This window comes from Rahnella ecdela (assembly GCF_019049625.1).
In the GTDB taxonomy this organism is placed as follows: domain Bacteria; phylum Pseudomonadota; class Gammaproteobacteria; order Enterobacterales; family Enterobacteriaceae; genus Rahnella; species Rahnella ecdela.
Genome location: NZ_JAFMOY010000120.1, coordinates 1 through 57,671 on the forward strand (window position 1 = coordinate 1; position 57,671 = coordinate 57,671).

A 57,671-nucleotide genomic window follows, 5' to 3' on the forward strand; every position below is an offset into this window, starting at 1 on the left:
CCACCACCGCCACTAGCAATAGCCACGATACCCGCAACCGCTGCGGCTGCGCCGCCAGCTATCCATTCCCACATGGTGTCATCTTCCGCGGTCAGGCATTTTTTGGGAAGTTTTGCTCGCTGTTCTTTTGATAATTCGCTGGTTTTAGTGGGGCAAGTAGTTTCTTCAACTTTATTCTTGCTTTGAATTTCTGTTCCCGCCAGCGCGTTATTACTGACCGCGAGGGCGATACATAAGGAGAGCAATTTCTTCTGCATAAGTTTATCCATTTGTTTATGTGACAATTCTTGGTGAAATGAGTACCGCCTACCGGGTCAGAAACGTTGAACAAATCTTTATAGAAGTGTTTTCTAAAATAATGACGGCAATCAATGCCGTAAATTACTATTTGCGTTAGCGAAACCCGTTATTCCGCAAGATAAAGTTTGTTTCATTGCTACTTGAAACGTACTAAACAATATCACAGCTTTTAATTAAAGCAGCCTGCCGGATCTATTAGAATTTAATAAACCATTATTTAGTATTTTTTAATTAAGTTTCTCTTAAACATGAAGTAAGCCACTCTAATGTTTTTAGGGGGTGTTAATTAAATAATATGCGTTATTATGTTCAAACTTGTGCAAATGACATTTGTGCCGATACTGCAGTTATCATTAGGCTCTGGTTTTTGCTGCACCGTTTCAATTAAAGAGAGCGAGCCTGACGGAAAATAATTTATGATCCTAAAATTTCAAACTACATTTCTAGCATTACTCGTCGGAACACTGTTAGGCGGTTCTGTTTCAGCGGCAACGGTCCAAAACTATTGGGAGCAGGAAGAAAAACCGGTAGCAATGCCGGTCAGCGTATCAACCGATACGTTACCTGATATTGGCATTACTGCGGGCAGTACGCTGAGTATTGGCCAGGAAATACAGATGGGAAACTTTTATGTCCGTCAGATGCGGGCTGCTACGCCTTTGATTGATGACCCGTTACTAGTGGGATATATTAATCAGCTCGGAGAGAAATTGGTATCTCATGCTTACTCAGTAAAAACACCTTTTCATTTCTATCTGGTTAATAACAATGAACTGAATGCTTTTGCATTTTTCGGCGGCAATGTTGTTATTCATTCGGGCATATTTCGTTACAGCGATAATGAAGATCAGTTAGCTTCAGTGATGGCACATGAAATTTCACACGTCACACAGCGTCATCTGGCCAGAGCGATGGAAGATCAAAAAAATAATGCGCCGTTCACCTGGGTTGGGGCGCTGGGGTCCATTATTTTGGCCACGGCCAGCCCGCAGGCCGGCATGGCGGCACTGACCACCACGCTGGCAGGCGGCCAGCAGAGTATGATTAGCTTTACGCAAGCCAATGAGCAAGAGGCCGATCGTATTGGTATCCAGGTGCTTGAACGGGCGGGTTTTGATCCGCAATCCATGCCTGATTTTCTGCAAAAGCTGGCCGACGAATCCCGTGGTTCAACCGCACCGCCGGAAATGCTGCTGACTCACCCGTTGCCCGACAGCCGCCTGGCTGACATTCGTAACCGGGCAGGCCAGATGGCACGTCCGCAACAACGACCCATTTCGAAGGATTTTCTGCTGGCGAAGGTGCGGGTCATGACGATGTATGCCGGGAATGACACGGAAGACGCGCGAGCATTAATACAGCAACTGCAAGTGGGTGGTTCGCATGAAAAAATCGCCGCGCAATATGGCGAGGCCATTCTTGCTTACCAGGATAAACAATATGATAAAGCCAGTGCTTTGCTATTGGTTCTGAACAGTCAGGCACCTGATAACGCGTGGTTCTTAGATGCGCTGACAGACGTGGATATTGCCCGTCAGCAGGCCGGACAGGCCGTGGCCCGGCTGGAAAAAAGCGGGGCAGTTATTAATAACCCCGTTCTTCAGCTCAATCTGGCGAATGCCTGTCTGGAAGCCGGGCAATACGCGAAAGCCCATAAAATTTTGAATAAATATACCTTTACGTGGCCGGATGACCCTAACGGATGGTCTTTGCTGGAAAAAGCCAGCGCGGCAGAAGGTGAAAGGGATCAGGAGCTCGCGGCGCGCGCTGAAGGTTTAGCCTTGAAAGGAAAGCTTGATGACGCGGTGACATTGCTTAAGCAGGCCAGTGCCTCCGGGAAAGGAAGCAAACTTGATCAGGCTCGCTACGATGCTCGAATTGATCAGCTCAGAGGGTTAGCCAAAATATTCGAAATATATACCAAAAATTAAAACAAACCCTTATTTGTAGTTGAGAGCCTTATTTTCATAAAAAGGATTATATGTAAATGACATCTTACTTCCATGCAGAATTAAGACTTCTGAAAATATTCGAAACTGTAATACGTTTGAAAAATATGAAAGATGCAGCAATTTCACTAAACATCTCATCGTCGAGTGTCAGTTATGCCATCAAAAAAATGCGCATCATTTATTCAGATGTGCTTTTTATTCGAATAAACAAGCAATTCACACCGACGCTTTTTGCCCTGAAGTTGCACAGCGAAATTCAGCCTATGTTACATTCGGCGGATGCCGGTACCCTTCGAGATTATGCCCCACTGCATAGTTACCCGTTGGTCATCTCGACTACGGATTTTGTCGCGAATAACGTCATTCCGCTAACCTTTAATCTGGCGAAGGAACAAAATATTGTTGGGATCAGGCTGGTGCCTTTACCGACTTCGCGCGTCATGTTTCCGGAAGTTCTGCTGGATAACAGCGTAGATGTCATTTTTGATTATGAACCTGTTTATCACCCGCAAATTTTGTTCAGAAAGTTGTTTAAGGAAGAAGTTTGTATAATATGCAGTAAAGATCACCCGCGTTTTTCTCAGTCAATCAACTATAAAAATTATATCTCGGAAACGCATGCGGTTCTTGAGGAACAACATCTGACCAAAGAGTGGAGTACCAACGGCGGGGACAATCTGCTGCCGGATGTTAACATCGGGTTCTGTTGTAATAATTACATTGACCTGCTCTCTGTTGTTGAAATCACAGAAATGATTTGCATCATCCCGATGAGCGTATTTCTAAAGTTGAATATGTCATTTGCAATAAAAATCCTTAACCACAATTTTGGATCTGGCTTTAAGGAACCTAACGTCTATATGAATTACCGGAAAAACCTCCATGAAGAAGACGGTAAAGATATTGTTATGAAACTGCTGAAAAAAATGCGCTAGGGAATTATTTTGTTAAACTGCGGCGAAGTTAATATTGGTACGCTGACAAATGTCACTAAAGACTGGCAAGGGTGAGGCATCGCTCGCGGGCAAGCGGCGAAAGCCGATTTATCAGGAGTTCACGGCCCGACCGGTGGGAAGTATTCCTGAAAAGTCTTGGGAGAAAACCCGTACTGACGGTCATGACGGTGCGGGTATCCATTGCAAGTTATAACGGATGCAAACCGAATTTCTAATACAACTCTTTACATTGGTTAATTATTTTTAAAATCTCGATGAAATTATTATTTTTAAGAGAGGATTTATTGTATGTAAGAAATAGCGTAACCGGCTCGGTCTGAAATTCACACTCCAGAATCTTAATGTTAAAACTCTTCGTAAATTTAGTGGCAAACCACTTAGGAATAAAACTCACGCAATTGGTTTTTTCGGCAATTGCCGTATTGGCAATAATAGAGCTGCTGCTAAAAGAAAACTCCCGATCACCAAAGTAACCATTAATATCATTTTGAACCCGCTTTACGCCCTCTGAGCCAACGGTTAGAAAAGTGGAGTTTTCAAACTTCATTTCTTCCAGTGTCAAAGTGTTTTTCAATCGTGGATGATCCTGACGGCAGACCGCCACAACGTGCTCGGTGATAAAGGGTTCCGTAATGGTAGAAAAACTGTAGAAAGGCTTGGTATCAAAAATAATATCCGCTTTGCGATAAATCAGAATATCTTCATCATTATCCATGATGGCATCTGAACTGATATGTGAAATTGTGCAATGCAGCGCGTCTTTTTCGATCTGAGCACAAATATCGGGCATCAGTCGTGCTGCGGCATAGGCCGTTGAATGAATGGTGAATTTGCTTTTTGTACTGGCATCATAAAAATAATCGAGACTGTTAAGCAGCTGGCTAAAACCTTCACTGAGGTGAAGGTGCAAGTTTTCGGCGACTGTCGTCGCCACAAAACCCTTTCCTTCGCGAACAAACAAGGGATCAGAAAAAACACTTCGCAGTTTAGTCAAAGACTGACTGACAGCAGAAGGCGTTTTACCCAAAAGATTTGCTGCATCAGAGACGCTGTTATAAAGATAAATTGCTTCGAAAGTGAGAAGGAGGTTCAAGTCGAAGCTTTTAATTTTGTTAATACTTGCGAGCAATGGGCTATCTTGCATGTAACCTCTGGAAAGTAAGCTGTCTATTACGATTTTTTCGGAAAAGCCAAAACTTCTTTTGATAATGAAAATTATAGCAGGATAAGAGTTTTTAGAGATGTTTTTATGCTTTTGCGTAATCTTACCGAAACCGATAAAAAACCAGTTAAATAAACAAGTTATAAGAAAGTGATTTTATCGTTCATCATTTTTATATAACCGACTAATTTTACATTAGGCAGGGGGAATGCAGGTTGTGAACGAATCTTTGACGCGCGGAAAAATTATAGTGATACACCTTCAGATAAAACGGATTTTCAAAAGCGCATAAAAAAGGGATGCACGACGCATCCCTATGATTATCAATATGAATGTTATTATCAGAAGTCGTAAGTCATAGAGACTTTCAGCGAGCGCGGATCACCCTGATAGATATAAGTGCCTGTGCTGTCGATATTTGACCAGTATTTCTCGTTGGTCACGTTATCAACCCCGGCACGCCAGACCATATCGTTCTGGTTGAGTTTGGTACGGTAGCGCACGCCAAGATCCAGAACGGTGTAAGAATCAATTTTCTTGGTATTGGCAGAATCTGCCCACTGTGAGCCGGAATGATTAATCATTGCGGTGGCCGTCAGGCCTTCCACCGGTTTGATGTCATATTCTGCGCCCAGCACCATGTTGTAGCGCGGTACACCAATCGCATCTTTACCGTTGTAGGCATTGTTTGCCGTTTTGGTCATTTCCGGATCGATCCAGGTCGCGCTGCCGTTCAGGCGCAGACCGAGTACCGGTTCGCCAAACACGTTCAGCTCAACGCCACGGTTACGCTGTTCGCCGTCCATGCCGTAATATTTATTGCTGTCCAGAATGCCAGAAGGTTTTTTGATTTCAAATAATGCAAGCGATCCGCCGACGCGATCGAAATCCGCTTTTACGCCCACTTCATTCTGTTTTGAATGCGCAATACCGGTTGTCGTACCGTAGTTTGTCGCGGTATTCGGTGCCACATCACCCGGCTGCAAAGACTCGGTATGGTTGGCGTACAGGGAAATAACTTTCCACGGTTTATACACAATGCCGTAGGTCGGCATCCAGCGGCTGTCGTCATAACGGGTTGACACATCTTCCGCGCCGGTCTTGTTGCTGTAGTTACGCACGACGACTTTCTGATGACGGGCACCGACGGTGAACAATACGGTGTCATCCAGCACGCCCATTGTGTCGCTTAACAGATAACCCTGCGTGCGGTTACGTCCGGTCGTTAAAGGATCGTTGTAATTACCGCCGGACAGATTTGGTGTCGGGTTCGGGACATTCGGAGTGTCATAGATGTTGGTGTTTTCTGCATTGGCGCCGTACGCCATACGCCAGGCTGTATTATTACGCGACGTCAGCGCGGAATAACCGAAGTTCACTTTATGGGTGATGAAAGCAGTATCGAAATTGCCGCGAATGCCCGCCATTCCACTGAAATTGTTGATAATGCGGTTCGTGTCCAGACGGCCAATCGTCGCCGTTCCGTCTTCATCTTTGAGCGCCGGAGAGGCGTAATCGCCGGTCTCACGTGAATGTTGCGCGCCCACGCCGCCATAAACGGTCCAGTTGTCAGTCACATCGTATTCAGCTTTTGCCATACCAAATTCGGACTCAATATTGCTGTATATCCAGTCCTGACTGTAGTTGTGGCTGTTGGACGGCACTTTCGGAACGAAATCCACACCGCTGATGTTCACGCCAAGACGAGCGTCATGGAAGGTTTTCTTCTGGTAGCCCATATCCACGGACGTGCGAAGACGGTCGCCGCGAAAATCGAGCCCGAGTGACGCCGCCGTGGTGCGTTTTTTCTCACCATCAATATCGGTTTCGCCTTCGCGGTTAACGGCATTGAGGCGCACCCCAAACTGGTTGTCATCACCGAAACGACGTCCCACATCCAGTGTGCCGCCGACCTGTGAGGACGAGGTGTAATCGACGCCCACGCGGGTGAGAGGTGTGTCATCTGCATGTTTAGGTTCGAGATTGATCATGCCGCCGACGCCGGTAGTCGCCGCACCGTTCAGCAATCCGTTGGCGCCTTTGAAGATTTCGATACGGTCGATCAGCGACGCATCCATTACCTGACGCGGAACCACGCCCGGCAATCCGCCATAAGTCATGTCATCGCCATCCAGTTCAAAGCCACGGATACGGTAGGTTTCGGCAAAGTTACCGTATCCCTGCACATTCTGGACCGTGGCATCGTTACGCACCACATCAGCAATGGTTTTGGCCTGCTGATCCTGCACCAGTTTTGAGGTGAAGCTCATTACGTTGAACGGTACATCCATTGCATTTTGTTCGCCGAGCATACCGAGACGACCGCCGTGTGCCACTTGTCCGTCGAGATATGCCGGAACCAGCTGATTGCCGCCCGGTTTGAATTCGTTATCCGGCGCGCTGACGATGGTCATGGTATCGCCCGACGCTGCGGTCGAAGACGTTGCCGGAGCAGGGGCGGTGGCCGCCATCGCGGGCAGGCAGGTGACGCTGACAAACAGTGCCAGCACCCTTGGTTTGAACCCTGTGAATGTAATGGAATCGCACATAATGTAACCTGTATGTAAAAAGGACTGAGAATCATTATTATTTGGATTTGCGATTATGCTTACGCTGCTTTCGGATGCAAGGAAAATCTAAGGGGACTCACTTATTTGGCGGGAACCCGCTGGGAGATCATAAAAAAAATCCACGGCATGGCGTGGATTTTGGTTAAAGCAGAGGTTTTATGTGCGGGTCGATGAGCGGAGCGAACAGCGCCTACTTCTTCTTATTCAGCATCGCCTGCAAATCAGCAAAGGGATTATAGGTGGCTGCACCGACATCATCTTGTGCATCTTCACCCGCCACGACACGGGTGCCGTACTGGTCGGCTTCCGTATACTTTGAGTGCTCGTGGTCATGACAGTACAGACACAATAACTCCCAGTTGCTGCCATCTTCCGGGTTATTGGTATGATCGTGGTCGATATGGTGAACCGTCAGTTCGCGAAGATTGGAATACACAAACTCCCGCGAACAGCGTCCGCATACCCACGGGTAAATTTTTAGCGCTTTCTCGCGATAACCGCTTTCAAGACGCTGGTAGTTTTTTGGAATGAGAGCCATGGAGATGTTACCCGTTACAAAGAGAAAATTTTATGAGAATGGCTCTAATATATCGCGGAATGGGGGGAGAGGAGAAATGAAAGTGCGCCCTGTGATCCACTGGAATGCATGGAAATGAAAAACCCACGCCAAAGCGTGGGTTTTATGCGAATGCAGAACTAAATCGCAGTTTAGACGTTAAACAGGAAGTTCATCACGTCGCCATCTTTAACGATGTAGTCTTTACCTTCTGAACGCATTTTGCCGGCTTCTTTCGCGCCTTGCTCACCTTTGTAGGTGATGAAATCTTCAAACGCGATAGTCTGTGCGCGGATGAAGCCTTTCTCGAAGTCGGTATGGATTTTTCCGGCGGCTTGTGGCGCGGTCGCACCCACAGGGATGGTCCATGCGCGGACTTCTTTCACGCCAGCGGTGAAGTAAGTTTGCAGGTTCAGCAGTTCGTAACCGGCGCGGATCACACGGTTCAGGCCCGGCTCTTCGATACCCAGTTCCGCCATGAATTCTTCACGGTCAGCATCTTCCAGCTCAGCGATATCAGACTCAACCGCTGCACAAACTGCCACCACTACAGAACCTTCGGCGTCTGCGATTTTACGCACGATGTCGAGGTAAGGGTTGTTCTCAAAACCGTCTTCGTTGACGTTAGCGATGTACATGGTTGGTTTCAGCGTCAGGAAGCTCAGGTAGCGGATAGCCGCTTTGTCTTCTTCGCTCAGATCCAGCGCACGCAACATACCGGCGTTTTCCAGCTGTGGCAGACATTTTTCCAGCGCAGCCAGTTCAGCTTTGGCGTCTTTGTCGCCGCCTTTGGCGCGTTTCTGCACACGGTGAATGGCGCGTTCGCAGGTATCAAGGTCAGACAACGCCAGTTCGGTGTTGATAACGTCGATGTCATCAGCCGGATCCACTTTGTTGTTAACGTGGATAATGTTGTCGTTTTCGAAACAACGCACAACGTGGCCGATGGCTTCGGTTTCACGGATGTTGGTCAGGAACTGATTACCCAGGCCTTCACCTTTAGATGCGCCTTTTACCAGACCGGCGATATCCACGAATTCCATGGTCGTTGGCAGGATACGCTGCGGTTTTACAATCTCAGCCAGCTGGTCGAGACGCGGATCAGGCATTGGTACCACACCGGTATTCGGTTCGATGGTGCAGAACGGGAAGTTTGCTGCTTCGATACCCGCTTTGGTCAGCGCATTGAACAGAGTAGATTTACCGACGTTCGGCAGGCCCACGATACCGCATTTGAATCCCATGTTTTTCTCACCTTAATAGCTTAGTTATCAAGCGATTAACTGTAACCGCACGATGTAATGACCATAATTCCCCGCATTATACACGTAAACGACATTTATCTCGATCCGCTTGTGATCTGCCCGCAGATCCTGGCGCGGATTAAACCTTGCCTCTGTTCCGTCATTTTTAGATACTTGTCACAATTTTTTAACTGAGCTGGAAATGTACCGGATGTCTTATGTTTAGCCCGCGTGGTCTGAAGTTGTCAGAAGTGAAGAATGAAACGCTGGCCGGATTTGTGGTGGCCGTGTCGATGATCCCGGAAGCGGTGGGGTTCTCACTGGTCGCCGGATTATCGCCGATTGTCGGTCTGCACACGGCCTTTATTATCGGGCTGGTGACGGCGCTGTTTGGCGGCAAACCGGGTATGGTTTCCGGCGCGGCGGGTTCTATTGTGGTGGTGCTGATGAGTCTGGCGGCGCAGCACGGCATGGGATATGTCCTGTGGGCGACGATTTTTGCCGGGATTATTCAGATTCTGATTGGCGTTTTTCGCCTCGGTAAATTTATCCGGCTGGTGCCTTTACCGGCGGTTCACGGCTTTGTGAACGGGCTGGCGATTGTGATTATGCTGGCGCAGTTGCACATGATTGCCGGGCAGGGGCCGCTGATGTACGGACTGGTTCTGCTGGCGATTCTGGTCGTGGTGCTGTTCCCGAAACTGACCAAAATTATTCCTTCTTCTCTGGCTGCGCTGATTGTGGTTTCCGCTGTTGCGATTGGTTTTAACCTGCACACGCTCCGCGTGGGTGACCTGGCGGACATCTCCGGAGCGTTGCCGCACTTCAGCCTGCCGGTTGCGCCGTTCAACACTGAAATGCTGAAAGTCGTGCTGCCTTATGCGGTGGTTATTGCTTTGGTCGGCCTGATTGAATCGCTGCTGACCATGACGGTGCTCGATGAAATGGGTAATCAGAAGGGTAACGGGAATCGCGAAAGCATCGCACAGGGCGCGGGGAATACCATCTGTGGTCTGTTTGGCTGTTTCGCCGGTTGTGCGATGATCGGGCAGTCGATCATCAATTTCACCTCCGGTGGTCGCGGACGGATTTCCGGCATGGTTGGCGCGATTTTGCTGATTCTGTTTGTGGTCAGTTTGTCGGGTTATATCGGTCTGCTTCCGGTCGCGGCGCTGGCGGGAATTATGCTGGTGGTCTGTTACAACACATTTGAGTGGAGTTCACTTCGTCGCCTGCGGCGTATGCCGAAAGCTGATGTACTGGTGATGCTGATTGTCACCGTCATCACCATTTTCACCGATCTGGCCGTGGCGGTGATAAGCGGCGTGATTATCTCGGCGCTGGTGTTTGCCTGGCAGCAGGCGCGTATCCGTATTCGTGAACACAAAACCAAAGGCTGTCTGGCAGTGTATAAACTGGACGGGCCGCTTTTCTTTGGTTCTGCTGCTACGTTTGCTGAACTGTTTAATCCTGAAAACGATCCGCAAAACGTGGTGCTGGATTTTGCCGGTACGCGGGTAATGGATTCGAGCGGGGTGGAAGCCATTGATAAGCTGACGGCGCGTTATCTTGATGCTGGTAAAACTATCCGCCTGCGCCATCTGAGCAATGATTGTGTGAGCCTGCTCAAGAAAGCCGGGCCGTTCTGCTCTCATGAACTTGACGATCCGCAGTATTACGTTGCGGAAGATACCCTCTGAAATTCTTAAGGTGCCGCCTGAAAACGGCACCTTTTTTATAATGATCTTCGCTGTTGTTCAACGTTCCTGATTTTCGATCTTCGTCTCATCCATAAGAAAGTCCTATAACACTTTGACAATTATTGAAAAATTACGTGATCTTGTTCACGTTTTGTTCGTGTTTTCTCATGTTAGGTTTAATTAGTCCTCAGTTAGGATTAATTAAAAAAACCGGCAAGTTTCCCCGCCGGACTTCGACAATGCAATCTTGCCTCCGGAGTTAACGATGAACGGGATAGACTATTTTGTCATGGCGCTGTACGCGCTGATGATTGTGATGACCACGCTGTGGGCTATGCGCAAAGTGGGCAACACCAAGGATTTCTTCGCCGCAGGGGGCAAAATGCCCTGGTGGCTTTCAGGGATTTCGCATCATATGTCCGGCTACAGCGCGGCGGTATTTGTCGCCTATGCCGCTGTAGCCTACAAGTACGGACTGACCATCTATTTCTGGTGGGCATTCCCGATTTCGATTGCGGTTTTCATCGGGTCAGTAATATTTGCGCCACGCTGGGCACGGTTGCGGATCCATATGAATATCGAATCACCGATGGAATATCTCTCGACACGCTATAACGTCCCGACGCAGCAGATTCTGGCGTGGAGTGGTGTGTTTCTGAAAACCTTCGACGTCGGCGCTAAATGGGCAGCTATCGCCATTATCATCAACGTGTTTACCGGGCTGGATCCGCTGGTGGGTATCGCGATTTCTGGCGTGTTGTGCCTGTTTTATACGGTGCTGGGCGGCTTGTGGGCTGATGCCTGTAACGATTTCGGTCAGTTTATCGTCCAGTTTATTGCCGCAATTGTGATGGTGGTGGCAGTGGCGTTCCATCTGGGCGGTTTTAGCAATCTGCTGACTATCTGGGACAGATTGCCCGCAGGCCACACCGACATCGTCGCCGGACCGTATTCGATGGGTTTTATTCTGGCGTATTTTGTCATTTACACACTGAGCTACAACGGCGGTACCTGGAATCTGGCGCAACGTTTTATCGCCTCGCCGCGCGGAAAAGATGCCCGCAAAGCCGCGTTACTTTCTTCGGTGCTGTATCTGGTCTGGCCATTAATTTTGTTTTACCCGATGTGGGCGGCGCCACTGCTATTCCCGGACATTGCTGACCCTTCACAATCTTATTCGATCATGGCGATGAATCTTCTGCCCAACGGTCTGATCGGACTGGTGCTGGTCGCCATGTTTACCCACACCTTGTCGATGACCTCTTCGGATTCCAACGCCATCACCGCCGTTGTGACCCGCGATATTCTGCCGGTATTGCTGCCTAAACGCTTTGGTCAGGGACAATCTTCACTGCTGGTGGCGCGCGTCACGGTGGTGCTGTTTATCCTCACCACGCTGCTGATTGCCGTGAATGCCAGCCGTTTTGGCGGCGTATTGTCGCTGCTGATTGTCTGGTTCGGCGGGCTGGTCGGGCCGATTTCTATTCCGATGTTGCTCGGGCTGTTGCCGTGGTTCCGTAAATGCGGATCGGCGGCGGCAATTACCTCATGGGCAGCGGGTGTCTCGGCCTTTTTCCTGGTCAAATTTGTGGTGCCGGACATGAGTACAGCGCAGATCGTCGCTATTCCGGTGCTGTTATCACTGGCGGTATTTATCATTGGCGGATTACTTCGCCGCCGTCCGGTCAGTGCTGAAGTGGATGTTTTACTGAATGCGCTGAATCAGGATCAGGCCGAAGACCTGCCTGCGCCCAAAGTGGCGGCCGCATACCAGTCAGAATCCCGGTAAGGGACTTCATTAAATACAGAAAAAAGCAGGTTTTGATATGACATCTCCGCGATATACCTCGCAGGCCGGAAGCCTGAATGTTGAAGTGTTTTCCACCCGTCTGGAAATGGGGCAGGCCGCTGCCCGCGATGCAGTCACGCATTTACGTCAGCGGCTTAAAGAGCAGGATCGCGTGCGGATAATCTTTGCCGCTGCGCCATCCCAGAACGAGTTTTTGGAATATCTGGCGCAGGCCGACGATATTGACTGGGCGCGTGTTGATGCTTTTCACATGGATGAATATGTCGGGTTGCCGGTCAGTTCACCGGCCTTGTTCAGCCATTATCTCACGACGCATTTATTCGACAAAGTCAGACCGGGTACGGTGCATATAATTCCGGCGGCGGGTGATGCGGCGCAGAACTGTGCGCACTACGCCTGCCTGCTGCAACAGGCGCCGGTAGATATGGTGTGTCTGGGAATTGGCGAGAACGGACATCTGGCCTTTAACGATCCGCCGGTGGCTGATTTTAACGATCCGCAGCCGATGAAAATCGTGGAGCTGGATGCAATTTGCCGTCAGCAGCAGGTGAACGACGGCTGTTTCCCTGCTTTAAAAGATGTGCCAACGCACGCGCTGACGCTGACTATCCCGACGCTGATGGCGGCTGCGCGCTTATTCTGCATGGTGCCCGGCAAAAATAAACATCAGGCTGTAATGCAGACACTGAACGCGCCGCAGTCGGTGGATTGTCCGGCCACGGTGCTTCGCACGCATTCTGCCTGCACGCTTTACACCGATATCGCAGGTTTCGGGGAGTTGCCGGATGAGTGACATCACGTTATGCGGCAGGGATTACCGCACGCAGCAGCCGGTGGAAATTGTGGCGCAGGATGGCATTATCAGCCAGATACGTCCGGCGACCGGCGGTCAGGATCTCCCGCTGATTGCGCCAGGATTAGTCGACTTGCAGGTCAATGGTTACGGCGGCGCTGATTTTAACAGTTTCCCTTTTACCGTGGATTCTGTGAAAGAAGTGACGCACGCGTTGTGGCAGCAGGGCGTCACGACGTTTATGCCGACGGTGATCACCAACGGTGCCGATGAAATCACCCAAATGGTCGCCACGCTGGCGGCGGCCTGCCGTGCGTTTTCGGGGGTGGAAAAATCTGTTGCCGGTATCCATCTGGAAGGGCCGTTCTTATCCCCGCAGGACGGACCGCGCGGAGCGCACAATCTGGCTCATATTAAGGCCCCGGACTGGGATCAATTTCAGCGCTGGCAGACGGCGGCAGAAGGGCGGATCCGCATGATCACCCTGTCGCCGGAATGGCCGCAGTCAGACGATTTTATTCGCCAGTGCGTCGCGAATAATGTGGTGGTTTCGCTCGGGCATACCGCTGCCAGCCCGGAGCAGATTGCCTCTGCGGTGAAAGCCGGGGCACGGATGTCCACGCATCTGGGCAACGGCGCGCATCTGACGTTGCCACGACATCCGAATTATATCTGGGAGCAGCTGGCGCAGGACGGCCTGTGGTGCGCGATGATCGCCGATGGCGAACACCTGCCGCTTTCGGTGCTGAAAACCTTTATCCGCGCCAAAAACGGCAGGGCGCTGCTGGTCAGTGACGTGACCAGTCACGCCGGAATGCCGCCGGGTTGTTACCATTCGCATATTGGTGGCGACGTGGTGCTGAGTGCAGAAGGAAGGCTGTCGATGGCCAGCAATCCGGCGCTGCTGGCAGGCTCGGTGCAGGGGCTGTTATACGGTGTGAATACACTGGTCAGCAATGAGATTGTCCCGCTGGCGGAAGCGATTCAGATGGCGTCATTGCGACCAGCGTCGCGCCTGAATCTGCCGGCAGCTCAGGGGTTTAGCCCCGGTGCGCCACTGGATGCCATACTGCTGCAACAGGCGTCGGACAATACCCTCCGATTGATGGCGACCTACAAAAACGGGGCGGAAGTCTGGCGGGGTGAATAGGTTGACGCGCGGATCCTCTGTCATGTAATAATGCGACGCTACGGTGTAACGCGATGGAAAGTCATGACATGAAAGACTCAGGCAAAGGACCCGCGCTGTTGCGCCAGTACAATGAAAAACGTGTACTGGCCTGGCTTCGCCAGCAAAAAATCAGTTCCCGTCTGGATATTTCGCGCGCGCTGGCACTGAGCAAAAACACCATTTCTCTGATTGTCGATGACCTGATTGCGCTGGGCTATGTGGAAGAACAGGGCGTGGCGCAAACCAGCAGCATCGGGCGGCCAAAAATTCACGTCGCGCTGAAACCGTTGGCAATAAAAGCGGCGGGCATCATGATTGAACGCAACCGCCTGCACTGGATGGTCTGCGATTATTTCTCGCAGATCATTGATGAAAAAACCATTTCCCTCGACACCTCCGAACCGCGCGCCGTACTGGCTGAAATCATGCGCCATTGCCAGCAACTGCATCAGACGTGGCCGGATCTGGTCGGCATCGGCATCGGGTTTCCCGGTATCGTTGATCACCAGCAGGGTATTTTGCACGTTTCCTCGCATCTGGGCTGGGGCGAAGTGAACCTCCAACCGTTGCTGAACTGCGCGGATGCGGTTCCGGTCAGCGTATGGAACAACGTGAAAGCGGCTTCCCTGATTGCCCGTCAGGGTGATGTGGCAAAAGATGATGACGCCTGTTTTTATCTGCGTATTGGTGAGGGGATCGGCGGTGCGCTGTTAACCGAACACGGCGTGTATTCAGGCGGCAGCTGGACGGCGGGCGAAGTCGGCCATTTAGCCGTGCTGCCCGACGGGCCGCTATGTTCATGCGGTCAGCGGGGCTGTCTGGAATCGCTGATCGCTTTTTCCGCCATCAACCGGCAACTCGAACAACGTCAGCCGGGTCTGAGCTGGGATAACCGTCAGCTGTCGGCAGAGATTGTAGACGACGTTATGGCGCAGGCCGGAAGATTGTTAGGTAAAGCGCTGAGTCAGATTATCCATTTAGTGAATCCGAAAACGTTGCTGATTGATTGCCCTTATAACAGCCATCCTTTATTCGTGGAAAACACGCTGACGGCGGCGCAGCAATTTACCCTGACGTTTGCCTTCAGCCGCACGTACATCAGCTTTGTGACGGAGCGGTTCAATCCCGCACAGGGACTGGCGCTGGCGATGTTCCAGGATTTCGAACAAGTCTCCCTGACGTAACATTCTTTAATAAACGGCTGGCAAAAACCCATTCTGCCGGTCGTCGCGTCTTGCTGATAAACGCTTACAATTCGTGGCAAAAAAACGGCTAAATTCATATCGCTGAAAATTCTGTAATGTTATACGGTTACGCTCGGTTGACTTCATCGCTGACTTACGTCCGCGTGCGGGTTATTTTTCTCCTCTGCCGGAGCGGACATGAGTATAAACAAGGCATCCGGGACTGAAGACGCCAGTAAACCTCTGCGTTTTCAGGCTGCCGCCTCCCACACACGCTGGCTGACCGGGCTCATCAACGGCATCATGGTGATCAGCAGCGTGCTGTATCTGATATTGCTGATGCTGTATATGGTCTCTCCGGATTCAGTCTGGCCGTGGCTGACCGGCAATATTATGGCCACCCTGTGGGTGTGCGCCGCCTCGCTGCAATGCGCCCGGCGCATCACCCGCTGGCGTGACCAACAGTTTGCGCCCCGCGATGAACCCGCCTCACCGGATAAACCTCCTGCTTTTCTGCATCGGCTGACCGCTTCGCCCAGGGTGCGCCCGCTGTTGCGTTATGTGGATGCACACGTCTTCTTTCAGGCACTTCCGGCGCTCGCCGCATTACTGCTCATTGTGCTGTTGTGGCAACTGCCGCTGCCCGCGAATGAAGCAGGCACTGCGGGGTATTTTGCCGGTTCATTCTTCATTCTCTGCGCTTTTGCAGTGCTGGTGCTGGAACGCCACTGGACGTTAAAAAATCCGCAGGAATGGCCGGAAGCGGCAAAACTGGCCCCGCTGTTACGCATGCTGATTGGCGTGTTATTGCTGAGTACGGCAGGGATGATGTTTGCCCGTGGCACGGCAGTCTGGCCTGCGCATGTGCTGGTGCTCACCGGAATATTACCGGCGCTGGTGGCGCTGGAGCTTTTCCTGCGCGCGCTGATGGCGCTGTTTTCGCCGCCGCGTGAGGGTAAAGAGCCGGAATTTATCGCGGGCAGTTTGCTTGCAGCACAAATTTGCTGGCCGCCGCGTCCGTTGCAGTTTGTGCAGAATGAATTGCATCAGCATTTCGGCATTGATCTGCGCCAGATCTGGGCATTCCATTTTATACGGCGTGCGCTGTTGCCGCTGGCGGCAATCTTACTGCTGACCGGCTGGCTGCTGACCGGCGTCAGTGAAGTTCCGCTTACGCAGCGGGGGATTTACGAATCCTTCGGCAAACCGGTCGCGGTCAGGCAGCCCGGTTTACATCTTGGTCTGCCGTGGCCTTTCGGACATACGCAAATGGTCGATAACGGCGAAGTGCATGAACTCACCACCGGTTCTGAAGAGCCGGTGACTGCTTCGCCGGTCATGGTCGCAGATACCGCTGAGGGCCCCGCGCCGGAAAGCGCCAACCGGTTATGGGATTCCAGCCACAGCAGCGACAAATCGCAAATTATCGCCAGTGCAGGGAACGACCGGCAAAGTTTTCAAATCATGGATATGGATGTGCGCTTTGTTTACCGCATCGGCATGAATGATGACGCGGCAACGGCGAGCCTTTATCACACCGAAAATATGCCGGTGCTGATCCGCAGTATCGCCAATCAGGTTTTGGTACATGATTTTTCCTCCCGCACGCTCGACAGTCTTCTGGGCAGCGAACAGATCCGTCTTGCCGCAGATATCGGCCAGAAAGTGCAAAGTCAGCTGGATAATCTTCACAGCGGCGTGGAACTGCTGGCGACGGTGATTGAATCAATCCACCCGCCAGCGGGCGCGGCGGACGCTTATCATGGCGTACAGGCTGCGCAGATCCTGGCGCAAAGCGCGATTGCCGGTGAGAAAGGACAGGCCGCACAGCAGCTGAATGCCGCGCAGCAATTTTCCCGTCTGGCGCTGGACGCCGCCAGCGCACAAAGCCATGAAAATCTCGATCAGGCGCAGGTCATGGCATTGCGGTTTAACGCCGAGAATAAGGCCTATCAGACGGGCGGACAGTCATTCCTGACCGGGCGTTATTTCAGTCAGCTGATGCTGGCCATGCAACAACATCCGAAAGTTTTGATTGTCGACAGCCGTATTGGTGGTGGAGCACCGCCGGTTCTGGATCTGAGAAATTACACCCTGCCATTTACGCCCGGAGCGGATAAAACGGCGCATTCTGTTAAAGCGGAGACTACCCGGTGAGTGATTCCCAACATACTCAGGCCCACGATCACGACGACCATACACATGGCGGGCATCATCACGGTGGCGGACATCACCATCACCATCATCATTCCGGCCCGGCGACACCGAAATTCTGGCGGCGGGCTGCCATTGCTATCGTAATAGTGGCGCTGATTGCCGCGTCTGCCTGTCTGGTACAGGTGCGTTCCGGCGAAGCGATGGTGATCACGCGCTTTGGTGATCCGGTGCGCGTGTTATTGAATCCGGGGCTGGCGTGGCATTTACCGGTTCCGCTGGAAACTGCGATCCCGGTTGATTTGCGTATCCGCACCACGTCGAGCGGTTTACAAGATGTCGGCACGCGCGACGGCCTGCGGATTATCGTGCAGGCTTATACCGTCTGGCAGGTGAAAAACGATCCTCAGCATGTGCAGCGTTTTATCCGAGCGGTACAAAATCAGCCGGATATGGCGGCCGCGCAGATACGGACGTTTATCGGTTCTGCGCTGGAAACCACCACCAGCGGTTTTGCGCTGGCTGATCTGGTCAATACCGATGCCGGCAAAATCCGGCTTTCCGGTTTTGAGCAGCATTTACATGATCAGATTGCTCGTCAGTTGCTCGATAGCTATGGCATCGAATTAGTACAGGTCGGCGTCGAACGCCTGACGCTGCCTTCAGTAACGCTGGATGCAACCGTGGATCGCATGCGTGCCGAACGCGAAACTATCGCCACCGAGCGGTCTGCCGAAGGTAAGCGTCAGGCGGCTGAAATCCGGTCTTCTGCCGAACGGGATGCCCGCGTAATGAAAGCCGATGCGTCCGTTAACGCCGCCAATATCGAAGCGCAGGCGCAGGTGCAGAGTGCGGCGATTTACGCTAAAGCCCGCGCCGGTAATCCTGAATTGTATGATTTGCTGCGCTCGCTCGATACGCTCAACAGCGTGATCACACCGGGAACGCAGCTGGTTTTACGCACCGATGCAGCGCCGTTTAAGCAACTGGCAGAAGGTCCGCCCGCGTTACCCGCTAACAATAACGGGCCGCGCCCATGAATCCATTAGCCCGTTTTCAGGGTAATGCCTGGTTTCAGGCGGGGCGTATGGCGTATCTGGCGCTGTTTGCTATGACGTTGATTGCTGCTGCCAGCTGGCTTTTCTCCAATGTCCGCCAGATTGAGCCGGACAAACGTGCGGTAGTGATGCGCTTTGGTGCTGTTTCGCGCACGGCCGGAGCCGGTTTGCTGCTGGCGTGGCCGGAACCCATTGAGCAGGTGCAAATATTGCCCGCCGCCGATCGGGTGATCGAACATCATGTTACGGCCTTGCTGAGAAAAGCCATTGTGCCTGCGTGGACCAATACCGGCGGCGAGAAAAGTGACGCTGTTGCCGGTGCCGGGTATTTACTGACCGGCGATTCCGGCGTGGTTCAGCTGGATGTGCAGGTGTATTACGTGATAACCGATCCGGTGGCCTTTGTGTTGCAGGGAGAACACGTGCTGCCCGCGCTGAACAGATTAACCGAGCACGCAGCGGTGGCGATTTGTGCCTCGCGGGATCTGGATACCATTCTGGTCGCACGGCCGGAAATGGTCGGCAACGGTAATCATATCGCCGAACGTCGTGAGCGGCTGCGCGGCGATTTGCGTCAGGGGATTAATCAGCAACTCGCCGCCCTGAATGCGGCGGGAAGCAACCCCGGAATCGAAGTCCGCCGCGTTGACGTGCAGTCTTCTTTACCGCCCGCCGCTGTCGATGCGTTCAACGCTGTGCTGACTGCCAGTCAGCAGGCGGAGCAGGATATCGCCAGTGCCGGTAATGAGGCCGCCCGCGTGCATCAGGAAGCGGTTCAGTCGGCAGATCGTTCCCTGCAAGTTTCGCAGGCTAAAGCCAGCGAACAGATTGCACGGGCTTCTGCCGATACCGCAACCATTGTTCAGCTGGCTGATGATCATTCTCCCGAATTGCTGTGGCGTTTATGGCGGGAGCGGATGCCTGCGATCCTCGCCCATGCTGGCAGCGTGACGGCGGTGGATCCCCATGACGACGCACATCTGATCCTGCCCGGACCAGACCGTCCATCCTCTCAACCCTGAGGTATTTGTCCTGTGACTTCTTTTACTTCTGAAGAGCCGTCCGCGAAAAGTGTACTGCTGACGCGAAATGAGCAGCGGAGTATGGCGGTGCAGCTGATTCTGGCGATGGCCGCTTTCGGATTACTGCTCTGCGGCTGGATCTGGCAGTGGCTGTTTCCTCAGCAAAGCGACGTCGGACAGATTCTGTTTGGCGTGGCTTCCCTGCTGGTGGCGGTACCGGTATTGCGTTCGGCGATATATAGCTTACGCAGCCCGAGTCTGCACGGTGTTACCGATCAGCTGATTGCGCTGGCGATGCTCGGGGCGTGGGCGACCGGCGATCTGATGACCGCCGCATTGCTACCGGGCATTATGATATTTGGTCATATTCTGGAAGAGCGCAGTGTGATCGGCTCGCAGGAAGCCATTGATGCGCTCAGCCGTCTGACCCGCAGCCGTGCGCGACGGATATTGCCGGACGGTGAAATTGAAGAAATCGATAACCATCAGCTGCAAACCGGTGACCGGGTAGAAGTTCGCGCAGGGGACCGGATGCCCGCCGATGGTCGCGTGATCTCCGGCAGCGCCAGTCTGGATACCGCGCCGATCACCGGCGAATCCGTGCCTCAGGAAGCACGCGCGGGTGACGACGTGTTCGGCGGGGCCATTAATCTGGACGGACTGCTGACTGTTGAGATCACGCGAACCGGCGCGGATGCCACACTGGGTAAAGTGATTGCGCTGATGCAAAAAGCTGAACATGCCAAACCGCCAATCACCCGTTTGCTCGAGCGTTATGCCGGACAATATCTGGTGCTGATTTTACTGATTGCCGCGGCGACCTGGTTTATCACGCGCGATGCCCACGCCATGCTGGCAGTGCTGGTGGCGGCATGTCCTTGTGCGCTGGTGCTTTCCGCACCGGCCACCGCGATTGCGGGTATCGCGGTGGCGGCGCGTCATGGGATCCTGATCCGCAGCTCTGCATTTCTTGAGGAACTGGCCGATCTCAACGCCATTGTGGTGGATAAAACCGGCACGCTGACGCACGGCGAATTGCATCTGCAACGCCCGGTGCTGGAGGAAAACGAGTCCTCTGAAGCGGTGCTTATTCTGGCGGCCAGTCTTGGCGCAGCGAGCAGTCATCCGGTCAGCCGCGCGCTGGCGCAGTTACTGCCTCGTGAGCAATATTTACCGCTGGAAGAGGTTTCAGAACAACAGGGCATGGGCGTGCGGGCGCGAACTGCGCAGGGCGAGGCGCTGCTGGGCCGCCCGGCATTTTTCAGCCAGAACAATATCGCGGTGAGTGATGTGCCTGAACATGACGGGCCGCTGGTCGGTCTGGCGCTGAACGGGCATTTTCTTGGCTGGCTGCTGCTGGCGGATTCATTACGGCCTGAAGCGCGGACCGCGTTAGCCGAACTGCGCCAGCTGGGGCTGCAACGTCAATTACTGCTGACCGGCGATCGCGCCAGCGTGGCACACCGTATTGCCGGAGAACTGGGCATCAGGGATGTGGTCGCTCAGGCTTTACCGGAAGACAAACTGCATCAGGTTTCCGCTGAGATTGCACAGGGTTTTCGCCCGATGGTGGTTGGCGACGGCATCAATGATTCTCTGGCGCTGAAAGCCGGAGTGGTGGGGATTGCGATGGGCGCAGGCGGCAGTGATATCGCGCTGGCCTCTGCCGATGTGGTGCTGATCGGCAGTGATTTACGCCGTCTCGGTACCTGTGTGCGCCTGAGCCGTGCCTGCCGCCGGACGCTGAAAATTAATGTCTTCATCGGACTGGGCTGGACGCTGGTGGTGATGGCCGCTGCCGCAATGGGATTGCTTGGCGTGGCGGGCGTACTGATTGCCGCACTGCTGCATAATCTCAGCACGTTGCTGGTCTTGGGCAATGCCGGGCGATTACTGCGTTTCGATGAGCCGCTCTGACCCGCAAACTGGCCGAAAGAGAAAGGTGTCGCGTCAAAACGGCACCTTTTTTACGTTTATCGCTGTATCACACCAGCACAAACATGCCGTAAGGATGGATTTGCAGGAAGAAATTATCGCCCGCGGTCGGTTGCAACTGCGTGGCGTTGACCTGCAACAGCAACGACTGTCCGTGCCATTCCACCGTCACTTCATACTGCGGTCCCATATAGGCCACGTGGGTTATCACGCAGCGCTGGCTGTCGTCGCCCTGCAAGCCCAGCGTGATCGCTTCGGGACGCACGCCCACTGTACATTGCTGCATACCCGGTGCGAACGCGGTGGGTTTCGGGATGTGATAGCCGAAAATCTCCACGGTATCGCGGTGCAAATCTGCCGGAAACACGTTGGCGTCGCCCATAAAACTCGCCATAAAGCGTGAAGCGGGCTGGCGGTAAAGTTCCTGCGGTGCGCCAATCTGCATGATCTTCCCCTTATTCATCACCAGTACCGTGTCGGATACCGCAAAAGCCTCGCTCTGATCGTGCGTCACGTACAGCGAGGTGATGTTGAACTGCTGTTGCAGTTCGCGGATTTTTTCCCGCATGCTGCGGCGCAGGTTGGCATCGAGGTTACTCAGCGGTTCGTCGAACAGCAGTACTTTGGGTTTGAGGATCAGCGCCCGTGCCAGTGCGACACGTTGCTGCTGGCCGCCGGAAATCTGGTCGACGAAGCGGTCTTCAAATCCGTCGAGATCAACCAGAGACAGCGCCTCGCGCACGCGGTCGCGGATCTCTGCTTTCGGCCGTCCGAGCATTTTCAACCCGTACCCGATGTTTTCCCCCAGCGACATGTGCGGGAACAGTGCGTAGGATTGAAACACCATACAGATGTCACGCTGCTGAATGGAACGATCAGTGACGTCTTCGCCGTCGATAAAAATCCGGCCTTCAGATGGCTTTTCCAGCCCGGCGACCATGCGCAGTACCGTGGTTTTACCGCAGCCGGACGGACCGAGCAGGGTGACCATTTTCCCTTTCGGGATCGCCAGATTCAGGCCTTCCAGTACCGTATTGCTGCCAAATCGTTTGGCGACATTTTTGATCTCAACAAAGTTCCTGGTGGTTTCTGCCGGTGCAGTGTGAACCGGGTTTTCAGTGGTCATTGTCATGTGAAATCGCTCCAAAATTATTGGCCGGTTTTGGCTTTTGAGCGGGAAATTCGCGCTTCGCCAACCAGATAGTCAAAGATGAAAATGATCGCCAGCATCACGACGATAAGGATTGAGCCGTAGGCAATCGCCACGCCGTATTCGCCGTCTTCCACACGATTGAGAATGTACGCCGTGGCGACGCGGGTATCCGGCGTAACCAGGAAAACGATAGCGCTGACGGTAGTAATGGCACGTACGAAGCTGTAAATCAGCGCCGACAGAATGGCCGGTCGCAGCAGCGGCAGCAGGATATACATCACCGTGCGCATCGAACCTGCGCGCAGGCTGAGCGAGGCTTCATCCAGCGATTTATCCAGCTGTCCCAGCCCGGCAATCCCGGCGCGGATACCTACCGGCACGTTACGCATCACCATGGAGATAATCACGATGGCTGCCGTACCCGTCAGATAAACCGGTGCGCTGTTAAAGGCCAGAATGTAGGAAATTCCCGCCACCGTGCCCGGTACCGCAAAACACAGCATGGTACTGAACTCAATGGTTTTTTTGCCACGGAACTGCTGGCGTACCACGATGTAAGCGATGAGCAAACCAAACAGCGCAGTGATTGGCGCAGCAATTCCGGCATAGAGCAGGGTGTCGAGCAGCGAAGGCCATGCACCGTCGGAGAGGCCCTGTCCAAATAGTTTGGTGAAGTTATCGAAGGTCAGCGTGTAATCCACCCCCCAGTTGACGGTAAAACTGCCGTAGAAAATGCTGCCGTAAAGCAGGGCATTGAACGCTATCCACACCGCCAGCAGGGCAGTGACGCCCCAGACTAAGGTCACCGGCAGCGGCTGAACGTCGCCACGTGAGGTTTTGCCGGAAATCGTGACGTACGAGCGTTTGCCAATCCACATGTACTGCACGCAGAACACCAGCAATGAGAACACCAGCAGGATCACGCCGAGCGTACTGGCGGCCTGATAATCGAGCTGTGCGCCGGTGATGTAGAAATAGATTTGCGTGGCGAGTACGTCGAAATTTCCGCCGAGCACCAGCGGGTTACTGAAATCCGCCAGTGACTGGACGATGACAATCAGAAAAGCATTCGCCAGCGCCGGTTTAAGCAGCGGCAAAAACACACGGTGAAAGGTCTGCCAGCGGCTGGCGCGCAGCGTATATGACGCTTCTTCCAGCGACGGATGAATGGTTTTAATGGCGCCGTCGAGGATCATAAATGCCATCGGCGTGAACGCCAGAACCTGTGCCAGCCAGATACCGGTGAAACCGTAAAGCCAGTTGGTGTTGGTCAGCCCGAACCCGTCGACCATCAGTTCAGTGACATAGCCTGAGCGGCCCATCATCAGCGTAACACCCAGCCCGACGATAAATGGCGGGGTGACAATCGGCAAAATCGAGAATATACGCCCGATAATCGCCGAGCGTTTGGCGATGCGGGTGGTGTAAATCGCCAGCACCAGCCCGAAGAAGGTACAACCGATCCCGACGGCGACGGATAGCAGGAACGAGTTCCAGATCACCTGCAAAATATGCGACTGACCGAGTACTGCCATAAAGGCCAGCGGCGCGAACTCTCCTGCGTCACTGGTAAACATCGGAATGAAAATCGCAATGCTCGGATAAATGATAAACACGGCGATCAGCGCGATGATGCAAATCAGCGATCCGAGCACGAAACGGTCGCCGCCCAGCCACTCGAGGCGTGCCAGCGCCAGCGAGCAAATCGCACCCAGGGCGATAAACATCAGAATGCTGCCATAGCCCAGACCGCGGCCAATAAGAGTCGCACTGACTATCATGAACAGCGCACAAAACACCGACCAGGCGGCGTCGAACTGATGACGACGTCGGGCTTCGAGACGCTGCGCGTGGCGGGGACGAAACAGTAACGCCATCGGCAGAACCAGCCAAAGCAGACTGAGATTCAGCCCCGACCAGCCGTACGCCGCGAGAATTTCATCCTGCGTCGATTCCAGCAGACCGTAATCCAGACTCCACGACGGCAGCAGCACAAAGCCGACCAGGATAAGCCCCAGCCAGCCGAAAACCGGATCACGGCGTCGTGTGTCGGGCAGGGTTAATGAATGAGACATACTGTCTCCTTATTAAGAGAAAAAAGGTGTTGGCGAAAATAATGCTGAGTGCGTTAACTCCCCCTTAGCTGGGGGAGGCGCAAAGCGCGTTCACTCAATAAGTACGCGGGCTTTTATTGAGACTCTTTGCCCATCTTCACTTCATTGACCCATTTGGTGATGAGCTCTTTACGCATATCGGATGCGCCATATTTGTCCATGTCGTAATTGATGAGCTTCAGGTCGCTCATTTTCAGCGAGTTCGGGGAGGTTTCTGCGGTGGTATTGGTCAGAATTTGATACGACTGGCCTTTTTTCCATGCCAGTTCCTGCGCTTCTTTCGATAATGCCCAGTCAACAAACAGTTTAGCGTTATCCAGATTGCGTGCGCCTTTCAGGATGCTGACGCCGCCGATTTCATAACCCGAACCTTCGCAAGGAGAGATAAGCTTCAGCGGTGCGCCGCTTTCTTTTTCCTGAGCATAATCATGCAGGAAGCCGATACCGATGGCAGTTTCACCGCGTGCGGCGTTACGCGCCGGGGCGATACCGGATTTGGTGTACTGGGAAATATTGCTGTTGAGCTTTTTCAGGTAATCGAAAGCCTGATCTTCGCCCCACAACTGTGCGAAGGTCGCCAGCGCGGTGTACGCGGTGCCGGAACTTTGCGGATCAGCAATCTGTATTTCGCCTTTGTAAATCGGATTGGTCAGGTCTTTCCAGCATTTCGGTTCTGGCAGGTTTTTCTCTTTCAGACGGTTGGTATTCACGCCGACGCCCAGAATACCGATGTATACGGCGGACGAGTAGTTACCTTTGCGCTTGGCCGGATCCTGGAAGTTCGGCATGATTTGCGCGAGGTTCGGGGATTTGTAAGCCTGCAACAAGTCCATTTCACCGGCCTGAGACTGTGGATCTAAGGTGCCGCCGTACCATATATCTGCCTGAGGGTTCTTTTTCTCGGCTTCAACTTTCGCCAGCGTGCTGCCGGAACCGTTGCGGATGAAGGACGTTTTGACGTCGTATTTTTCCCCGAAGGCTTTGGTTTCTTCTTCGCACATGGCGTTGGTGGCGCTGCAATACACCACCAGACGGCCTTTAGCCTGAGCAGCACCGGTGAAAGCCGTCATGGCGACGGCTGCGGCGAGGAGGGAATAAGTCAGAGTCGTTTTCATGGTGTTTACCTTTTCTTGTTATGTTGCAGGACAGAGAACCTTGTCAGTTGTCCGGCGGAGCGGACTGTAATTCGCGTTTGCTGATCCCGGCCATCATCATGGGCATCAGCAGCAGGCCGACGAACGCCGAAGCCATCGTCAGCACTGCAAAAAATCCCGACCAGCCGTAGTGTTGCATCACCACCGCCAGCGGCCATCCGGCCAGCGCCGCGCCGAGGTAGGCAAACAGACCGAGAAATCCGGTCACCGTGCCCGCCGCGTCTTTGTGTGAGTATTCAGTTGCCGCCAGACCAATCAGCATTTGCGGCCCGAATACGAAAAATCCGATGCTGAAGAAACTCAGCGCCAGCAGCCCGAAATGATGTACCGGTGCCAGCCACAGGGCGGTGACGGTCAGAAACAGCCCCAGAGAAAACAGTAAAATCATTGGTGCACGCTGCCCGCGAAACAGCAGGTCAGAGCCCCATCCTGCAAACAATGCGCCGAGCAGACCGCCGAGTTCGAAAAGTGACAGTGTCGCGTTTGCACTGAGTAAATTGACACCGTGATTCTCCGCCAGCCAGATATTGCCCCAGTCGTTGAGCGCAATGCGGATGAGGTACACCAGCACATATGAGACGCCAAGCAGCCAGATTGTCCGGTTCTGTAAAATCGTCCGGCGCAGGATCTGCGTCATGCTCATCGGCGGACTTTGCTGTTCCTGCCGCAGTTCCAGCGGATCACGCCGCCAGACGCCCACTGACGGCAATCCTTCCTGCTGCGGCGTACCGCACAGCTGACGGCAAAGCCACAATCCGAGGATGACCCCGACCGCGCCCGGCACCAGCAGCGCCGCCTGCCAGCCCCAGGTTGCGGCGAGTAATCCCGAGAGCAGCGGAACCGCCGCGCCACCGATGTTGATCGACGTATTCCAGCAGCCCCACCAGAAACCGCGTTCGTTGCGCGAATACCAGTGCGTCAGCAATCTGGCGCACGGCGGCCATCCCCAGCCCTGAAAGAATCCGTTGAGCGTCCACACAATCAGGAGCGCGGTCAGCGAATGGCAGAAGGCGAACAAAATATTCAGCACGCCGGTCATCAGTAATCCGACGCCCATAAACCAGCGGGCCCCGGTGCGGTCGCTGTAAATGCCCGAGATAAATTTCGAGCCGCCATAGGCCAGGTAAAACAGCGTGCCGAGCAGACCGATATCGCCTTTGGTCAGTCCCAGTTCCAGCTGCATCACCGGCATCGCGAAGTTAACGCTGCGGCGGGTGAGGTAGAACGCGGCGTAGCCAATGACCATCGACAGCAATAAATGCACGCGCCAGTAGCGGTAATTTTTATCCACTTCTGTGGCGGATAACGGCGTTGCTGTCATGGTGTTCTCCGGGGTAATGAGGTGAGTGTATGCATGTGTTTTACCGGGGGGATGAGACAAGGTTTTAGATGACTAGGAATTAGTCCTAGTCAGGGGGATGTTGTTTGCAAATCTGTGGGCAACTTAACAGTTATGCGGGTGCCATCCTGCTGATCAACCAGCCATTCACCGCCCAGCGCGCGGACGCGTTCTTCAATGCCACGCAGCCCGAAGCCTTCTTTCACAGGCAAGGTGAAGCCGATACCGTTGTCACTGACTGTCAGCACCAGCATGTTGAGTTGCACAGTCAGGCTGACGCGAACTTCGGTCGCACCGGCATGTTTATTGATGTTGTTGAGCAATTCCTGCACCAGGCGGTACAACGTGAAAATCAGGGTGTCATCGGAAGGTGCGTCGGTCAGGTGGTAATCGAGTTGAAAATCGATCCCCTGTTGCGCGAAGGCAAATTCATCTGCCAGGTGGTGCAGGGCTAACTCGAGCGACATTTCATCCAGTACCGGCGGGCGCAGCTGGCGCAATAACTGCCGGGTGGTGTGATGAATACGCTGTGAAAGCTCGCCAATCTGTCTGGCGGCGGCGTGGGTGGCCGGACCTGGGGGACTGCGATCGACCAGCATCGCTTGTATCTGAATGGCAGTAATATTCTGCCCGATTTCATCGTGCAGCTCGCGGGCGATTTCCTTGCGCACCGCTTCTTCTGTATGCACCAGCCGCTCTGTCAGCTGGCGACGGGTGTGTAATTCCTGCTCCAGCTGTAAACGGTAGCGGTTGAGATGTGATGCCAGTTGCTGCTGACGGCTGATGGCGATCCCCAGCCCGATGCCCAGCAGCGCCTGTGTGGAGAGAAACAGTTCCAGCTCGAGCAAATCGTGAAACGCGCCGCTCATCTGCCGCGTGACTGTGATCATCAGGCTGCCCAGCACCGCTGCCAGCACGCCACCCTGCCAACCGAAGGCGTAAGCCATCACCACGTTAGGCAGAAAGACCAGAATGATCAGCAGCCGTTCTACTTCCGGCGCCAGCGTCATTTGCAGACCGACGGCGAGGGCGAAGAACAGCGAGCACCAGATCAGCAGCGACGTGCGCAGCGGCGGATCGGGGATTTCCTGTGCCAGCAGGTTTTGCAAATGCTGTTGCTTGAGGTATTCATAAATCAGATAGATAAACGGCGTCAGGAGAATGCCGCCGGTGAAGGAGGCCAGCAGCGTCTGGCTCAGCGGAGAATTCAGCCACAGGCCGGGTACTGCCATCTGCAACAGGCTGTTACCGGCCACCGCGCCAAGCAGCAGCAAAAGTCGCTGCCAGTAAAGGGTAAACCGTCGCCAGAAATGCTGCACGAGGGCGGCGGGGATCAGACTGAGCAGCGGTGAAAGCAGGATGACCCAATGCGTCTGTAATTGTTCACTGTGCAGCCAGACGGCAATGCAAAATTCTGATGCCAGCATCACCGGCCAGTAACGGCGCGAAAGCAGGGTCATCAGTGCGAGGCGCAGACCCTGTGGCAGGAGCAGCATCGCCTGCTGACCATTTTGCGTAAGATAGAAACTGATCGACCACAATGCCACCCAGCACAGGCTGTAGAAAATGGCGAGAAACAGCGTCAGGCCAACTCTGCGCATCAGGCGAGAAGGTGGTGCTGTATGGCGAAGTGAACCAGTTCGATGGTGGTGTCGCACTGGAGTTTGCCGAGGATATTGGCGCGGTGAACGTGCACGGTTTTGTGGCTGAGTTCGAGCTGTTCGGCAATCGCCTTCACGCTCAGTCCGTTGACCAGCAGATCGAAAATCTCGCGTTCACGCGGCGTCAGCGCCTGCAAGGCTTTCGGCGTTTGCTGACTCTGGCGAAGCGCCAGCAGGGCATCGGAGCACAGATAACGACCACCGGCGTACACGGTGCGGACCGCCTGCACCAGTTCTTCCGGACCGCAGCGTTTAGTGAGATAGCCACCTGCGCCGGCATCCAGCGCACTTTGCACAAACGCGGTGGTGTCGTAAATGCTCAGAATAATGGCGCGGAAATCCGGTCGCTGCTGGCGCAAACGTGAAAGCAAACTTAACCCGCTTTCATCGGGCATAGCGATATCCATCACTGCTACATCAATATTCATTTTCAGCAGCGACGACCATGCATTCGCCGCCGACGCATACTGGCCGACAATCTGGATATCTGGCTCAAGACCGAGCAGTTGGGCAAAACCGGAACGCACCACAACGTGGTCGTCAATCAAAGCAACGTTAATCATCAGGCGTAACTGAATGTAAATGAGATTCGCATAATGCTCATGAATAGTTGCAGTTGGCAACAGGTAGCGGAGGAATTGCAGGGCAGGTAACGGAATTTGGGTTAGGGAGAGGGAAAAAGGAAAGGGCGCGTTTATCCGCGCCGCTTATACAACTCTTACAGTTCTGCTTTGAAGGTATGCAGACGGCGCATGGTTTTTTCCAGGCCTTCTTTCATCAGTAATTCGGTACAGCGCAGGGATTCATCAATGGCATCGTCAATCAGCTTTTGTTCACTGGCTGGCGGCTTGCCGAGTACAAATCCCACGACTTTGCTTTTATCGCCCGGATGACCGATACCGATGCGCAGTCGGTAGAAGTTCGGGTTGTTACCGAACTTGCTCTGAATGTCTTTCAGCCCGTTATGGCCGCCGTTACCGCCGCCCAGTTTGATTTTCGCCATACCCGGCGGGATATCCAGCTCATCGTGCGCGACCAGTATTTCATCCGGTTCGATGCGGTAGAACTGCGCCATCGCCAGAACCGCTTTACCACTCAGGTTCATAAAGGTGGTCGGCACCAGCAGACGGACGTCCTGACCGGCCAGTGACAGGCGGGCGGTGTATCCAAAAAACTTACTTTCTTCTTTCAGTTGCTGGTTGTGCTGGCGGGCGAGAAGATCAACATACCAGGCGCCTGCGTTATGGCGGGTCTGGGCGTATTCTGCGCCGGGATTGGCCAGGCCAACGATCAATTTAATGCTGCTCACGATTTTCGCTTCTTTATCCGGTGAGGTTTAGCGGGGTAGTTTACCTGTCGCGTTTCACTGTGCCAAACATCACTAAAAATAATTCGGGCCAGTTACGCAGAATATTGAATAGTTCATCAGGCTGACTATTAACCTTTCGAACCTATATGTCTGGAAAACGTAAAGATTTGTCGTTCAATGTTCTCTGTCTGTGATCGCTACCGCAAAGTGAACCGGATGGGACGTCTATAGTTAAAGGCAAGAAAAGACAAGACAGCAATGATGCTAAGACTATCGACAACTGGAGGTGACATATGAAACGTAAAACCGCACGCATGATCGGCAATGGTCTGATGGGACTCGGTTTACTTACAATGGTCGGTGGTGTTGGGTATTCCATCCTTAATCAGATGCCTGAACTCGGATTACCGCAATTCCTGGCGCATGGCGCGATTGGCAGTATTTTTGTCGGTGCCATTTTATGGGTAGCGGGTGCGAGAGTCGGCGGACATGAACGTGTCGCAGACCGTTACTGGTGGGTACGCCACTTCGATTCCCGCTGCACGAACGGCAAATCACACCGTCATTCCTGAGAGTTGTAAGGCATAAAAAAAACCGTTGTCGCTCACGCGATAACGGTTTTTGCATTTCTGTTTCTGACAAAAGCCTTCAGGCAAAACAAAACGCCCCTGAAAACAGGGGCGTGATGATTAATGCTCGAACATCGCAGAAATGGATTCTTCATTGCTGATGCGGCGGATTGCCTCAGCCAGCATGCCTGACAGGGTCAGGGTACGCACTTTTTTCAGTGCGCGGATTTCTGCGGACAACGGAATGGTGTCACACACAATCACTTCGTCGATGACGGAGTTTTTGATGTTTTCCACAGCATTGCCGGAGAAAATCGGGTGGGTAGCGTAAGCGAATACACGTTTAGCACCGCGTTCTTTCAGTGCTTCAGCGGCTTTACACAGAGTACCACCGGTGTCGATCATATCATCGACCAGTACGCAGTCACGGCCAGCAACATCACCGATAATGTGCATCACCTGAGAAACGTTTGCGCGTGGACGACGTTTATCAATGATAGCCATGTCGGTATCGTTCAGCAGTTTTGCCACAGCACGGGCACGGACAACACCACCGATATCCGGAGAAACCACAATCGGGTTTTCCAGATTCTGTTGCAGCATGTCTTCGAGCAGAATAGGGCTGCCGAATACGTTGTCTACCGGAACATCGAAGAAGCCCTGAATCTGCTCTGCATGCAGGTCTACAGTCAGAACACGGTCAACGCCGACGCTGGACAGGAAGTCAGCAACAACTTTAGCGGTGATTGGCACACGGGCAGAACGCACCCGGCGATCCTGACGTGCATAGCCGAAGTAAGGAATAACGGCTGTGATACGACCAGCGGAGGCGCGGCGTAAGGCATCAACCATTACGACCAGTTCCATCAGGTTATCGTTAGTAGGCGCGCAGGTGGACTGGATAATGAAAATATCTCCGCCACGTACATTTTCGTTAATTTGCACGCTTACTTCACCGTCGCTGAAACGACTGACGGCGGCGTCACCAAGGCTGGTGTATAAACGGTTGGCAATACGTTGTGCTAGTTCCGGGGTGGCGTTACCAGCAAAAAGCTTCATATCAGGCACGAGAAGAACCTCAGGCTTGCGTCCAGGGAAGACATTGGCTTTTGGCACCACCGGGCGGTGAGCGGTACCAAAGCATTATGCTCACGATACTTCTAAATCTTACTACTTAAATCTGTTGAATAATTGGCTGGCAAAGAACAGACACAAGACTGCTGTGACTCTCTACGCTTTGCCCGCAGTTCTCAACCAGATTTCGCGAAAACGGTGCAACGGCGAGATATTAACACCTTGCGCGACAAAACCCCGACTCCACGATGGCATTTTGTCCAAAACCTGACGGGCAGCAACTTCGGTGTCGAATTCTGCAAACACACAAGCGCCTGTCCCGGTCAGTCGCGACGGCGCGTATTCTAACAGCCAAGAAAGTAGCTGTTCAACCTCGTAAAAACGTTTTCTCGCAATCGGTTCGCAATCATTTGCGTAAGGCGTGTCCAAAAGCACATTAACAGGGCGTTTTGGTGTATTTCTGGTCAGTTGCGGATCGCCGAAAATCACCGGCGTCGGAATGCTGACGCCGGGATGCGCGATCAGATACCATTTTTCTGCCGGTTCGACGGGTTGCAAAATCTCGCCGATGCCTTCGGCAAAAGCGGCATGACCCATTACAAACACCGGCACATCCGCGCCGAGAGTCACACCAAGTTGCGCCAGCTCGGTATCGGAAAGTCCGCAATTCCAGATTGCATTCAGCGCCACCAGCACGGTCGCCGCGTTAGAAGAACCGCCGCCAAGACCGCCACCCATAGGAATACGTTTTTGCAGTGCAATGTCTGCGCCCTGAGACGTTACCGCATGCTGCTGCAACAGACGCGCGGCGCGCACCACCAGATTATCTTTGTCAGCCACACCCTCAACCGGCGTGGTCAGCACGATGGCACCGTCGTCACGGGCGTTAAAACTCAAACTGTCCCCGTAATCGACAAACTGAAACAGCGTCTGCAAATCATGGTAGCCATTCGGACGCTGGCCAGTGATATAAAGAAACAAATTGAGTTTAGCCGGAGAAGGCCACAATTGCTGTGTCATCTCAGTTTAGCGTCCAGTTATCCATTTTCAGCTTGATACGCTGTTCGCCCTGAGTCATTTCCAGACGCTGCGGCAGGGAAGGTTTGGCGTCATCATCATAGCTCTGATAGACCACGGTGCCCGCTTTGCCGTTCTGCGTGAATTTAACCTGAGACAGACGGTACTGGCTGTCGAGTGTGAAATCGGTGCCGTCACCCGGCAGGCCCAACATCCACAGACGCAGATTCGCCAGCGGAATCGACATGCCGGTCAGCTTCTGGATCATGTCATCAGGATTGTCACTGGTGTAATGCTTGCCTTCATTATTGGTCAGCTGCGCGATACCGCTTTGAACTTTAAGCTCCATTTCCGTGCTGCCCAGCGGATTGGTCAGCAGTAAACGATAGCTGTCCGGAGAATATTGTTGCCAGAAGAAGCGGGCATAGACTTTCTGTTTATCGGAAAGATACGCGAAAGAGCCGCGGGTCTGATAATGCTCAAGCTGTTTAACCTGAGCTTCATGTTCACGCCATTGCGGGGACGTCGGGCTGGTCGCCGGGCCTTTCGGCGCATTAATCGAACAGGCGGCAAGAACTAAGCTTGCAAGAGGAAGAAGGCGAACAAAGTGTGCTTTACGCATTGGCATAACAGATAAAATCCTTTGTGCTTTGGCGAAATGGGATGCCAGGGCAAATGTGGCGTGCGTCAGTTTAGCACAGCCGAAGCGCGGGATGATCTCAACCCTGCACAGATGATCGGCGATCAATCCGTTTTGGGACAATGCTGATTTGTAATTGGATTTAACCGATGGTGCTGTTCGCCTTTTATTGATCTCGCGCATCTTGTAGAATGCGCAGCAGACGTAAACCCATACTATTATAAAGTATAAGCCGATAACCGCTCCCGATATGACCCTGCTTGCATTAGGTATCAACCACAAAACAGCCCCGGTGTCTCTGCGTGAACGGGTAACATTTTCACCCGAGACGCTGAATCAGGCGCTTTCCAGTCTTCTCCAGCAACCGCTGGTGCAGAGCGGAGTCGTGTTGTCTACCTGTAACCGCACTGAGCTCTATCTCAGCGTTGAACAGCAGGAAAATCTGCAGGAACAGCTGGTGAAGTGGTTATGCGATTATCATCATCTCAGTGAAGATGAAGTGCGCAAAAGCTTGTACTGGCACCACGATAATGAAGCCGTCAGCCATCTGATGCGCGTCGCCAGCGGGCTGGACTCACTGGTGCTCGGCGAGCCGCAAATTCTCGGGCAGGTAAAAAAAGCCTTCGCGGAATCGCAAAATGGTCAGGCCGTTTCCGGTGAACTGGAGCGTCTGTTCCAGAAATCCTTCTCCGTTGCCAAGCGTGTCCGTACTGAAACGGATATCGGTGCCAGCGCTGTTTCTGTAGCGTTTGCCGCCTGTACGCTGGCGCGTCAGATTTTTGAATCCCTTTCTGATGTAAACGTGTTGCTGGTCGGTGCGGGTGAAACCATTGAACTTGTCGCGCGTCATCTTCATCAGCATAACGTGCGTCACATGATGATTGCCAACCGTACGCGTGAACGGGCGCAGGCGCTGGCAACGGAAGTGAACGCCGAAGTCATCAGCCTGCAGGATATCGATTCCCGTCTGGCGGAAGCTGACATTATTATCAGTTCCACCGCCAGTCCGCTGCCGATTATCGGTAAAGGCATGGTGGAGCGCGCGTTAAAAGCCCGCCGTAATCAGCCGATGCTGATGGTGGATATTGCCGTTCCGCGTGATATCGAACCGGAAGTGGGCAAACTGGCTAACGCCTATCTGTACAGCGTCGATGACCTGCACAGCATCATTCAAAACAACCTTGCACAACGCAAAGCGGCGGCCATTCAGGCCGAAACGATCGTTGAGCAGGAGAGTTCGAACTTCATGGCCTGGCTGCGTTCGCAGGGAGCCGTTGAAATTATTCGTGATTATCGCTCACGTGCTGATATTATTCGCGCCGACGCACAAGCAAAAGCTCTTGCCGCCATAGCGCAGGGCGCTGACGTCGAAGCGGTGATCCATGAATTAGCCCACAAATTGACAAACCGCCTTATTCACGCGCCAACCCGTTCTCTGCAACAGGCAGCCAGCGACGGTGATGTGGAGCGTTTGCAAATTTTACGCGACAGCCTCGGGCTGGGTCAGCAATAGTTCTCCTTTTCTCACAGGGTTAAACACCACGCATGAAGCCTTCTATTGTTGCCAAACTGGAAGCGTTACAAGAGCGCCACGAAGAAGTGCAGGCGATGCTCGGCGATGCCAGCGTTATTGCCGACCAGGATAAATTCCGCAGTCTTTCCCGCGAATACTCACAGTTAACTGCAGTTTCTGAATGTTTTCTGGCCTGGCGTCAGGCGCAGGAAGATTTAGAAACCGCTGAAATGATGCTTGATGATCCAGAGATTCGCGAAATGGCGCAGGATGAGATCAAAGAGTGCAAAACGAATATCGAAGAACTCGAAGAAAAATTACAGCTTCTGTTACTGCCAAAAGATCCGGACGATGAACGCGGGTGTTTCCTCGAAATTCGTGCAGGAACCGGTGGTGATGAAGCGGCTATTTTTGCTGGTGATTTATTCCGTATGTACAGCCGTTACGCCGAAATGCGCCGCTGGCGTGTGGAAATCGTGAGTGCCAACGAAGGCGAACACGGCGGCTATAAAGAAGTGATCGCCAAAGTAAGCGGCGAAGGTGCGTACGGTCAGTTCAAATTTGAGTCAGGCGGCCACCGCGTTCAGCGTGTACCGGAAACTGAATCTCAGGGGCGTATTCATACCTCGGCCTGTACCGTCGCCGTAATGCCGGAAATTCCTGAAGCCGAATTGCCGGAAATTAACGCCGGTGATTTGCGCATTGATACGTTCCGTTCTTCCGGGGCGGGCGGTCAGCACGTTAACACCACCGATTCCGCTATCCGTATCACCCATATTCCAACCGGTATAGTGGTGGAATGTCAGGACGAACGTTCTCAGCACAAAAACAAAGCCAAGGCGATGTCGGTGCTGGGCGCGCGTATCCGGGCTGCGGAAGTGGCAAAACGTCAGGCAGAAGAAGCCTCGACGCGCCGTAACCTGCTCGGCACCGGTGACCGTTCAGACCGTAACCGCACCTACAACTTCCCGCAGGGTCGCGTGACCGATCACCGTATCAACCTGACCATTTACCGTCTGGATGAAGTGATGGAAGGTAAACTGGACGCGCTGATCCAGCCGATCGTGCAGGAATATCAGGCCGATCAGCTTGCCGCGCTTTCAGAGCAGGACTGATGGATTTTCAGTCCTGGCTGCGTGACGCCAGCCTTCGTCTTTTTGCGGGTGAAAGCCCGAAACGTGATGCTGAAATTCTGCTCGGCTTTGTGACTGGTCGGGCAAGAACGTACATCATGGCTTTTGGCGAAACGCAACTTACCGCTGAACAACTTCAACAGCTCGAAACCCTGCTGGCGCGACGTGAGCAGGGTGAGCCGGTGGCGTATCTGACCGGAGAACGCGAATTCTGGTCGTTGCCACTGTCTGTTTCTCCCGCCACATTAATTCCGCGTCCTGATACCGAATGTCTGGTTGAACAGGCGCTGGAACGTCTGCCGTCAGAACCCGTCAGTATTCTCGATTTAGGTACCGGTACCGGTGCTATTGCGCTGGCGTTAGCCAGTGAACGACCTGACTGTCAGGTCATCGGGATTGATCTGCAACCCGATGCCGTCTGCCTCGCGAAACACAATGCACAAAAGCTGAATATCCCGAATGCTCAGTTTTTGCAGGGCAGCTGGTTTACGCCGGTCGCAGGAGAACGCTTCGCGCTGATTGCCAGCAATCCCCCTTATATTGATGCCACGGACACGCATCTTTTTGAGGGAGATGTGCGTTTTGAACCCGCCAGCGCGCTGGTGGCAGATAATGCCGGTCTGGCTGATCTCGCGCATATCATTGCCGCTGCACCCGCGTATCTTTTAGAGGGCGGCTGGTTATTGCTTGAGCATGGCTGGCAGCAGGCTGCGGATGTGCAAAAACTTTTCAGTGATGCCGGTTACCGGCAGGTCGCGACGGTGAAAGATTACGGCGGCAACGATCGCGTCAGTCTCGGGCAATGGCAACCGTAACGAATAATCATCCGCTTCTAAAACATCACTCATTAAGACCTCAAAAAGAAAGGAAAACAGACAATGGCGTATGTCTGGATTAAAAATCTGCATTTGCTGACAATCACGCTGAGCATTGCGCTGTTTGTCTTACGATTTTTTTGGAAATGGGCGGGTTCTGCTATGATGCAGAAACGCTGGGTGAAGGTGGTTCCACATATTGTGGATACTTTGCTGCTATTAAGTGGTATTTCGCTTATCTTCATCACACACTTTTATCCGTTCAGCCCACAGGGAACCTGGCTGACCGAAAAGATTTTTGGCGTTATTATCTATATTGCGTTGGGTTTTGTAGCCCTGAGCAAGCGACCAGTGAGTCAGAAAACCCGCTGGCTGGCCTTTATCCTGGCGCTTGCTTGCCTGTATGTGATTCTTAAACTGGCGCTGACGAAAATACCGCTGCTAATGGGATAACTATGAGTACCCTTGCTGATTTTGAATTTAACACCACCCGGCTCAGTGCCGGGGTGATCAAAGTAACAGAATCCGTGCGTTTTGATTTCAATGCGGACGAAGTTCGCCACCAGCTGCAATTGCTGGTCGATGAAGCGCGCAGCATCGTTCCTGTCGATCTTGATCAGGATCAGCAGCTCGAAGTGTTGATTGAACTGTTTTATCGTACCTGGGGTTTTGGGGGCGCAGGTGGGGTTTATCGCCTGTCGGACGCCATCTGGATCGACAAAGTATTGTCATCTCGCCAGGGCACGCCGGTTTCGCTGGGAGTGATTTTCCTGCATATTGCGCATGAACTGGATCTGCCGCTGATGCCGGTGATTTTCCCTACACAGCTTATCATGCGCGCCGACTGGCTCGATGAAGAGATGTGGCTGCTCAATCCAATCAACGGCGACACGCTCAATGAACACATGCTGAATGTGTGGCTGAAGGGCAACCTTGGCGTGACGGCAGTGATCGAAGATGATGATCTCGAGGAAGCGGAAAACACGCTGATCGTGCGTAAAATGCTCGATACCCTGAAAGCTGCGCTGATGGAAGAAAAACAGTTTGAACTCGCTCTGCGCGCCAGTGAAACGGTTTTGCAGTTCGACCCGGAAGATCCGTATGAAATCCGTGACCGCGGGCTGATTTACGCCCAGCTGGAATGTGACCATGTGGCGATCAACGATCTGAACTATTTCGTTGAACAGTGCCCGGAAGACCCGATTTCAGAAGTGATTAAAGTGCAGATCCACTCGATTGAGCACAAGCAAGTGACGCTCCATTAATTTATCATTACCTCTCGTTCCATCTGAATAATGTTGATAAAACAGCCGGTTGCGGCACATTCAGGTGAAGGATTTTTTACTAAAAGGCCAAAGTATGAAACATAAAGTGGTTAGCATTCAGGACATCAAAGTCGCCAACGATCTGCCGTTTGTTTTGTTCGGCGGGATGAACGTGCTGGAATCTCGCGAGATGGCGATGCGCGTTTGTGAGCATTACGTCACCGTGACCCAGAAACTCGGTATTCCTTACGTGTTCAAAGCGTCTTTCGATAAAGCGAACCGCTCATCCATTCATTCTTACCGCGGTCCGGGCCTGGATGAAGGCATGAAAATCTTCCAGGAACTGAAAAAAGCTTTCGGTGTAAAAATCATCACCGACGTGCATGAATCCTGGCAGGCACAGCCTGTTTCAGAAGTGGTTGACGTGATCCAGCTGCCTGCATTCCTGGCACGCCAGACTGATCTGGTGGAAGCCATGGCGAAAACCGGTGCTGTCATTAACGTGAAAAAACCACAATTCGTCAGCCCTGGCCAGATGGGAAACATCGTTGATAAATTCAAAGAAGGTGGCAACGATCAGGTTATTCTGTGCGATCGCGGCAGCAACTTCGGTTATGACAACCTGGTTGTCGACATGCTGGGCATGAACGTGATGATTAACGCCACTGGCGGTCATCCGGTCATCTTCGACGTGACTCACGCACTGCAAACCCGTGACCCGTTTGGCGCAGCTTCCGGCGGCCGTCGTGCACAGGTTGCTGAACTGGCTCGTGCCGGTATGGCGGTCGGTATTGCAGGTCTGTTCATCGAAGCGCACGAAGATCCGGCTCACGCGAAATGCGACGGTCCTTCTGCATTGCCGCTGGACAAACTGGAACCCTTCCTGGTGCAGATGAAAGCTATCGACGATCTGGTGAAAAGCTTCCCGGCGCTCGATACCAGCAAATAATCTGTCTCAGTCAGATAAAACAAAGGCGACCTTCGGGTCGCCTTTTTCGTTTAGTGATGGCTTTGCAAAGCATCTTGCAGAGAACTATAAAAACTCAGTTTTCCTTTCACCGGATGCATTCTGGCCCGGGCCATCGTTTTCAGTGGCTGGAAGGGGATTTCTGCAATACGCAGTTCCATGTCGTCCGGTAAGGCGTCGATATAGTGCTGCAAGGCGTTAACGCCGCCAGCATCCAGTACGGCCACGCGATCCCACAGCAACACAATCACTTTTTTACCGGAACTGCGCACCTGTAATTCACTGAAAAGACGTTCAGCCGCCGCGAAGAACAGCGGGCCATTAACGCGCAGAACCAGCATGTCATCCGCCGTTTCACCGGAAACTTCCGTCAGCCGCGTCAGTTTCGCTATCCGTCGCATAAACAGCAAGGATGCCATCACGATACCGGCGGTAATGGCAATCACCATATCAAACAGCACTGTCAGGCTCATGCAGGTCAGCATCACCAGGATGTCGTCTTTCGGCGCACGACGCAGAATATCCACGACTTTATGCGCTTCGCTCATATTCCACGCCACCATCAGTAGTAGCGCGGCCATTGCCGCCAGCGGCAACCATGAAAGCAACGGCGCGAGGATCAGCAGGGCGAGGATCACCAGCAGCGAGTGGATGACCGCCGATACCGGCGATGTTGCACCTGCGCGGACGTTAGCAGCGGAACGGGCAATCGCCGCGGTAGCGGTAATGCCACCAAAGAACGGGCTGACCATATTGCCAATACCCTGACCGATCAGCTCATTGTCCGAGTGGTGTTTCTTGCCGGTCATGCCATCAAGCACGACGGCGCACAGCAACGACTCAATCGCGCCCAGCATTGCCATGGAGAATGCGGCGGGGAGCAGCGCCTGCACCAGCGCCCAGCTCAGACCACTGCCGTCGGGCTGAGTCCAGGGCAGTGCGAACTGCGGCAAAATAGGCGGAATGCCGTTGCCCTGTGAACCGTCCGGTAACAGGAAATGAAAACGTGAACCGATGGTCGCAACCTGATGTCCGGCCTGCATGAAAATGGCCATGACCGCACAACCGGCCAGCAGAGCAGGAAGATGGCCAGGAACGCGTAATCCCAGTTTTGGCCAGAAGATTAAAACCCCGAGCGTCACAATACCAATCGCCGCATCACCGATATCAAGCGTCGGTAATGCCATCACCAGCGCAGCCACTTTACTCAGATAATGTTCAGGCACCCTTGCCATCGACAGACCGAAAAAATCTTTGAACTGCATCGTCCCGATAGTAATCGCAATACCGGAGGTAAAACCGAGCGTGACCGGCAGCGGAATGTATTCAATCAGTCTGCCAAAACGTGCCAGCCCCATCAGCAGCAACATAAAGCCGGACATTAGTGTCGCCAGCAGCAGGCCTGATAAACCGAACTGCTGCGATACCGGGTAGAGAATCACCACAAAGGCTGCGGTCGGGCCGGAAACGCTAAAGCGAGAGCCGCCGAAAATAGCGATAATAATCCCGGCAACCGCCGAGGTATAAAGCCCGTACTGCGGCGGAACACCGCTTCCAATGGCCAGCGCCATCGCGAGAGGGATAGCGATAATCCCGACGGTTACGCCGGCAATAGCATCTTTAAGTAAACGCTGAAGGGTATATTTTTCACGAAAACAGGCGTCGGTCAGAGCGCTGAACAGTCTGATACGGCGACTTCCTGATATATTCATAGGACGTAAACCACCTGGTGAGAAGAATTGATAATAACCCGGTGTTCCGTCACCGGAAATGTCATAGCCTACGCTTGTCTGACTCAGGTTGTGTAGACATAAATCAAGACGGGTTAACACTTTACGGCATAGTCTGCGTTTTATTGTAATGGGTGGCAATGTGATGTGCCGCCGGTTATTTCATATACGGATACGATGAAGGCATTCATCAACTATATTTAAGTTAATGCCCGTAAATCGACAGGGAATAGCGTGAGAGGACGCATTTATCTATGCCGGATATATTTTCGCTGACCAGCCTGTATGCGGATATTTGTGTTACGTACGCCACGCTTTCCATCAGCTTTTTTGTCCTCAGCCGCAGTGAACCTTTCACCTTTAAAGGATTGCACTGGAAACGGGTGGCATTCGGACTGGTTGCGGGGATGACGGCGCTGTATCTGCGGGGCAACCAGCTGGCGCTGACTGACAGCCTATCTTTCAGTTTTGAAATGTTGCCGATGATACTGGTGACTTTTTTTGGCGGCTGGCTCAGCGGGTTATGCAGTTATGTCGTGGCATTTTTCTTCAGCGGAATGTTCACGCTCAATAATTTATTTATCGCGATAATCCTCGGTACTCTGTTTTTGTTCCGTGTCTGGCAACGCCGTAAACACCGGGAACTTTACATTACCATTGTGCTGGTCGGTATTTTCCGTCTGGCGCTGGTTTCAGGATTGCATGGCATTCGGGTGCCGTGGACGGAGCTGATTTTTTATCAGGTCATTGCCGCATTATGTATGATCCTCTGTTATCACGCGCTGAATTATAAAGAAATCTACATGAGCAAAGTGTTCACCATTCGCGTGAAGGCGGCGACTGATGAACTGACGCAAATTAATAACCGGGCCAGCATTGATTACTGGCTGGCGCAGCGGCAAATACAGCGGGAAGCCTGCGGTTTAATTCTGCTTGATATCGATAACTTTAAACGGGTGAATGATACTCTCGGGCATCTGGCCGGTGACCGGGTATTAATTGAAATAGGACGTTTACTACGTCATCTGACGCGCAATGAAGACTTCGCCGGTCGCTATGGCGGCGAGGAATTTTTGATCATGACGTCGGCGTATGATCCCACGACGCTGCTGGCGATTGCGGAACGCATCCGCCATGAAGTCGAAGACTGTGTGATTATTCTGGAAGATGGCCGGGAACTTAAAGTGACGGTGTCACTGGGGGTTTCGCTGTATTTACCAGGAATGATTATCCGTAAGTCGCTGAAACTGGCAGATTTGTCTTTATATGAGGCGAAGCGAGAGGGTAAAAACCGCGTGGTGGCCAGCTCGATTCTGACACTCGCCACGCTCGGCGCCAGACGGCATCATTCCCACAGAATGTAAAAAGGAGCCTCTGCGGCTCCTTTTGTCTGTTGCACGACAACAAATTACTTCTGAGTGCCTTCTTCGATTTTCGGCGGATATGTCAGGTCAGCCGCTTTACGCATTTTTGCCACGTCTTTGGCGGTGACGGTTGCCGCTGCCGGATTACCGAACTGCGTGCTGACATAATTACTCAGCGTCGCAATCTGCTCGTCATTGAGCTGATTAGCAAACGACGGCATCATGATTTCGCCTTTATCCATATGACGCTGTACGCCGTTAAGGATCACCGAAACCTGATTACGGCTGTCGTAAGAACCGATGCTGGTGTGGCTGAACAGCGACGGATACGCATGGAATCCTTCGCCGCTGCCTTCACCGCCTTTTCCGTGACAGGCGGCGCAGCTGGCATTAAACAGCGCAGCGGCAGACTGGTCGATTGTCTGACCTGCGGCGCGCAGCGGATAAACGTCCTGATTTTTCTGGCCCCATTGATCACGGGGTTTGGTTTGTTTGTCATCACCGACTGCCGGAACCGAGCGGATATATGTGGCTATCGCATTCAGGTCGCTGTCTGACAGATGTTGCAAACTGTGCTCGATGGCTTCCGACATTGCCCCGGAAGCCGACGCTTTGCCCGGCACGAAACCGGTTTTCAGGTAAGTCACCAGATCCTGCTGCGACCAGGTGCCGATCCCGGCATTTTTATCCGGCGTAATGTTAAACGCTACCCAAGAACCTAAATCGCCGCCGGAAAACGCTTTGTCGGTATCCATGCCCATCGTCAGCGTGCGCGGTGTATGGCAGGTGCCACAGTGTTCCAGCGCATCTACCAGATAGGCGCCACGGTTCCAGTCCGCTGATTTGGACGGATCGTTTTTCAGCTCGCCTTTGTCGAAGTTAAACATTTTCCACACGCGCATGCCCCAGCGCTGATTAAACGGGAAAGACAGATCCGTTTCCGGCCCGGCGGAATGCACCGCAGGCTGCGACATCAGATAGGCTTTGATCGCCAGAACGTCTTCGCGTTTCATTTTGGTGAAAGAGTCGTAAGGCATCGCCGGATACAGCTGCTGTCCGTCTTTACCGACACCTTCACGCACCGCGCGCACGAATTCATCATCACTCCAGCTGCCGATACCAAATTCCTTGTCAGAAGAAATATTGGTGCCGTAAATCACGCCGAAAGGAGAGGCCAGCGGATAGCCGCCGCCGAATTTCGCGGTTTTATCTGCCCCCGGTGCGGTGTGGCAGGCCGTGCAGTCACCGGCGATTGCCAGATATTCTCCGCGTTTAATCATGTCCGCGTTGCCTGCTGCATCATCAGCCCAGGCGCTGACCGCTGCCATTAACGGCAGTGCCGCCAGCACGAATTTCATTTTCATTGCTCAATCCTCAGAAAATCAATCAGGCCAGGCTTTTCAGCACCGCGTCAGCCATACGTAATGCCAGTGCAGTTCCGGACAACGTGGAGTTAACCGTCGAAGCGGAAGGCATAATACCTGTACCGGCGATAAACAGGTTCGGGTGGTCATGCGTGCGGCAATTTCCATCCACCACCGAATCTTTCGGGTCGCTGCCCATGATCATGGTGCCGGTGATGTGCTGGTTGTTGTCGTAAACGCCACGCTTGCTGTACACCACTTCGGTGCCGCCCATCTCTTTAACAATTTTCTGGAAGTCGAGCATCGACTGGTCATAACCGCGGTGAACGTAGTCCGGGAATTTGTAATGCACTTCGAGACGCGGGATCCCCCATTCGTCCTTCTCGGTCTTGCTCAGAACCACGCGGTTTTCAGGTTCCGGCAGCATTTCCAGCAGACATTTCAGCTGAATGAAACGCTCTGACTGGTAGGTCAGTTTGTCGTTCAGCGCTTTGCCGTAATAACCCTGACGCACCAGACGCTCGGTCAGATAACGCACCGGCGAGGTGTTGGCGACGTCGATACGGAGTGCTGAACGGTCACGACGGAAATCACCATCACGCAGGTTGTTGATACTGCCTGGGCGCATCGGACCACGGCCGAAATACACGGGCTCATCGGCGTAAAATTCCACCGATGTACCCGGATGATCCATCAGATTGCGACCGACCATGCCGGAACTGTTGGCGATGCCGTCCGGATATTTGTCACTGGTGGACATCAGCAGCAGTTTCGGACTTTCAATGCCGTTGGCGGTCAGCACGAAGCGTTTGCCGGTGACTTTGTGTGCCACTTTGTCGGCATCGAGATAATGCACGGCGACGATTTCGCCGCTGTCATTGGCTTCAATTTTGTAGACCACTGCGTTAGCAATGACGCGCACACCGGCTTCAATCGCTTTTCGCGCGGAAATCCCGCCGTGATATTGCGCGTCAATCGGGCAGACCGGCATGCAGTTGTTATTGCCACAGCAGGCAGGACGGCCGTCGTAAGGAATACTGTTGCGCGCCTGCGGGCCGATACCCAGGATGTAACCGAGTTTGGCGATACGTTTGCTGATTCGGTCGAACCCGTAAGGCAGCGGGATACCCGGCAGCGGATAAGGCCGGGAACGCGGTGAATCCAGTGCATCGTCACCCGAAACCCCCATCTGGATTTCAGCCTCTGTGTAATACGGTTCCAGATCTTCATAACTGATTGGCCAGTCGCGGCCGACGCCGTACAGCGTTTTAATCTTCATGTCGTTTGGCAGCAAACGGAACGCCTGACCCGCCCAGTGCCAGGTTGTACCGCCAACGCCGCGCAGGTATTGCGCAGCATAGATATCCGGGCCTTTCTGGATCAGATAGTTGTTATCTTTTGGCTGAAACTTGGGTTGGGGAGCCCACGGCTTCGGTGGATACGGTTCGGTGAAATCACCTTTCAGGGGTGACTGGCGGAACAGTTCTACCGCTTCATCACGTTTGATGACGGGTCCCGAATCGAGCATCAGCACGGAAACACCGGCTTTCGCCATTTTCAGCGCAGCGAGCGATCCGGCGATACCGGCACCGATAACAACGACATCTGCATTCAGTGCATCAGCCATGAGCCGTCACCTCCGTGGAATTTTGTTGCGACACAGCGGGCTTGTTGACCCAGAAATTCGGTTCACCCGGCGCATAACTTGGCGGCAGCAGGTTATTTTTCAGCAGCTGATAGCTGACGATATTTTCGAATCCGATACATTTCTGGCTGCCGGGCTGACCGACCACGCCGAGATACCAGCCGCTGACCAGCTGTTGATACAACTGCGCCAGTTCCGCCGGTTGTGCGGCCAGCAACTGATGCAAATCGTCACCGACAACGTTGCTGTGCGTGGTGAAAAGTGTCGAAAGGGCCTCAAGCTGCGTATCGAGCTGTGCCTGATGCAGCCAGCTGTAGATTGCTTGTCCGAGGTGCGGTTCAAGCGAGTCCATGCCGGTCAGCTTTTTAGAAAGCGCCATAAAACTGTCTGGCATTGTCACAGCAGAAGCCAGCGGTGGCGCGGCATGGGCGAGGGTGGCAAACACACCACCGCCCAGCATCTGGCTACCGATACCCGCAACCATGACGCCCGCGGTGCCGAGGATCCAACGGCGACGAGAGAGATTGATCATGCTGAAAGTCCGTAAATGTTCCGTATAAAACGGCCACGGGCGTGGCCGTCAACAAGAAGGAGTGATTAAAAGTGCCTGTTATTTCAGGACGCTGGCCGCTTTTTCTGATGACTGATTATCGATTTCCTGCTTCGGCGTACTGACACCGACGGCACCGACCACTTCACCGTCAAGGGTCAGCGGGAAGCCGCCACCCAGTGCTACCGCGTGCGGGATTGCCAGCACAGTGGTTTCGCCGCCCTGCAGGCGTTGCATAAATTTCAGTGAAGGCGCGTGATAAAGCGCAGAGGTCCGGGCTTTGCCAATGGACGCATCGACGCATCCGGCAGGAGAACCATCGAGGCGCTGGAATGCGAGTAATGAACCAGATGAATCAACAACCGCAACGCAACCGGTGCTGTGTTGTTCAGCAATGGTGGCTTTAACACTGTCGATCACTTTTGCGGCCTGCGCACTATCGAGCTGAGGATGCCCGGCGGCGAAAGCGGAGGTGGAGGAAAACAGCAAAGCAGAGGCACAAATTACAGCACGTGCCGTGTGTTTTTTAACAGACATAGACTCATCCCTTGTAGCGGTAGCAAAACATTGCATAAAAAAGACACATAAAATAATTTAGTTAAATCAATATCTTTAAAACTCAACGGCGTCATCTGCTGAACACTTGATGTGTTTCTTAATGCCGCGCAGATGAAGCGGGTATTGAATTTTGTTTCCCGGATGTTAATTCAATTAACAAGCGTGAAGAAGTGACGGTTGCATATGGCAACTAATTTTCAGGAGGTTTTATGAGGGTATTTTGGGCAAAACGGGCTGGCAGGCCTTGTTAAATAAGGACTGAACATTTTGTGCGGTTATGTACCAGTTGATCCGTTTGTATTAACAAAATGTGATGAAGTTAACAAAAAAAGCCTCCCCGGCGGGAGGCTTTGCTGTAAACCGTTTGGGATTAGTGTCCCGGCTGCCAACTGCTCCGACATTCTTCGCGGCGGAAGCTCAGTACGCGGCTGCGGTTTGAAACGAGTTTGACGTTGTAGCCCTGGAAATAAAGACAGAAGGTTTTCTTCCACGGCCCGTCGGGTAATTCCACCAGCAGGCGTCCTGCACCCAGCGAAGTCAACTGTCCGCTGGCACGCTGTGTTCCCACACCAATCCGCAGTTTGTCACCGTCGATATCAAATGCCGCTTTTGACTCCGGATGATACCAGCGCCCCTGAACCATTTTCAGACAATCATTGGGCTCAACCGGCCTGAAATAACGCGGTGCATGGCCAATTTCTCCTTCAATGGCCTGACCATTCCAGCGTAAACGCATGGGCATATGCGCCGAAAGCGTAATGGCTTCGCCAGCGTCTTCACCCTCATACAAATTATCAGCGGAACCCAGATAGCTGGCGGTACCCTTGCTGACTTTCAGCCAGTAAGGGTCGGCGATGCTGGAATACAGTCCGTCAGGTAATGCGTTGCTGCGGGCGGGAAGGGGGGATGCCAGCAGGGCGGACATCACTTCCAGCGCATGTGTATACGCAGTGGTGTCTTCACGGTTGGAAACCAGCGCGATCCCGGCGTCCAGTTCCGGGTGCAGCAGGAAATAGGTTTTGTATCCTGCATGGGAACCGCCGTGCCCGTAGATCGTATGTTCACCGAGTTGCGACGAAGTGGTTCCCAGCCCGTAGGCAAAAGGGATATTGCCATTAAGATGGCGCTGCGCGGTCAGCGTTTTCAGCACGCCCGCGCCCGGTCCGCTGTCTGCCAGCAGGTTTTGCAGCCAGATGGAAAGCGAACGCACGCTGCCGGTCAGACTGCCGGAAGCTGAAAGATGCAAACCGGCGGCCGCTGTTTTCCAGCCGGTAGTGTCCTGCCAGTAACCTGGGATCAAGTCAGAAACAATATCAAACCAGGTTTCCGGTACGCGGAAGGCAATATCCAGCGGATGCGCGATGTGTTTTTGCAGCAGGTCTTCAAACAAAATGCCTTTTCGCCTGAGGATTTCTTCCACCAACCGGTAACCGGTATTGCTGTATGAAATCTCCGTACCTGCGGGAAAGTTCAGGGCGCCATCCTGCGCCAGAAATTCCATAATCGCGTCAGCATCGCTGACGTTATAAACCGAAATTCCCAGCAGGGAGAGCGTTTCGCGAACGTCCGGTAAACCGCCAGTCATGTCCAGTGCCTGACCGATGGTCACCTCTGACATCGGCGGCTTCAGGTCAGGTAAATGCTGGCCCAGGCGGTCATCTGTTGAGAGTCCGGCATCACTTTTCAGTAAGGCCAGCGCCGCGAATATATGCTTGGTGACGGAGGCGTAACGCACCACGGAATCAATGCTAAACGGCTCAGAAGTGGTCAGATTAGCCATACCGCCGGTGGCGAAACCGCGGAGTGTTTTGCTGTCGAACAGAGTGATTGCCCCGCCGGGCTCGCCGGGTTTATCCCAGTTTTTAGTGATGCGTTTTGCGGTCGCCTCAGCGGCTTGCCACTGTAAATCAGAGGTCATGAGAATCTCCACAGACTGTCTATCAGTGAATAAGAGGGCAGCCCAGACTGCCCGTGAGACCGGAATAATGTCCGTTTGTGCAACGGTTATTCGGGCTCCTCTAAACTGAGACTTAACGATCGTAATTCTGCTGTATGCGGATGGGTGACGTTGCCCGTCCGTAAATCGTCTGCGCTCAGAAGCTCGACCATTTCACCACCAATCATCACGCCAATGCTGGTGCAAAGATGCGTTACTACGGCCAGATTGTGGCTGACGAGAATATAAGTCAGTTTCCGCCGCTCGCGCAGGTCGCTCAGCAGGTTGAGGATCTCCGCCTGCACCGAAACATCCAGCGCCGAAGTCGGTTCATCCAGCAGTAAAATTTCCGGTTCCGAAATCATTGCCCGCGCAATGGCGACTCGCTGACGCTGGCCGCCGGAAAGCTGATGCGGAAAACGAAACCGCACCGCCTGAGGCAGACCAACTTCACTCAGGGCATCGGTTATCCGTTTCTCAATATTGAGAAAACCATGAACGATGAGCGGTTCGCTGAGAATGCGGTCAATGGTCTGGCGCGGATGCAGCGAGCCGTAGGGATCCTGAAATACCATTTGCACGCGGCGGAAGAAGCGTTTCTGACGCACGGCAAGCTGGTCTTCGCCGCCAATCACCATTTCTCCTGACCATGACTGATTGAGTCCGGCCAGGGCACGTAAAATGGTCGATTTTCCTGAGCCACTTTCACCGACAATCCCGAAGCATTCGCCGGGCGCAACGCTGAAACTCACGCCTTTCACTACTTCAGTATCACCAAAAGCAATGCGCAGATTGTTCAGAATAATTTTGCTGTTATCTAAATCCTGACAGATAAGAGGGGATTGATCAGTCATGAGGTTTTCCATGCTTCGTCACGCACCAGAACCGGCAGTCTGTCGCGAGGATGTTTCAGCGACGGCAGACATTCCAGCAGCCCGCGGGTGTAAGGATGTTGCGCTTTCAGCAGGTCGCCCGCCTGTAAGGTTTCGACAATACGTCCCGCATACATTACGGCCACGCGGTCGCAGAATTTGGATACCAGCGGCAAATCATGGCTTATCAGGATCAGTCCCATGCCGCGACTGGACACCAAATCATCCAGCAGGCGCAAAATCTCGGCCTGCACGGTGGCATCCAGCGCGCTGGTCGGTTCATCGGCAATCATCAGTTCCGGGTCGGGTGCCAGCATCATGGCGATCATCACGCGCTGTCCCATACCGCCGGAAACTTCATGAGCGTAACGCTCAGCGACTTTATGCGGGTCGCGGATACGCACCTGATCCAGCAGTTCTATGGCGGCGTTCATCGCCTGCTTTTTCGACCCGCCTTTATGCGTCTGCCACGCTTCCGCCACCTGTTTACCAACCGGCATTACCGGATTTAGTGAGTATTTCGGATCCTGCAAAATGAAGCCGACGCGTTTACCGCGGATCTGGCGCATCTGTTTTTCACTGGCATTGCGCAGGTCGATACCGTCGAAAGACAGTGTTTCGGCGCGGCATTTTGCGCTCGATGGCAGCAGGTTCATCAGACAACGCGCGGTCAGCGATTTTCCCGAGCCGCTTTCGCCGACAATCCCAAATTTTTCTTTGCCCAGAGACAGCGATACGCCGCGAACCGCGTCGAAACTGCCGCTGTTGGTCTGGAACGTAATATGCAGATCTTTGATATCAACCAGCATCATTTCTCCTTAGGATCGAGGACGTCGCGCAGGCCGTCGCCGAGGAAGTTGAACGCCAGTGACGTGACGAAAATCGCAATGGCCGGGATCAGCGGCACCCACCATTCGCTGAACAGGAAACGGCGCGCGGTGGCAATCATTGCCCCCCATTCCGGTGACGGCGGCTGTGCGCCCATCCCCAGAAAACCGAGGCTGGCGGCGGTGATAATGATCGAGCTCATATCCAGCGTGATACGTACCACCAGACTGGGCACGCACAGCGGCATGATATGGCGCAGCACAATACGCGCCGGTGTCGCGCCGGTCAGACGGCAGGCGGCAATATAATCCGTGCCGCGTACCTGCATGGTTTCGGCGCGGGCGAGACGGGCATACGGAGGCCATGCGGTGAGCGCGATCGCCAGAATGGCACTTTCGATGCCGGGTTTGAGCGCAGCCACAAAGGCCAGAGCCAGGATCAGACGCGGGAACGCCAGGAAGATATCGGTAATGCGCATCAGAATGCGGTCAAGCAATCCGCCCGCGTAACCGGCCACGCAGCCAATCAGCAGGCCGAGCGGGGCGACAATCGCCACCACGATAATCACCATTCCGAGCGTGATACGTCCACCGTAAAGAATACGGCTCAGGGTGTCGCGTCCCAGCTCATCGGTGCCCAGCCAGTGCAGGGACGACGGTTTTTCCAGCCGGTGCGCCAGATCCTGCGCGCCGGGGTCATAACTGGTCAGCCACGGCGCACAGACCGAAATCAGCAATACGATAAGTACGGTGAAAAGACCGGTGACGGCCAGCGGATTTTTGCGCAGACCAAGCCAGATGCGGTAACGACGTCCCCAGACGGCTTGTGTCCGGGTATGCGGAGTATCCGCCAGCAGCCAGGCGCGGCTGCCCGCACGGGGTTGAGATGTATCCGGTAGAGTGCTCATTTTACGCGGGGATCCAATAGTCGGTAGAGAAGGTCGGCCAGCAGGTTGAGCAGCACGTAAATCGCGCCGATCAGCAGTGTGGAGCCGATCACCGGGTTCATATCCGCATTCATCAGCGAGACAGTGAGGTATTGCCCGAGGCCCGGCCAGGAGAAGACGTTTTCAGTGACCACTGCACCTTCCAGCAAACCGGCATACGTCAGCGCAAGTACCGTAATCAGCTGCACGCCGACGGTCGGGAAAGCGTGTTTCCAGATAACGCGTTGCGCAGAAAGCCCCTTGGCGCGGGCGGTAATTACATATTCGCCGCCGAGTGCATTGAGCATAAAAGTACGGGTCATGCGGGTGATGTAAGCCATGCTGAAATACGCGAGGATCAGCACCGGTTGCGCCATATGCGCGAGAGCATCCCAAAATGCGCCCATGTCACCGGCCAGCAGAGAATCGACGGTAAGCAAACCGGTCACCTGGGGGATCATGTCCTGATAAATGATGTCCTGACGTCCCGGCCCCGGCGCGATACCCAGCGCGGAGTAGAAAATCAGCAGGCTGAGCAGCGCCAGCACGAACACCGGCAGCGAGTGACCCGCCAGACACACCACGCGGATGGTCTGGTCAATCCAGCTGCCCTGACGCGTTGCTGCCCACACGCCCAGCGGAATGCCGACAATGGCCGCAATAATGATGGCCGCTGTCGCCAGTTCCAGCGTGGCCGGGAAAAAGCGCGCGATATCGGTGGTGACCAGATTGGAGGTCAGGGCGGAACGGCCTAAATCACCGTGAAACACCTGACTGAGATAATGGAAGAACTGCATCCAGAGGGGCTGGTCCAGCCCCATTTCATGACGAACCCGTTCGACGACTGCCTGCGGGGCGTTATCGCCAACCGCAGCCAGAACCGGGTCTGTCGGCATCACGCGACCGATGAAAAAAGTCACTACCGACAGACCAAACAAAGTAAGACAAACGCTGATGCAGGTACTCAGAAATCCTTTGAGTCTCTTGCTCACGCTTTAACAACCTTCTCGTATGGGCTGGTGCTCATTACTGTTAATACCACGCCGGAAATGACGTTACGGCAGGCGGCGGTCATGGTGGGCTGCAACATGATGGCAAACGGACTGTTTTCCATATGTCTGGTCTGCAGCTCTTCGTAAAGCTTGATGCGTGTGGCCGGATCAGACTCTTTCAGCGCTTTGGTGCTGAGATCTGATATCTCTTTATCCTGCCAGCTGCAACGCCACGCCAGGGTGCGGCTTTTCGCTTTATCGGTGTTATCCGGATTGCTGCAAAAGGCTTCGGCGTTAGAGTTAGGGTCAAAGTAATCTGCGCCCCATTGGGTCATGGCCAGTTGCTGCTGACGTGCGCGCATTTTTGTCAGCACCTGACGGCTTTCGGCTGCCAGCAGGGTGACTTTAATCCCGACTTCAGCAAGGTTCGCTTGTAATGCCTGCACGATATCGGAAGAAGGCGAGGCGGAATAGTGATCCAGCGTGATTTCAAAACCGTTAGGGAAACCGGCTTCGGCCAGCAGCGATTTGGCTTTTGCCACATCACGTTTGTACATGATGGTATTTACCGCCGCCGGGAAACCTTCCGGCAGGAAGCTCTGATGAATTTTGTGAGTCAGCGGCACGATATGCTGCTGGATATTTTCGTAATCGATTGCCCATTTGATCGCCTGCCAGACCTGCGGTTTGGCAAGATTCGGGTGCGCGGTGTTGGCAGAAAGCATAAAGGTGCCGGCAATCCCTTTCTGTACCAGCGTGAAGTTTTTGTCCTTCATCAGCGGACGCAGCTGTTCGGTGGTCAGGTTACGCGCGATATCAATATCGCCTTTCTGCAACATTAACAGCTGGGCAGAAGGGTCGATGATATGACGCATGATGATGCGCTGGATTTTGCCCGCGTGCGGGTTGTTTTTGTTGCTTTCCAGAATCACAGATTCACTGACTTTCCAGTCACGCAGTTTGAAGGCACCGGAACCCGCGCTGTTTTTCTTCAGCCACGCATTACCCAGGTCATCACCCGCCTGATTGGCCAGACAGGCAGATTTCTGCACGATGCTGCCGACGTTAGCCGTCAGGCAATACAGCAGGAAGGATTCAGATGCCGGTTCAGTGGTCTTAATCACCAGCGTTTCGGCGTCAGGTGCTGTGATCAGGCCGTCGACGTTATCTTTGGTATAGCCGAACTGGTTGATGATGTACGCCGGGCTCTTGTCGAGTTTCACCACGCGTTGCAGAGAAAACGCGGCGTCTTCGGCGGTGACCGGTTTACCGTCCGCCCATTTAGCTTTCGGATCCAGTTTGAACGTGAAGGTTTTTTTATCGTCGGAAGCGGTCCAAGAAACAGCCAGATCGCCTTCGATTTCATCAGGGGAGGCCAGTTTTGGTTTCACCAATTGCTGGTACATATTGCCGGTAATTTCACTGCCCACGGACTCGAAACTTTCATGCGGATCAAGGCTGGTAATGATATCGAGCTGGATGGCCATCACCAGAATTGACGCTGGCGTGGCGGCAAAGACCGTGTCGAATTTCAGGTAGGACAGAACAGGTATTGCGGAGAAACCGGTAACAAATTGACGCCTGGTAACCATAACCACTCCCATCGTGTTGATATATAAAAGTAAAATTAAAAATCACGTTGGCCAACCCTTGACTAAACTCCGGACAACTGGCTTAAATGAAAAACCGTTGCTTTACACACCCGATGCTTCATATCGAAAAAACTAATGTGAAGCGTACTGTGCTTGTTCTCTCCTGGTGCAATTTCACGTTGTGAGTGCACCCTGGCTGAACAATTCTCCGTTGTCTTAGTCATGCTCAATCAAAGGTAGACCTTTTTTATGAATAACGTAGCGCACGGAACTGAAGAATTAATGCCGGTTTTTGATGGACATAACGATGTTTTGCTACAACTTTGGAACGAACATCGTCAGGATCCTGCACAGACATTCCTTCAGGGACCCGCCAGCGGACAATTAGACCTGCCGCGCTGTCGTGACGCAGGCTTTGCCGGCGGGCTTTTCGCCGCCTGGGTGCCTGCTCCAGATGTGGATCTTGCAAATAGCGTGCCTGATCGTACTGTGGACACCCGTTTTCTGCCGGAAGGTACTCAAAAGCATCCTGATTTTTCCCCGACACCTTCTTTCGATTTTGCACGTGATGTCACATTTGGCATGATGGCGTTCTTACTGAGAATCGAAGAGCAGTCCCAGGGAAAGGTGAAAATCTGTCGTACCGCGCAGGAGATCAGACAGTCGATAGATAACCATGCATTAGCTGTGGTTATGCATATCGAAGGGGCGGAAGCGATAGATGAGGATTTATATAATCTTGATGTGCTTTACAGCATGGGGCTGCGTTCACTCGGTCCGGTATGGAGTCGTCCGAACATCTTCGGCGAAGGCGTTCCGTTCAAATATCAGACATCACCGGACACCGGACCGGGACTGACAGATGCGGGTATCCGGCTGATCAAAGCCTGTAACCAGAAACGCATCATGATTGATTTGTCGCATCTGAACGAAAAAGGCTTCTGGCAGGTCGCTGAACTGAGTGATTCGCCGCTGGTGGCCAGTCATTCCAATGCTTACAGCATTTGTCCGCAGTCGCGTAACCTGACTGACAAACAGCTTGGCGCAATCAAAGAGAGCAGCGGTTTTGTCGGACTGAACTTTGCGGTGCCATTCCTGCGCGAAGACGGCAAACGCAGCGACGACACCGGCACAGATATCATGGTGCGTCACGTGGATTATCTGGTTGAACATCTGGGCGAAGACGGCGTGGGCTTCGGTTCAGATTTTGACGGGGCGTCTATGGCACCGTTTTTGAAGGACGTGCGCGGTTTACCTGTGCTGGTAGAAGCACTGCGTAAAGCGGGATACGGTCAGGTGCTGCTGGAGAAAATCTGCTACAAAAACTGGATTAATGTTCTGGAAAGAACCTGGGGCAAATGAGCGTCTGAAAGGGCGGTTACCCAAAAGAAAAGGCAGCCACATGGGCTGCCCTTTGCTGTTTGCGGCTCAGACTTATTTGAAGAAGTCTGCGCTGACGGTGAGGTTGCCACCGCTTTTGTTCTGCCACTGGCGGGTAATGTGGTAGAACTTGGCGCCTTTGGCAGCAGCACGGTTCGCCACTTCCTGCGAAACGTCAGTGGTGCTGTTGAAGTGACCGGTGAAGGTCGTGGAATCAAACGGCACCATCTGAGCAGCGGTCACGTCATTCACTTCCTGAATTTTCGCGCCGTTGGTTGCTGTGACGGTGTAACGTTTACCGGTAGAAGACTGAGTTTCAAAGAAACGGCCTACGTCACGGCTTGGACTGCCGGAAGACGCCACGCCAGGGATTTCAACTGTCTTCGCAGCGGCACCACCGGCAGCCAGTGCTGCTTTACCGGCTTCAGAATCAGCAGGGATAGCATCAGGCGACTGAACCACACGTTTTGGCGCATCTTTCTTATAAATAAACGCGGTGATGTACTGGTTACCGCCGCTGTTGGCATCAATCTGGCGTACGATGAAGAAGGAGTCAGCCCCTTTCTCTTTCGCGGCTTTCGTAATGGCATCGTTAACGTCTGGCTGACTGCGGTAGAAACCGCTGACAGTCACAGTATCAAAAGGCTCGAGTCCGTAAGCGACGTCTTTCGGCAGCTCTACCACGCCATTAATGACACGATAGTGTGGGTCTTTGCTCACTTCCGGCGCATCTTTTTTATAGATATCTGCAACTACACGCCAGTTACCGCTATTGTTAGAGCTGTTGGTATCTTGAATATAAAAATAATCTGCACCCAGCGTATCGGCTCGGCGGGACACGGCATCAGCCGCATCGCCCAGCGTGTTGAAACGCCCGGTAATAACAATGCGATCAAAAGGCTTAATGGCTGCAGCTTTCTGCGGGCTAATTTCCTGCGCGGCATGTGCAGCCGACAGCGCAGAAACAGAAAACAGGGCCGATGCGATGATCGTTTTTGTCAGCTTCATAAAAAATCCTTTCACCTTGCGCAGTAATGTTGAAACGTGCTGAATTCTTGATGTGTAACAGGTTAGCGGCCGATTATTGCATGTAACAATGCCGAGTGTCTCAGCAATTTATGGCAATAATGCGTGCGCCACCGACAATAACAGCTACTTTTTAAACCAGGCATAACTTATATAAGTTTATTGAATAATCCAAGTAGTGAAATAAATGTTAATTATTCACTATTTTCTAACTTTTATGCCCGACCTGAGCGGGTTATGGTAGAGAAATCCTCAGTGATAGATCGGGTTTAAAGCCCGTTCTTAGGTGGATTAAAGGCCTGTTTACTCAGGTTTGCAGCAGGTTTGCGGCCCATATCAACTTTTTTATTATTAATTGTCTGACTATCGCTGTGATACGTAGATTATTGATTAGATATTCAGTAGGTTATAAGCGGCCTGAGAAAATACACACCGGGGATTATTATTAACCGGCAGGCCTGAAGTTGAATTGTTATGACGATGACACAAATCATCAATGAAAAGGGTGAAGGGAATACTATGCGTATTGGTGTACCAAGAGAGCGGTTGACCAATGAAGCCCGAGTTGCAGCCACGCCGAAGACGGTGGAACAGTTGCTTAAACTCGGCTTTACGGTCGCTATCGAACAAGGAGCCGGTAAATTAGCCAGCTTTGACGATGCAGCTTATGAACTGGCGGGTGCATCTGTCGTCAGCGGCGATGATGTATGGCAATCAGATATCGTATTGAAGGTGAATGCGCCTGAAAACGATGAAATCGATAAATTACAGGCAGGCACCACGCTGGTCAGCTTTATCTGGCCTGCGCAAAATCCTGAGCTTATCCAAAAACTGGCTGACCGTCAGGTGACGGCAATGGCAATGGATTCTGTGCCACGTATTTCCCGCGCACAATCTCTGGATGCCTTGAGCTCAATGGCTAACATCGCCGGTTATCGCGCGATTGTGGAAGCCGCCCATGAATTTGGTCGTTTCTTTACCGGGCAGATCACTGCTGCGGGTAAAGTGCCGCCGGCAAAAGTCATGATTATCGGTGCCGGTGTGGCTGGCCTGGCTGCCATCGGCGCAGCAGGAAGCCTCGGCGCTATCGTTCGTGCTTTTGATACCCGTCCTGAAGTGAAGGAACAGGTAAAAAGTATGGGCGCGGAGTTCCTTGAACTGGACTTCGAAGAAGAAGCGGGCAGTGGTGACGGCTACGCGAAAGTGATGTCAGAAGCCTTCATTAAAGCGGAAATGGCGCTGTTCGCAGCCCAGGCCGAAGAAGTGGACATCATCGTGACCACCGCGCTTATACCGGGGCGTCCGGCACCGAAGCTTATCACCAAAGAGATGGTCGCTTCGATGAAACCGGGCAGCGTGATCGTCGATCTGGCGGCACAAACCGGCGGTAACTGCGAACTGACAGTGGCTGATCAAATTACCACTACCGAAAATGGCGTGAAGATTATCGGTTATACCGATCTGCCAAGCCGTTTGCCGACGCAGTCTTCCCAGCTGTACGGTACCAATCTGGTTAACCTGCTCAAATTACTGTGTAAAGAGAAAAACGGCGAAATCGAGATCGATTTTGAAGATACCGTTGTGCGCGGTGTGACCGTAGTGAAAGCCGGTGAAGTGAC

Annotated in this window: 48 protein-coding genes (1 of these 48 running past the window's edge); 21 read left to right on the plus strand and 27 right to left on the minus strand. The window is 53.2% G+C overall.

From position 1 onward, the window contains the following. Positions 1-257 (minus strand): hypothetical protein (locus J1784_RS08395; protein WP_217148812.1); only part of this gene is annotated, 257 nt, incomplete at its 3' end. Between the two features lie 459 nt (positions 258-716). Here J1784_RS08395 and bepA point away from each other — a divergent pair. Both bepA and J1784_RS08405 read left to right on the plus strand, forming a co-directional pair. Beyond that, positions 717-2,231, plus strand: a complete 1,515-nt coding sequence (gene bepA / locus J1784_RS08400) for a beta-barrel assembly-enhancing protease (protein WP_217148813.1) — start codon at positions 717-719, stop codon at positions 2,229-2,231. Between the two features lie 56 nt (positions 2,232-2,287). Continuing rightward, positions 2,288-3,187, plus strand: coding sequence for a LysR family transcriptional regulator (locus tag J1784_RS08405; RefSeq protein ID WP_217148814.1), 900 nt, complete (start codon positions 2,288-2,290; stop codon positions 3,185-3,187). A 232-nt stretch (positions 3,188-3,419) separates the two neighbouring features. On the opposite strand, the gene J1784_RS08410 is transcribed toward J1784_RS08405, so the two are convergent. From J1784_RS08410 to ychF, 4 genes are all read right to left on the minus strand, one after another. Continuing rightward, positions 3,420-4,352: a LysR family transcriptional regulator gene (locus J1784_RS08410; protein WP_217148815.1), complete on the minus strand. Its 933-nt coding sequence runs from the start codon at positions 4,350-4,352 to the stop codon at positions 3,420-3,422. 359 nt (positions 4,353-4,711) lie between these two features. Continuing rightward, entirely contained in the window at positions 4,712-6,919 is a 2,208-nt protein-coding gene (locus J1784_RS08415; protein ID WP_217148816.1) for a TonB-dependent receptor, read from the minus strand. A 211-nt stretch (positions 6,920-7,130) separates the two neighbouring features. Then, positions 7,131-7,478: an HNH nuclease YajD gene (gene yajD / locus J1784_RS08420; protein WP_217148817.1), complete on the minus strand. Its 348-nt coding sequence runs from the start codon at positions 7,476-7,478 to the stop codon at positions 7,131-7,133. Between the two features lie 170 nt (positions 7,479-7,648). After that, on the minus strand, positions 7,649-8,740 hold the full coding sequence (gene ychF / locus J1784_RS08425; protein ID WP_217148818.1) for a redox-regulated ATPase YchF: 1,092 nt from the start codon (positions 8,738-8,740) through the stop codon (positions 7,649-7,651). 218 nt (positions 8,741-8,958) lie between these two features. Between ychF and J1784_RS08430 the strand changes: the two genes are divergently transcribed. The 9 genes from J1784_RS08430 (at position 8,959) to J1784_RS08470 (ending at position 21,549) form a co-directional block, all read left to right on the plus strand. Continuing rightward, positions 8,959-10,440 (plus strand): SulP family inorganic anion transporter, encoded by a 1,482-nt coding sequence (locus J1784_RS08430; RefSeq protein ID WP_217148819.1) that lies wholly within the window; start codon positions 8,959-8,961, stop codon positions 10,438-10,440. Positions 10,441-10,705: 265 nt separating this feature from the next. Further along, the gene (locus tag J1784_RS08435) at positions 10,706-12,229 is read left to right on the plus strand and encodes a sodium:solute symporter family protein (RefSeq protein WP_217148820.1); all 1,524 of its coding nucleotides are present in this window, start codon (positions 10,706-10,708) and stop codon (positions 12,227-12,229) included. Between the two features lie 37 nt (positions 12,230-12,266). Further along, positions 12,267-13,043: a glucosamine-6-phosphate deaminase gene (locus tag J1784_RS08440; protein ID WP_217148821.1), complete on the plus strand. Its 777-nt coding sequence runs from the start codon at positions 12,267-12,269 to the stop codon at positions 13,041-13,043. After that, a complete protein-coding gene (locus J1784_RS08445; RefSeq protein WP_217148822.1) occupies positions 13,036-14,193 on the plus strand; it encodes an N-acetylglucosamine-6-phosphate deacetylase in 1,158 nt (385 codons plus the stop codon). The genes J1784_RS08440 and J1784_RS08445 overlap by 8 nt, the downstream gene beginning before the upstream one ends. Positions 14,194-14,261: 68 nt before the next feature. After that, positions 14,262-15,398, plus strand: coding sequence for an ROK family transcriptional regulator (locus J1784_RS08450; RefSeq protein ID WP_217148823.1), 1,137 nt, complete (start codon positions 14,262-14,264; stop codon positions 15,396-15,398). Positions 15,399-15,596: 198 nt separating this feature from the next. Then, positions 15,597-17,555, plus strand: coding sequence for an SPFH domain-containing protein (locus J1784_RS08455; protein ID WP_217148824.1), 1,959 nt, complete (start codon positions 15,597-15,599; stop codon positions 17,553-17,555). After that, positions 17,552-18,592 (plus strand): protease modulator HflC, encoded by a 1,041-nt coding sequence (gene hflC / locus J1784_RS08460; RefSeq protein ID WP_217148825.1) that lies wholly within the window; start codon positions 17,552-17,554, stop codon positions 18,590-18,592. The genes J1784_RS08455 and hflC overlap by 4 nt, the downstream gene beginning before the upstream one ends. After that, on the plus strand, positions 18,589-19,632 hold the full coding sequence (gene hflK, locus J1784_RS08465) for a protease modulator HflK (RefSeq protein WP_217148826.1): 1,044 nt from the start codon (positions 18,589-18,591) through the stop codon (positions 19,630-19,632). Before hflC ends, hflK begins: the two co-directional genes overlap by 4 nt. A gap of 12 nt (positions 19,633-19,644) precedes the next feature. Further along, positions 19,645-21,549 (plus strand): heavy metal translocating P-type ATPase, encoded by a 1,905-nt coding sequence (locus tag J1784_RS08470; RefSeq protein WP_217148827.1) that lies wholly within the window; start codon positions 19,645-19,647, stop codon positions 21,547-21,549. 67 nt (positions 21,550-21,616) lie between these two features. Here the strand turns inward: J1784_RS08470 and fbpC are convergent, their stop codons facing one another. The 7 genes from fbpC to pth all read right to left on the minus strand — a co-directional run bounded on the left by fbpC (position 21,617) and on the right by pth (position 30,297). Beyond that, entirely contained in the window at positions 21,617-22,693 is a 1,077-nt protein-coding gene (gene fbpC, locus J1784_RS08475; protein WP_217148900.1) for a ferric ABC transporter ATP-binding protein, read from the minus strand. Positions 22,694-22,716: 23 nt separating this feature from the next. Further along, positions 22,717-24,795 carry an ABC transporter permease gene (locus tag J1784_RS08480; protein WP_217148828.1) on the minus strand — a complete coding sequence of 693 codons (2,079 nt, stop codon included), beginning with the start codon at positions 24,793-24,795 and terminating at the stop codon, positions 22,717-22,719. A 113-nt stretch (positions 24,796-24,908) separates the two neighbouring features. Further along, on the minus strand, positions 24,909-25,949 hold the full coding sequence (locus J1784_RS08485; RefSeq protein WP_217148829.1) for an ABC transporter substrate-binding protein: 1,041 nt from the start codon (positions 25,947-25,949) through the stop codon (positions 24,909-24,911). Positions 25,950-25,992: 43 nt separating this feature from the next. Then, complete coding sequence (gene uhpC / locus J1784_RS08490; protein ID WP_217148830.1) at positions 25,993-27,309, minus strand: MFS transporter family glucose-6-phosphate receptor UhpC; 1,317 nt, start codon at positions 27,307-27,309, stop codon at positions 25,993-25,995. 89 nt (positions 27,310-27,398) lie between these two features. Next, a complete protein-coding gene (locus tag J1784_RS08495) occupies positions 27,399-28,928 on the minus strand; it encodes an MASE1 domain-containing sensor histidine kinase (protein ID WP_217148831.1) in 1,530 nt (509 codons plus the stop codon). Further along, on the minus strand, positions 28,928-29,551 hold the full coding sequence (locus J1784_RS08500) for a response regulator transcription factor (RefSeq protein ID WP_217148832.1): 624 nt from the start codon (positions 29,549-29,551) through the stop codon (positions 28,928-28,930). Before J1784_RS08500 ends, J1784_RS08495 begins: the two co-directional genes overlap by 1 nt. 155 nt (positions 29,552-29,706) lie before the next feature. After that, positions 29,707-30,297: an aminoacyl-tRNA hydrolase gene (gene pth / locus J1784_RS08505; RefSeq protein WP_037034067.1), complete on the minus strand. Its 591-nt coding sequence runs from the start codon at positions 30,295-30,297 to the stop codon at positions 29,707-29,709. 293 nt (positions 30,298-30,590) lie between these two features. On the opposite strand from pth, the gene ychH reads away from it, so the two are divergent. Next, a complete protein-coding gene (gene ychH / locus J1784_RS08510; RefSeq protein WP_217148833.1) occupies positions 30,591-30,869 on the plus strand; it encodes a stress-induced protein YchH in 279 nt (92 codons plus the stop codon). A gap of 117 nt (positions 30,870-30,986) precedes the next feature. On the opposite strand, the gene prs is transcribed toward ychH, so the two are convergent. The 3 genes from prs to lolB form a co-directional block, all read right to left on the minus strand. After that, positions 30,987-31,934 carry a ribose-phosphate diphosphokinase gene (prs, locus tag J1784_RS08515; protein ID WP_013575591.1) on the minus strand — a complete coding sequence of 316 codons (948 nt, stop codon included), beginning with the start codon at positions 31,932-31,934 and terminating at the stop codon, positions 30,987-30,989. A 162-nt stretch (positions 31,935-32,096) separates the two neighbouring features. Beyond that, a complete protein-coding gene (gene ispE / locus J1784_RS08520; protein WP_217148834.1) occupies positions 32,097-32,960 on the minus strand; it encodes a 4-(cytidine 5'-diphospho)-2-C-methyl-D-erythritol kinase in 864 nt (287 codons plus the stop codon). A gap of 1 nt (position 32,961) precedes the next feature. Next, positions 32,962-33,585: a lipoprotein insertase outer membrane protein LolB gene (lolB, locus tag J1784_RS08525; RefSeq protein ID WP_112288710.1), complete on the minus strand. Its 624-nt coding sequence runs from the start codon at positions 33,583-33,585 to the stop codon at positions 32,962-32,964. Between the two features lie 262 nt (positions 33,586-33,847). On the opposite strand from lolB, the gene hemA reads away from it, so the two are divergent. The 6 genes from hemA to kdsA all read left to right on the plus strand — a co-directional run bounded on the left by hemA (position 33,848) and on the right by kdsA (position 39,272). Next, positions 33,848-35,110 (plus strand): glutamyl-tRNA reductase, encoded by a 1,263-nt coding sequence (gene hemA, locus J1784_RS08530; protein ID WP_120507651.1) that lies wholly within the window; start codon positions 33,848-33,850, stop codon positions 35,108-35,110. Between the two features lie 32 nt (positions 35,111-35,142). Further along, positions 35,143-36,225, plus strand: coding sequence for a peptide chain release factor 1 (prfA, locus tag J1784_RS08535; protein WP_217148835.1), 1,083 nt, complete (start codon positions 35,143-35,145; stop codon positions 36,223-36,225). Further along, complete coding sequence (prmC, locus tag J1784_RS08540; RefSeq protein ID WP_217148836.1) at positions 36,225-37,058, plus strand: peptide chain release factor N(5)-glutamine methyltransferase; 834 nt, start codon at positions 36,225-36,227, stop codon at positions 37,056-37,058. Before prfA ends, prmC begins: the two co-directional genes overlap by 1 nt. Before the next feature lie 63 nt (positions 37,059-37,121). Further along, positions 37,122-37,511 carry a SirB2 family protein gene (locus J1784_RS08545; RefSeq protein WP_217148837.1) on the plus strand — a complete coding sequence of 130 codons (390 nt, stop codon included), beginning with the start codon at positions 37,122-37,124 and terminating at the stop codon, positions 37,509-37,511. Between the two features lie 2 nt (positions 37,512-37,513). Then, positions 37,514-38,323, plus strand: coding sequence for an invasion regulator SirB1 (gene sirB1, locus J1784_RS08550; RefSeq protein ID WP_217148838.1), 810 nt, complete (start codon positions 37,514-37,516; stop codon positions 38,321-38,323). Between the two features lie 94 nt (positions 38,324-38,417). Continuing rightward, positions 38,418-39,272, plus strand: a complete 855-nt coding sequence (kdsA, locus tag J1784_RS08555) for a 3-deoxy-8-phosphooctulonate synthase (RefSeq protein WP_217148839.1) — start codon at positions 38,418-38,420, stop codon at positions 39,270-39,272. Positions 39,273-39,322: 50 nt separating this feature from the next. Here the strand turns inward: kdsA and dauA are convergent, their stop codons facing one another. Next, a complete protein-coding gene (gene dauA, locus J1784_RS08560; protein ID WP_217148840.1) occupies positions 39,323-41,002 on the minus strand; it encodes a C4-dicarboxylic acid transporter DauA in 1,680 nt (559 codons plus the stop codon). Positions 41,003-41,274: 272 nt separating this feature from the next. Here dauA and J1784_RS08565 point away from each other — a divergent pair, with 272 nt between their 5' ends. Further along, positions 41,275-42,384: a GGDEF domain-containing protein gene (locus tag J1784_RS08565; RefSeq protein ID WP_217148841.1), complete on the plus strand. Its 1,110-nt coding sequence runs from the start codon at positions 41,275-41,277 to the stop codon at positions 42,382-42,384. A 44-nt stretch (positions 42,385-42,428) separates the two neighbouring features. On the opposite strand, the gene J1784_RS08570 is transcribed toward J1784_RS08565, so the two are convergent. The 10 genes from J1784_RS08570 to J1784_RS08615 form a co-directional block, all read right to left on the minus strand. Beyond that, positions 42,429-43,748: a cytochrome c gene (locus J1784_RS08570; RefSeq protein WP_217148842.1), complete on the minus strand. Its 1,320-nt coding sequence runs from the start codon at positions 43,746-43,748 to the stop codon at positions 42,429-42,431. A gap of 22 nt (positions 43,749-43,770) precedes the next feature. Beyond that, a complete protein-coding gene (locus tag J1784_RS08575) occupies positions 43,771-45,375 on the minus strand; it encodes a GMC family oxidoreductase (protein ID WP_217148843.1) in 1,605 nt (534 codons plus the stop codon). Further along, a complete protein-coding gene (locus J1784_RS08580) occupies positions 45,368-45,925 on the minus strand; it encodes a sorbitol dehydrogenase family protein (RefSeq protein ID WP_217148844.1) in 558 nt (185 codons plus the stop codon). The genes J1784_RS08575 and J1784_RS08580 overlap by 8 nt, the downstream gene beginning before the upstream one ends. A gap of 78 nt (positions 45,926-46,003) precedes the next feature. After that, positions 46,004-46,480: a GlcG/HbpS family heme-binding protein gene (locus J1784_RS08585; RefSeq protein ID WP_217148845.1), complete on the minus strand. Its 477-nt coding sequence runs from the start codon at positions 46,478-46,480 to the stop codon at positions 46,004-46,006. A 391-nt stretch (positions 46,481-46,871) separates the two neighbouring features. Then, positions 46,872-48,419 carry a serine hydrolase domain-containing protein gene (locus tag J1784_RS08590; RefSeq protein ID WP_217148846.1) on the minus strand — a complete coding sequence of 516 codons (1,548 nt, stop codon included), beginning with the start codon at positions 48,417-48,419 and terminating at the stop codon, positions 46,872-46,874. An 86-nt stretch (positions 48,420-48,505) separates the two neighbouring features. Beyond that, positions 48,506-49,291: an ABC transporter ATP-binding protein gene (locus J1784_RS08595; RefSeq protein ID WP_217148847.1), complete on the minus strand. Its 786-nt coding sequence runs from the start codon at positions 49,289-49,291 to the stop codon at positions 48,506-48,508. Then, positions 49,288-50,118 (minus strand): ABC transporter ATP-binding protein, encoded by an 831-nt coding sequence (locus tag J1784_RS08600; protein ID WP_217148848.1) that lies wholly within the window; start codon positions 50,116-50,118, stop codon positions 49,288-49,290. The genes J1784_RS08595 and J1784_RS08600 overlap by 4 nt, the downstream gene beginning before the upstream one ends. After that, positions 50,118-51,044 (minus strand): ABC transporter permease, encoded by a 927-nt coding sequence (locus J1784_RS08605; protein ID WP_217148849.1) that lies wholly within the window; start codon positions 51,042-51,044, stop codon positions 50,118-50,120. The genes J1784_RS08600 and J1784_RS08605 overlap by 1 nt, the downstream gene beginning before the upstream one ends. After that, complete coding sequence (locus J1784_RS08610; RefSeq protein WP_112288693.1) at positions 51,041-52,054, minus strand: ABC transporter permease; 1,014 nt, start codon at positions 52,052-52,054, stop codon at positions 51,041-51,043. Before J1784_RS08610 ends, J1784_RS08605 begins: the two co-directional genes overlap by 4 nt. Further along, a complete protein-coding gene (locus J1784_RS08615) occupies positions 52,051-53,646 on the minus strand; it encodes an ABC transporter substrate-binding protein (RefSeq protein ID WP_217148850.1) in 1,596 nt (531 codons plus the stop codon). The genes J1784_RS08610 and J1784_RS08615 overlap by 4 nt, the downstream gene beginning before the upstream one ends. Positions 53,647-53,895: 249 nt before the next feature. Between J1784_RS08615 and J1784_RS08620 the strand changes: the two genes are divergently transcribed. Further along, complete coding sequence (locus tag J1784_RS08620) at positions 53,896-55,008, plus strand: dipeptidase (RefSeq protein ID WP_217148851.1); 1,113 nt, start codon at positions 53,896-53,898, stop codon at positions 55,006-55,008. Between the two features lie 72 nt (positions 55,009-55,080). Here the strand turns inward: J1784_RS08620 and ydgH are convergent, their stop codons facing one another. Further along, positions 55,081-56,034, minus strand: coding sequence for a DUF1471 family protein YdgH (gene ydgH, locus J1784_RS08625; protein WP_120507634.1), 954 nt, complete (start codon positions 56,032-56,034; stop codon positions 55,081-55,083). Between the two features lie 537 nt (positions 56,035-56,571). Between ydgH and pntA the strand changes: the two genes are divergently transcribed. After that, positions 56,572-57,671, plus strand: partial view of a Re/Si-specific NAD(P)(+) transhydrogenase subunit alpha gene (gene pntA, locus J1784_RS08630; RefSeq protein WP_217148901.1) — the 5' portion only. The gene runs 430 nt beyond the window's last position; the window shows 1,100 of its 1,530 coding nt (coding positions 1-1,100); it begins with the start codon at positions 56,572-56,574; its stop codon lies beyond the right edge, outside the window.

Coding starts and splice junctions, on each gene's coding strand:
- J1784_RS08600 (WP_217148848.1), bottom strand. CDS start 50,118: ATGCTGGTTGATATCAAAGATCTGCATATTACGTTCCAGACCAACAGC.
- J1784_RS08495 (WP_217148831.1), bottom strand. CDS start 28,928: ATGCGCAGAGTTGGCCTGACGCTGTTTCTCGCCATTTTCTACAGCCTG.
- J1784_RS08545 (WP_217148837.1), top strand. CDS start 37,122: ATGGCGTATGTCTGGATTAAAAATCTGCATTTGCTGACAATCACGCTG.
- J1784_RS08570 (WP_217148842.1), bottom strand. CDS start 43,748: ATGAAAATGAAATTCGTGCTGGCGGCACTGCCGTTAATGGCAGCGGTC.
- kdsA (WP_217148839.1), top strand. CDS start 38,418: ATGAAACATAAAGTGGTTAGCATTCAGGACATCAAAGTCGCCAACGAT.
- J1784_RS08485 (WP_217148829.1), bottom strand. CDS start 25,949: ATGAAAACGACTCTGACTTATTCCCTCCTCGCCGCAGCCGTCGCCATG.
- ychH (WP_217148833.1), top strand. CDS start 30,591: ATGAAACGTAAAACCGCACGCATGATCGGCAATGGTCTGATGGGACTC.
- prmC (WP_217148836.1), top strand. CDS start 36,225: ATGGATTTTCAGTCCTGGCTGCGTGACGCCAGCCTTCGTCTTTTTGCG.
- ychF (WP_217148818.1), bottom strand. CDS start 8,740: ATGGGATTCAAATGCGGTATCGTGGGCCTGCCGAACGTCGGTAAATCT.
- J1784_RS08580 (WP_217148844.1), bottom strand. CDS start 45,925: ATGATCAATCTCTCTCGTCGCCGTTGGATCCTCGGCACCGCGGGCGTC.
- sirB1 (WP_217148838.1), top strand. CDS start 37,514: ATGAGTACCCTTGCTGATTTTGAATTTAACACCACCCGGCTCAGTGCC.
- J1784_RS08585 (WP_217148845.1), bottom strand. CDS start 46,480: ATGTCTGTTAAAAAACACACGGCACGTGCTGTAATTTGTGCCTCTGCT.
- bepA (WP_217148813.1), top strand. CDS start 717: ATGATCCTAAAATTTCAAACTACATTTCTAGCATTACTCGTCGGAACA.
- J1784_RS08455 (WP_217148824.1), top strand. CDS start 15,597: ATGAGTATAAACAAGGCATCCGGGACTGAAGACGCCAGTAAACCTCTG.
- hflK (WP_217148826.1), top strand. CDS start 18,589: ATGAATCCATTAGCCCGTTTTCAGGGTAATGCCTGGTTTCAGGCGGGG.
- J1784_RS08405 (WP_217148814.1), top strand. CDS start 2,288: ATGACATCTTACTTCCATGCAGAATTAAGACTTCTGAAAATATTCGAA.
- dauA (WP_217148840.1), bottom strand. CDS start 41,002: ATGAATATATCAGGAAGTCGCCGTATCAGACTGTTCAGCGCTCTGACC.
- ispE (WP_217148834.1), bottom strand. CDS start 32,960: ATGACACAGCAATTGTGGCCTTCTCCGGCTAAACTCAATTTGTTTCTT.
- J1784_RS08595 (WP_217148847.1), bottom strand. CDS start 49,291: ATGACTGATCAATCCCCTCTTATCTGTCAGGATTTAGATAACAGCAAA.
- J1784_RS08605 (WP_217148849.1), bottom strand. CDS start 51,044: ATGAGCACTCTACCGGATACATCTCAACCCCGTGCGGGCAGCCGCGCC.
- J1784_RS08480 (WP_217148828.1), bottom strand. CDS start 24,795: ATGTCTCATTCATTAACCCTGCCCGACACACGACGCCGTGATCCGGTT.
- J1784_RS08565 (WP_217148841.1), top strand. CDS start 41,275: ATGCCGGATATATTTTCGCTGACCAGCCTGTATGCGGATATTTGTGTT.
- prfA (WP_217148835.1), top strand. CDS start 35,143: ATGAAGCCTTCTATTGTTGCCAAACTGGAAGCGTTACAAGAGCGCCAC.
- J1784_RS08430 (WP_217148819.1), top strand. CDS start 8,959: ATGTTTAGCCCGCGTGGTCTGAAGTTGTCAGAAGTGAAGAATGAAACG.
- uhpC (WP_217148830.1), bottom strand. CDS start 27,309: ATGACAGCAACGCCGTTATCCGCCACAGAAGTGGATAAAAATTACCGC.
- J1784_RS08435 (WP_217148820.1), top strand. CDS start 10,706: ATGAACGGGATAGACTATTTTGTCATGGCGCTGTACGCGCTGATGATT.
- hemA (WP_120507651.1), top strand. CDS start 33,848: ATGACCCTGCTTGCATTAGGTATCAACCACAAAACAGCCCCGGTGTCT.
- J1784_RS08410 (WP_217148815.1), bottom strand. CDS start 4,352: ATGCAAGATAGCCCATTGCTCGCAAGTATTAACAAAATTAAAAGCTTC.
- yajD (WP_217148817.1), bottom strand. CDS start 7,478: ATGGCTCTCATTCCAAAAAACTACCAGCGTCTTGAAAGCGGTTATCGC.
- ydgH (WP_120507634.1), bottom strand. CDS start 56,034: ATGAAGCTGACAAAAACGATCATCGCATCGGCCCTGTTTTCTGTTTCT.
- J1784_RS08500 (WP_217148832.1), bottom strand. CDS start 29,551: ATGATTAACGTTGCTTTGATTGACGACCACGTTGTGGTGCGTTCCGGT.
- J1784_RS08450 (WP_217148823.1), top strand. CDS start 14,262: ATGAAAGACTCAGGCAAAGGACCCGCGCTGTTGCGCCAGTACAATGAA.
- lolB (WP_112288710.1), bottom strand. CDS start 33,585: ATGCCAATGCGTAAAGCACACTTTGTTCGCCTTCTTCCTCTTGCAAGC.
- J1784_RS08620 (WP_217148851.1), top strand. CDS start 53,896: ATGAATAACGTAGCGCACGGAACTGAAGAATTAATGCCGGTTTTTGAT.
- J1784_RS08590 (WP_217148846.1), bottom strand. CDS start 48,419: ATGACCTCTGATTTACAGTGGCAAGCCGCTGAGGCGACCGCAAAACGC.
- J1784_RS08615 (WP_217148850.1), bottom strand. CDS start 53,646: ATGGTTACCAGGCGTCAATTTGTTACCGGTTTCTCCGCAATACCTGTT.
- J1784_RS08415 (WP_217148816.1), bottom strand. CDS start 6,919: ATGTGCGATTCCATTACATTCACAGGGTTCAAACCAAGGGTGCTGGCA.
- J1784_RS08440 (WP_217148821.1), top strand. CDS start 12,267: ATGACATCTCCGCGATATACCTCGCAGGCCGGAAGCCTGAATGTTGAA.
- J1784_RS08445 (WP_217148822.1), top strand. CDS start 13,036: ATGAGTGACATCACGTTATGCGGCAGGGATTACCGCACGCAGCAGCCG.
- fbpC (WP_217148900.1), bottom strand. CDS start 22,693: ATGACCACTGAAAACCCGGTTCACACTGCACCGGCAGAAACCACCAGG.
- J1784_RS08575 (WP_217148843.1), bottom strand. CDS start 45,375: ATGGCTGATGCACTGAATGCAGATGTCGTTGTTATCGGTGCCGGTATC.